57 protein-coding genes and 2 tRNA genes (1 of these 59 only partly in view) are annotated in these 54987 nt (G+C 70.4%); 23 read left to right on the top strand and 36 right to left on the bottom strand.

The window, feature by feature from the left end; translation table 11 throughout:
- The 4 genes from gyrA to ABWI04_RS10255 all read left to right on the top strand — a co-directional run.
- On the top strand, positions 1 to 1008 hold the 3' portion of the coding sequence (gene gyrA, locus ABWI04_RS10270; RefSeq protein WP_345182820.1) for a DNA gyrase subunit A. It extends 1497 nt beyond the left edge of the window; the window shows 1008 of its 2505 coding nt (coding positions 1498–2505); its start codon lies beyond the left edge, outside the window; it ends in the stop codon at positions 1006 to 1008.
- A 42-nt stretch (positions 1009 to 1050) separates the two neighbouring features.
- The gene (locus tag ABWI04_RS10265; RefSeq protein WP_345182821.1) at positions 1051 to 2010 is read left to right on the top strand and encodes a DUF3566 domain-containing protein; all 960 of its coding nucleotides are present in this window, start codon (positions 1051 to 1053) and stop codon (positions 2008 to 2010) included.
- 91 nt (positions 2011 to 2101) lie between these two features.
- Positions 2102 to 2175: transfer RNA gene (locus tag ABWI04_RS10260), tRNA-Ile, on the top strand.
- A 364-nt stretch (positions 2176 to 2539) separates the two neighbouring features.
- Complete coding sequence (locus ABWI04_RS10255; protein WP_353832200.1) at positions 2540 to 2803, top strand: hypothetical protein; 264 nt, start codon at positions 2540 to 2542, stop codon at positions 2801 to 2803.
- Here the strand turns inward: ABWI04_RS10255 and ABWI04_RS10250 are convergent.
- From ABWI04_RS10250 to ABWI04_RS10225, 6 genes are all read right to left on the bottom strand, one after another.
- A complete protein-coding gene (locus ABWI04_RS10250; RefSeq protein ID WP_353832199.1) occupies positions 2793 to 3149 on the bottom strand; it encodes a hypothetical protein in 357 nt (118 codons plus the stop codon). The genes ABWI04_RS10255 and ABWI04_RS10250 overlap by 11 nt on opposite strands.
- A gap of 100 nt (positions 3150 to 3249) precedes the next feature.
- Positions 3250 to 4395 carry an RNA polymerase sigma factor gene (locus ABWI04_RS10245; RefSeq protein WP_353832198.1) on the bottom strand — a complete coding sequence of 382 codons (1146 nt, stop codon included), beginning with the start codon at positions 4393 to 4395 and terminating at the stop codon, positions 3250 to 3252.
- Positions 4392 to 4799, bottom strand: coding sequence for a YciI family protein (locus tag ABWI04_RS10240; protein WP_345182826.1), 408 nt, complete (start codon positions 4797 to 4799; stop codon positions 4392 to 4394). Before ABWI04_RS10240 ends, ABWI04_RS10245 begins: the two co-directional genes overlap by 4 nt.
- Positions 4800 to 4949: 150 nt before the next feature.
- Positions 4950 to 5375, bottom strand: coding sequence for a VOC family protein (locus tag ABWI04_RS10235; protein WP_353832209.1), 426 nt, complete (start codon positions 5373 to 5375; stop codon positions 4950 to 4952).
- A 321-nt stretch (positions 5376 to 5696) separates the two neighbouring features.
- Positions 5697 to 6200: a DUF1269 domain-containing protein gene (locus ABWI04_RS10230; RefSeq protein ID WP_353832197.1), complete on the bottom strand. Its 504-nt coding sequence runs from the start codon at positions 6198 to 6200 to the stop codon at positions 5697 to 5699.
- 551 nt (positions 6201 to 6751) lie between these two features.
- Entirely contained in the window at positions 6752 to 7612 is an 861-nt protein-coding gene (locus tag ABWI04_RS10225; protein WP_353832196.1) for a dioxygenase family protein, read from the bottom strand.
- A 282-nt stretch (positions 7613 to 7894) separates the two neighbouring features.
- Here ABWI04_RS10225 and ABWI04_RS10220 point away from each other — a divergent pair, with 282 nt between their 5' ends.
- The gene (locus ABWI04_RS10220) at positions 7895 to 8632 is read left to right on the top strand and encodes a bleomycin resistance protein (RefSeq protein WP_353832194.1); all 738 of its coding nucleotides are present in this window, start codon (positions 7895 to 7897) and stop codon (positions 8630 to 8632) included.
- Between the two features lie 688 nt (positions 8633 to 9320).
- Here the strand turns inward: ABWI04_RS10220 and ABWI04_RS10215 are convergent.
- Positions 9321 to 9827: a transcriptional regulator gene (locus tag ABWI04_RS10215; protein WP_353832193.1), complete on the bottom strand. Its 507-nt coding sequence runs from the start codon at positions 9825 to 9827 to the stop codon at positions 9321 to 9323.
- Between the two features lie 557 nt (positions 9828 to 10384).
- On the opposite strand from ABWI04_RS10215, the gene ABWI04_RS10210 reads away from it, so the two are divergent.
- The 3 genes from ABWI04_RS10210 (at position 10385) to ABWI04_RS10200 (ending at position 12572) form a co-directional block, all read left to right on the top strand.
- Complete coding sequence (locus ABWI04_RS10210; RefSeq protein WP_185029805.1) at positions 10385 to 10618, top strand: hypothetical protein; 234 nt, start codon at positions 10385 to 10387, stop codon at positions 10616 to 10618.
- Positions 10575 to 11516, top strand: a complete 942-nt coding sequence (locus tag ABWI04_RS10205; protein ID WP_353832192.1) for an AraC family transcriptional regulator — start codon at positions 10575 to 10577, stop codon at positions 11514 to 11516. Before ABWI04_RS10210 ends, ABWI04_RS10205 begins: the two co-directional genes overlap by 44 nt.
- 111 nt (positions 11517 to 11627) lie before the next feature.
- Positions 11628 to 12572, top strand: a complete 945-nt coding sequence (locus ABWI04_RS10200; protein WP_345182833.1) for a DMT family transporter — start codon at positions 11628 to 11630, stop codon at positions 12570 to 12572.
- A 79-nt stretch (positions 12573 to 12651) separates the two neighbouring features.
- On the opposite strand, the gene ABWI04_RS10195 is transcribed toward ABWI04_RS10200, so the two are convergent.
- The 3 genes from ABWI04_RS10195 to ABWI04_RS10185 all read right to left on the bottom strand — a co-directional run bounded on the left by ABWI04_RS10195 (position 12652) and on the right by ABWI04_RS10185 (position 15586).
- Complete coding sequence (locus ABWI04_RS10195) at positions 12652 to 14445, bottom strand: M64 family metallopeptidase (RefSeq protein WP_345182835.1); 1794 nt, start codon at positions 14443 to 14445, stop codon at positions 12652 to 12654.
- A gap of 122 nt (positions 14446 to 14567) precedes the next feature.
- Positions 14568 to 15359: an SDR family NAD(P)-dependent oxidoreductase gene (locus ABWI04_RS10190; RefSeq protein WP_345182836.1), complete on the bottom strand. Its 792-nt coding sequence runs from the start codon at positions 15357 to 15359 to the stop codon at positions 14568 to 14570.
- Positions 15360 to 15376: 17 nt separating this feature from the next.
- Positions 15377 to 15586, bottom strand: coding sequence for a hypothetical protein (locus ABWI04_RS10185; RefSeq protein WP_345182837.1), 210 nt, complete (start codon positions 15584 to 15586; stop codon positions 15377 to 15379).
- Positions 15587 to 15805: 219 nt separating this feature from the next.
- Here ABWI04_RS10185 and ABWI04_RS10180 point away from each other — a divergent pair, with 219 nt between their 5' ends.
- Both ABWI04_RS10180 and ABWI04_RS10175 read left to right on the top strand, forming a co-directional pair.
- The gene (locus tag ABWI04_RS10180; RefSeq protein WP_345182838.1) at positions 15806 to 15925 is read left to right on the top strand and encodes a DLW-39 family protein; all 120 of its coding nucleotides are present in this window, start codon (positions 15806 to 15808) and stop codon (positions 15923 to 15925) included.
- Between the two features lie 22 nt (positions 15926 to 15947).
- On the top strand, positions 15948 to 16652 hold the full coding sequence (locus tag ABWI04_RS10175) for an HAD-IA family hydrolase (protein ID WP_345182839.1): 705 nt from the start codon (positions 15948 to 15950) through the stop codon (positions 16650 to 16652).
- 243 nt (positions 16653 to 16895) lie between these two features.
- On the opposite strand, the gene ABWI04_RS10170 is transcribed toward ABWI04_RS10175, so the two are convergent.
- A complete protein-coding gene (locus ABWI04_RS10170) occupies positions 16896 to 17822 on the bottom strand; it encodes an LLM class flavin-dependent oxidoreductase (protein WP_345182841.1) in 927 nt (308 codons plus the stop codon).
- A gap of 272 nt (positions 17823 to 18094) precedes the next feature.
- Between ABWI04_RS10170 and ABWI04_RS10165 the strand changes: the two genes are divergently transcribed.
- Positions 18095 to 18170, top strand: a tRNA-Ala gene (locus ABWI04_RS10165).
- Positions 18171 to 18243: 73 nt separating this feature from the next.
- Here ABWI04_RS10165 and ABWI04_RS10160 read toward each other — a convergent pair.
- The 3 genes from ABWI04_RS10160 to ABWI04_RS10150 all read right to left on the bottom strand — a co-directional run bounded on the left by ABWI04_RS10160 (position 18244) and on the right by ABWI04_RS10150 (position 19215).
- Positions 18244 to 18414 (bottom strand): hypothetical protein, encoded by a 171-nt coding sequence (locus ABWI04_RS10160; RefSeq protein ID WP_353832190.1) that lies wholly within the window; start codon positions 18412 to 18414, stop codon positions 18244 to 18246.
- 29 nt (positions 18415 to 18443) lie between these two features.
- A complete protein-coding gene (locus tag ABWI04_RS10155; protein ID WP_353832189.1) occupies positions 18444 to 18659 on the bottom strand; it encodes a hypothetical protein in 216 nt (71 codons plus the stop codon).
- A 262-nt stretch (positions 18660 to 18921) separates the two neighbouring features.
- Positions 18922 to 19215: a hypothetical protein gene (locus ABWI04_RS10150; protein WP_353832188.1), complete on the bottom strand. Its 294-nt coding sequence runs from the start codon at positions 19213 to 19215 to the stop codon at positions 18922 to 18924.
- A 382-nt stretch (positions 19216 to 19597) separates the two neighbouring features.
- Here ABWI04_RS10150 and ABWI04_RS10145 point away from each other — a divergent pair, with 382 nt between their 5' ends.
- Together ABWI04_RS10145 and ABWI04_RS10140 are read left to right on the top strand one after the other, a co-directional pair.
- Positions 19598 to 20419 (top strand): DUF5919 domain-containing protein, encoded by an 822-nt coding sequence (locus ABWI04_RS10145; RefSeq protein WP_353832186.1) that lies wholly within the window; start codon positions 19598 to 19600, stop codon positions 20417 to 20419.
- The gene (locus ABWI04_RS10140; RefSeq protein ID WP_353832185.1) at positions 20416 to 21222 is read left to right on the top strand and encodes an inositol monophosphatase family protein; all 807 of its coding nucleotides are present in this window, start codon (positions 20416 to 20418) and stop codon (positions 21220 to 21222) included. The genes ABWI04_RS10145 and ABWI04_RS10140 overlap by 4 nt, the downstream gene beginning before the upstream one ends.
- Before the next feature lie 77 nt (positions 21223 to 21299).
- Here the strand turns inward: ABWI04_RS10140 and ABWI04_RS10135 are convergent, their stop codons facing one another.
- A complete protein-coding gene (locus tag ABWI04_RS10135) occupies positions 21300 to 22343 on the bottom strand; it encodes a DUF3644 domain-containing protein (RefSeq protein ID WP_353832184.1) in 1044 nt (347 codons plus the stop codon).
- A gap of 1057 nt (positions 22344 to 23400) precedes the next feature.
- Between ABWI04_RS10135 and ABWI04_RS10130 the strand changes: the two genes are divergently transcribed.
- Positions 23401 to 23733, top strand: coding sequence for a glyoxalase superfamily protein (locus ABWI04_RS10130; protein WP_353832183.1), 333 nt, complete (start codon positions 23401 to 23403; stop codon positions 23731 to 23733).
- A gap of 209 nt (positions 23734 to 23942) precedes the next feature.
- On the top strand, positions 23943 to 24461 hold the full coding sequence (locus tag ABWI04_RS10125; RefSeq protein WP_353832181.1) for a hypothetical protein: 519 nt from the start codon (positions 23943 to 23945) through the stop codon (positions 24459 to 24461).
- 156 nt (positions 24462 to 24617) lie between these two features.
- Here the strand turns inward: ABWI04_RS10125 and ABWI04_RS10120 are convergent, their stop codons facing one another.
- Positions 24618 to 25082, bottom strand: coding sequence for a hypothetical protein (locus ABWI04_RS10120; protein WP_353832180.1), 465 nt, complete (start codon positions 25080 to 25082; stop codon positions 24618 to 24620).
- A gap of 348 nt (positions 25083 to 25430) precedes the next feature.
- Here ABWI04_RS10120 and ABWI04_RS10115 point away from each other — a divergent pair, with 348 nt between their 5' ends.
- The 3 genes from ABWI04_RS10115 (at position 25431) to ABWI04_RS10105 (ending at position 27125) form a co-directional block, all read left to right on the top strand.
- Positions 25431 to 25700, top strand: a complete 270-nt coding sequence (locus ABWI04_RS10115) for a hypothetical protein (protein WP_353832179.1) — start codon at positions 25431 to 25433, stop codon at positions 25698 to 25700.
- Between the two features lie 254 nt (positions 25701 to 25954).
- The gene (locus tag ABWI04_RS10110; protein ID WP_353832178.1) at positions 25955 to 26413 is read left to right on the top strand and encodes a hypothetical protein; all 459 of its coding nucleotides are present in this window, start codon (positions 25955 to 25957) and stop codon (positions 26411 to 26413) included.
- 52 nt (positions 26414 to 26465) lie between these two features.
- On the top strand, positions 26466 to 27125 hold the full coding sequence (locus ABWI04_RS10105) for a YdcF family protein (protein WP_353832177.1): 660 nt from the start codon (positions 26466 to 26468) through the stop codon (positions 27123 to 27125).
- A 156-nt stretch (positions 27126 to 27281) separates the two neighbouring features.
- Here ABWI04_RS10105 and ABWI04_RS10100 read toward each other — a convergent pair whose 3' ends face one another.
- Positions 27282 to 27701 (bottom strand): DUF5958 family protein, encoded by a 420-nt coding sequence (locus tag ABWI04_RS10100; RefSeq protein ID WP_353832176.1) that lies wholly within the window; start codon positions 27699 to 27701, stop codon positions 27282 to 27284.
- 104 nt (positions 27702 to 27805) lie between these two features.
- Here ABWI04_RS10100 and ABWI04_RS10095 point away from each other — a divergent pair, with 104 nt between their 5' ends.
- Positions 27806 to 28081, top strand: a complete 276-nt coding sequence (locus ABWI04_RS10095; RefSeq protein ID WP_353832175.1) for a hypothetical protein — start codon at positions 27806 to 27808, stop codon at positions 28079 to 28081.
- A gap of 23 nt (positions 28082 to 28104) precedes the next feature.
- Here the strand turns inward: ABWI04_RS10095 and ABWI04_RS10090 are convergent, their stop codons facing one another.
- Positions 28105 to 29133: a glycoside hydrolase family 113 protein gene (locus ABWI04_RS10090; protein WP_353832174.1), complete on the bottom strand. Its 1029-nt coding sequence runs from the start codon at positions 29131 to 29133 to the stop codon at positions 28105 to 28107.
- A gap of 115 nt (positions 29134 to 29248) precedes the next feature.
- On the opposite strand from ABWI04_RS10090, the gene ABWI04_RS10085 reads away from it, so the two are divergent.
- The gene (locus tag ABWI04_RS10085) at positions 29249 to 29848 is read left to right on the top strand and encodes a TetR/AcrR family transcriptional regulator (protein WP_353832173.1); all 600 of its coding nucleotides are present in this window, start codon (positions 29249 to 29251) and stop codon (positions 29846 to 29848) included.
- Between the two features lie 128 nt (positions 29849 to 29976).
- Here ABWI04_RS10085 and ABWI04_RS10080 read toward each other — a convergent pair whose 3' ends face one another.
- Positions 29977 to 31005, bottom strand: a complete 1029-nt coding sequence (locus ABWI04_RS10080; protein ID WP_345182852.1) for a LacI family DNA-binding transcriptional regulator — start codon at positions 31003 to 31005, stop codon at positions 29977 to 29979.
- Positions 31006 to 31166: 161 nt separating this feature from the next.
- Between ABWI04_RS10080 and ABWI04_RS10075 the strand changes: the two genes are divergently transcribed.
- Entirely contained in the window at positions 31167 to 32519 is a 1353-nt protein-coding gene (locus tag ABWI04_RS10075) for an amidase (RefSeq protein WP_353832172.1), read from the top strand.
- Between the two features lie 86 nt (positions 32520 to 32605).
- Here the strand turns inward: ABWI04_RS10075 and ABWI04_RS10070 are convergent, their stop codons facing one another.
- The 17 genes from ABWI04_RS10070 to ABWI04_RS09990 all read right to left on the bottom strand — a co-directional run bounded on the left by ABWI04_RS10070 (position 32606) and on the right by ABWI04_RS09990 (position 52921).
- On the bottom strand, positions 32606 to 33181 hold the full coding sequence (locus tag ABWI04_RS10070) for a dihydrofolate reductase family protein (protein WP_353832171.1): 576 nt from the start codon (positions 33179 to 33181) through the stop codon (positions 32606 to 32608).
- A gap of 106 nt (positions 33182 to 33287) precedes the next feature.
- Entirely contained in the window at positions 33288 to 33416 is a 129-nt protein-coding gene (locus tag ABWI04_RS10065; protein WP_345182856.1) for a hypothetical protein, read from the bottom strand.
- A 101-nt stretch (positions 33417 to 33517) separates the two neighbouring features.
- A complete protein-coding gene (gene cydC / locus ABWI04_RS10060) occupies positions 33518 to 35260 on the bottom strand; it encodes a thiol reductant ABC exporter subunit CydC (protein WP_353832170.1) in 1743 nt (580 codons plus the stop codon).
- A gap of 109 nt (positions 35261 to 35369) precedes the next feature.
- Complete coding sequence (cydD, locus tag ABWI04_RS10055) at positions 35370 to 37025, bottom strand: thiol reductant ABC exporter subunit CydD (protein WP_345182858.1); 1656 nt, start codon at positions 37023 to 37025, stop codon at positions 35370 to 35372.
- Positions 37022 to 38044 carry a cytochrome d ubiquinol oxidase subunit II gene (gene cydB, locus ABWI04_RS10050; RefSeq protein ID WP_345182860.1) on the bottom strand — a complete coding sequence of 341 codons (1023 nt, stop codon included), beginning with the start codon at positions 38042 to 38044 and terminating at the stop codon, positions 37022 to 37024. Before cydB ends, cydD begins: the two co-directional genes overlap by 4 nt.
- Positions 38045 to 38053: 9 nt before the next feature.
- Positions 38054 to 39466, bottom strand: coding sequence for a cytochrome ubiquinol oxidase subunit I (locus ABWI04_RS10045; RefSeq protein ID WP_353832169.1), 1413 nt, complete (start codon positions 39464 to 39466; stop codon positions 38054 to 38056).
- 202 nt (positions 39467 to 39668) lie between these two features.
- Entirely contained in the window at positions 39669 to 40541 is an 873-nt protein-coding gene (locus ABWI04_RS10040; RefSeq protein WP_353832168.1) for a S1 family peptidase, read from the bottom strand.
- 144 nt (positions 40542 to 40685) lie between these two features.
- A complete protein-coding gene (locus ABWI04_RS10035; protein ID WP_345182863.1) occupies positions 40686 to 41969 on the bottom strand; it encodes a hypothetical protein in 1284 nt (427 codons plus the stop codon).
- Positions 41969 to 43234: an ATP-grasp domain-containing protein gene (locus ABWI04_RS10030; protein WP_345182864.1), complete on the bottom strand. Its 1266-nt coding sequence runs from the start codon at positions 43232 to 43234 to the stop codon at positions 41969 to 41971. Before ABWI04_RS10030 ends, ABWI04_RS10035 begins: the two co-directional genes overlap by 1 nt.
- Positions 43235 to 43329: 95 nt before the next feature.
- Complete coding sequence (locus ABWI04_RS10025; protein WP_345182865.1) at positions 43330 to 44583, bottom strand: MFS transporter; 1254 nt, start codon at positions 44581 to 44583, stop codon at positions 43330 to 43332.
- The gene (locus tag ABWI04_RS10020) at positions 44580 to 45848 is read right to left on the bottom strand and encodes an ATP-grasp domain-containing protein (RefSeq protein ID WP_353832167.1); all 1269 of its coding nucleotides are present in this window, start codon (positions 45846 to 45848) and stop codon (positions 44580 to 44582) included. Before ABWI04_RS10020 ends, ABWI04_RS10025 begins: the two co-directional genes overlap by 4 nt.
- Positions 45849 to 45869: 21 nt before the next feature.
- Positions 45870 to 46988 carry a serine/threonine protein kinase gene (locus ABWI04_RS10015; protein ID WP_345182868.1) on the bottom strand — a complete coding sequence of 373 codons (1119 nt, stop codon included), beginning with the start codon at positions 46986 to 46988 and terminating at the stop codon, positions 45870 to 45872.
- Positions 46985 to 48469, bottom strand: a complete 1485-nt coding sequence (locus ABWI04_RS10010) for an iron-containing redox enzyme family protein (protein WP_353832166.1) — start codon at positions 48467 to 48469, stop codon at positions 46985 to 46987. Before ABWI04_RS10010 ends, ABWI04_RS10015 begins: the two co-directional genes overlap by 4 nt.
- The gene (locus ABWI04_RS10005; RefSeq protein ID WP_345182870.1) at positions 48466 to 49545 is read right to left on the bottom strand and encodes a 50S ribosomal protein L11 methyltransferase; all 1080 of its coding nucleotides are present in this window, start codon (positions 49543 to 49545) and stop codon (positions 48466 to 48468) included. Before ABWI04_RS10005 ends, ABWI04_RS10010 begins: the two co-directional genes overlap by 4 nt.
- The gene (locus ABWI04_RS10000) at positions 49542 to 49904 is read right to left on the bottom strand and encodes a Rieske 2Fe-2S domain-containing protein (RefSeq protein WP_089310854.1); all 363 of its coding nucleotides are present in this window, start codon (positions 49902 to 49904) and stop codon (positions 49542 to 49544) included. Before ABWI04_RS10000 ends, ABWI04_RS10005 begins: the two co-directional genes overlap by 4 nt.
- A 117-nt stretch (positions 49905 to 50021) precedes the next feature.
- The gene (locus tag ABWI04_RS09995) at positions 50022 to 51413 is read right to left on the bottom strand and encodes an iron-containing redox enzyme family protein (RefSeq protein WP_345182871.1); all 1392 of its coding nucleotides are present in this window, start codon (positions 51411 to 51413) and stop codon (positions 50022 to 50024) included.
- Between the two features lie 524 nt (positions 51414 to 51937).
- Positions 51938 to 52921, bottom strand: a complete 984-nt coding sequence (locus ABWI04_RS09990) for a helix-turn-helix domain-containing protein (protein WP_353832165.1) — start codon at positions 52919 to 52921, stop codon at positions 51938 to 51940.
- Between the two features lie 105 nt (positions 52922 to 53026).
- Between ABWI04_RS09990 and ABWI04_RS09985 the strand changes: the two genes are divergently transcribed.
- Together ABWI04_RS09985 and ABWI04_RS09980 are read left to right on the top strand one after the other, a co-directional pair.
- Positions 53027 to 53488, top strand: coding sequence for a rhodanese-like domain-containing protein (locus tag ABWI04_RS09985; protein ID WP_353832164.1), 462 nt, complete (start codon positions 53027 to 53029; stop codon positions 53486 to 53488).
- A gap of 202 nt (positions 53489 to 53690) precedes the next feature.
- The coding region (locus ABWI04_RS09980) for a DEAD/DEAH box helicase (protein ID WP_353832163.1) at positions 53691 to 54987 on the top strand (1297 nt) is incomplete at its 3' end.

Raw genomic sequence — 54987 nt, 5'->3', positions numbered from 1 at the left:
TTCGACGGGGACGTGTCGTACGAGGACCTCATCGCCGAAGAGGACGTCGTCGTCACCATCACCCGCGGCGGCTACGCCAAGCGCACCCGCACCGACCACTACCGCGCCCAGCGGCGCGGCGGCAAGGGCGTCCGCGGCGCGCAGCTCAAGCAGGACGACATCGTCGACCAGTTCTTCGTCACCACGACGCACCACTGGATCCTGTTCTTCACCAACAAGGGCCGCGTCTACCGCGCCAAGGCCTACGAGCTGCCCGACTCCGGCCGCGACTCGCGCGGCCAGCACGTCGCGAACCTGCTCGCCTTCCAGCCCGACGAGCACATCGCCCAGGTCATGGACCTGCGCGACTACCAGGTCGCCCCCTACCTCGTGCTCGGCACCAAGAAGGGCCGCGTCAAGAAGACGGCGCTGACCGACTTCGACTCGCCCCGCACCGGCGGCATCATCGCCATCAACCTCGTCGACGACGACGAGGTGATCGCGGCGCGGCTCGTGTCGTCCGACGACAACCTGCTGATGGTCTCCACCGGCGCCCAGGCGATCCGGTTCCGCGCCGACGACGAGTCGCTGCGGCCGATGGGACGCGCCACCTCCGGCGTCATCGGCATGCGGTTCGAGGAGGACCAGGAGGTCCTCAACATGCTGGTCGTGCAGGACTCCTCGCAGGACGTCCTGGTGGCCACCCGCGGCGGCTACGCCAAGCGCACCCCGGTGGACCAGTACCCGCTCCAGGGACGTGGGGGGAAGGGCGTTCTCACCGCTAAGATCGTGGAATCTCGGGGGTTGTTGGTCGGAGCTCTGATGGTCGGCCCGGACGACGAGGTGTTCGCGATGACGTCGAACGGCGGCGTGATCCGTACCACCGCCGCCGAGATCAAGCAGTCCGGCAGGCAGACCATGGGCGTCCGCCTGATGAATCTCGCCGACGGGGACAGCGTGGTGGCCATCGCGAGGAACGTAGAGTCCATGGAGGACTCTGACGAAGCCGAAGGGGGCGACGGTGAGTGACGTATCCTGCATCGTCACCGAGCCGCTAGGCCAGGAGGACACGTGAGCACCGAGCCCGGCCAGGACAACGACGGGACCGGCGCCGCCGGCAAGGGCGGTGACCGGAAACCCGGCGCCAGGTCCGGCCCCGCCAAGCCCACCGGCAAGTCCAAGGGGAAGCCGGGTAAGACGGTGGCCGCCGCTTCCGCCAAGTCCGGGCGCGACGAGACGACCGTCGACATCGGCACCGGTGCGACGGACCCCGGCAAGGGCGCCGACGAGACGCGGTCCGATCTCACGCAGGTCGACGACGCGTCGGCCAAGGCGGCCGGCACCCCCGAGATCGCCCCGGTCAGGGACACCGCCGAACCGCCCAAGCCCGCCGCCAGGCCGGCGCCTCCGGGCGGCGCGGAAAGTGCGCCGGCCGGTTCCGCGTCCGGCTCCGGCCCGGCGGGCTGGGCCAGGCCCGCCGAGCCGTCCGGTTCGGTCTCGGCAGGACGTACGGACACGCCCGGCAAGGGGTTCAATTCGGCGGGCGGGTCGTCCGGCTCGGGCGGCCGCGGCTTCGCCGGCACCGTCCTCAAGGACCGTCCGTCCACCGCGGTGGCCCCGGCCAACGCCGCGTCCAAGGCCGCGTCCGGCAAGCCCGCCCGCAAGGCCCAGCTCCAGCTCGCCAGGCTCGAACCCTGGTCGGTGATGAAGTTCAGCTTCGTCATGTCGCTGGTCTGCTTCGTCGTCCTGCTGGTCGCCGTGATCGTCCTGTACGTGATCCTGTCCGGGCTCGGCGTTTTCGACGCGATCAGCGACACCGTCAACAGCCTCACGAAGGAACAGGGCGAGACCACCGGCAGCGTCGACGCCGGAAGCTGGTTCTCCTTCGTCCGCGTGTTCGGCTACACCGTCCTCGTCGGCGCCCTGAACGTCCTTCTCATCACCGCCCTCTCCACGGTCGGCTCCGTCATCTACAACCTCGCCGCCGACCTCGTGGGCGGCGTCGAAGTCACCCTCAAGGAGGCCGAGTAGCCCCACCCGCCGCCGCCCGGCAATCGATTTCCGGTTGCCCGCCCAGATGGGGTAACCTCTCGTTGCGCCGCCAGGGGCGGCGGCACACTCCGGGCCTATAGCTCAGTCGGTTAGAGCGCATCCCTGATAAGGATGAGGCCGGTGGTTCAAGTCCACCTAGGCCCACTCGGAGTTGGGAGTGGTGTGGTCGAAGCCTTTCGGGCTTCTTCCCCGCCACTCCTTCGTCGTTTCTGCCCGGGGGGCGACCCCCGGACCCCCGATGTGGGGGCTTCGCCCCCACGCCCCCTGCCGGTTGCGGTTCTTGGGCACGTGGCAGCTTTAGGGCCGGTCGTCCACAACCACAGACCCGCGCACGCGTTGCCTGTCGGGGCGCTGGGCGCCGTCCACCGGCTATTCCTCAGTGGAGCGGTCGGGCTGCTGCGTAGCGTTCAGTTCATCGCGCGGTCGTGGGCCCAGATGACCAGGAGCCAGCTCGCGATCACTTGGTGAGGGCACATGTTCGGCGGGGCGGCTGACCTAGACTCCTCGCATGAATCTCACCGACGCGACTCGCATGATTCTGGCGGAGTCTGCGGCCTTTCCGGAGCTGATGAGGGTCACGCGCGACGCTTACGACGAGTTGGCCGCCGGTCGCCGGGTTCATCACGCCACTCTGAGTTGGATGGTCAGAGAGGCCAGCCGCAAGGACCTCTACGGCGTTCTCATCCAGAAGCACGGCGCGGACGTCTTTGACGACATGATCACTGTTCTCTGCCGTGAGATCGATCGGCAGGCCCCGGTTCTCAGCCGCTGACAGCGACGGTGACGGCTTCGGCCATGTCGTCCACTACCCGGGCTACCGCCTCGACGAGCGCCGTGCCTGTCGGAGTGCCGGTCACCGTCCACACTTCCCGGTCTTCCTCTTCCACACTGGAGACGCCGTCGACGGCGCTGAGCGCGTCTGCGATGCGGCGGCGCAACTCGGATTCGAGAGGGTCCGTGCGGACGAACTCCATCACCCAGGCGCTGACATGCCACAGCGGTCCTACTCGAAGCTTGGAGGCCGAGACCGCGCGAAGGTCCGGCTCATCTGTCTTCCGTATCCACTCTTCGGCTATCCCGGAGTCGAGCGGTTGAATCTGCTGGACGTCGTCACTCACGCGACGAGGCTAGTGCGGATCCGCTCGCCCTTTCAGCTTCGGGGCCTGGTGATCCCCAGGAAGCGCGCGAGTCGGGAGCCGTGAGCATGGCGTCCGACGATCAGGTGCGCAGTTGCTCGTTGAGCCGTGCGGCCTGGCGCGTGAGGTGGTCGCGTTCGGGGATGTTGGGTGCTGATCGGGCGGCTTGGGCGTAGAGCCGTGCCGCGGTGACCGGGTCGCCGTCACGTTCGTGCAGGTACGCCGCTGCGGCGCTGTAGCGGGGCAGGGACGGGTCGAGCTCCGCCAGGGCGGCCAGGCCGGCCCGTGGGCCGTCGGCCTCGCCGACCGCGACGGCCCGGTTGAGGCGGGCCACGGGGTTGTCCGTGAGGCGCACCAGCTCGTCGTACCACTCGACGATCTGGACCCAGTCGGTCTCGGCTGCCGTCTGGGCGTCGGCGTGGAGCGCGGCGACGGCGGCCTGGGCCTGGAACTCGCCCAGGCGATCGCGGACGAGGGCCGCCTGGAGCACGTCGACGCCCTCGGCGATCAGGCGGGTGTCCCACAGGCCGCGGTCCTGCTCGGCGAGAGGGACGAGCCTGCCGTCGGGGCCGGTCCGCGCCGCGCGCCGTGCGTGGTGCAGCAGCATGAGCGCGAGCAGGCCCTGCACCTCCTCGTGGTCGATCCTGGCGGCGAGCTGGCGGGTGAGCCGGATCGCCTCGGCGGCCAGGTCGACGTCGCCGGAGTAGCCCTCGTTGAAGACCAGGTAGAGCACGCGCAGCACGGTGGCGACGTCACCGTGCCGGTTGAACCGGACGTCCGAGACGGTCCGCTTGGCCCTGCTGATCCGCTGGGCCATGGTGGCTTCCGGCACGAGGTAGGCCTGCGCGATCTGGCGCGTGGTCAGGCCGCCGACCGCGCGGAGCGTGAGCGCGACAGCCGAGGCCGGTGTCAGGGACGGATGCGCGCACAGGAAGTACAGCTGGAGCGTGTCGTCCGCGGCCTCGCCCGGGCTCGGCGCGGGCTCGGTCTCGACGCGCACCTCGCGGTGCCGCCGGGAGGTGTCGGCGCGGGCGGCGTCGAGGAACTTGCGCCAGGCGACGGTCACCAGCCAGCCCTTGGGATCCTGCGGCGTGTCGTCCGGCCAGACGCGCACGGCCTCGACCAAGGCGTCCTGCACGGCGTCCTCGGCCGCCGCGAAGTCGGCTCCGCGGCGGACGAGGACACCGATCACCGCGGGCACCAGCTCCCGCAGCAGCGGCTCGTTCACTCGGTCACCGTGGGCGGCTCGCTCAGGAAGGGGCGCACCTCGAGCCATTCGTAGATCGGCTTCCCGCCCGCGCCCGGCGCCGCGGACAGTTCACCGGCCAGCTCGAACGCCCGCTCACGGCTCTCGACGTCGATCGTGATCCAGCCGGCGATCAGGTCCTTGGTCTCCGCGAACGGACCGTCGGTGACCGGCGGCCGGCCCTCGCCGCCGTAGCGGACGAACGACCCCTCCTGGGAGAGCCCCTGGGAGTCGACGAACTCGCCGGTTCCTTCGAGCCGGGTGATGAAGTCCTGCATGTACTGCACGTGGGCCGTGAGCTCGTCCGGCGTCCACTGCTCCATCGGCACGTCGTTGGCCGGTGCCGGCGCGCCCCGGTAGTGCTTGAGCAGCAGGTACTTGGCCATCGTGTTCTCCTTGATGTGATTCGGGCCCATTGTGGCCGTGTTCAGTGCCTGGGACGGAGCCGCGCGCTCGTTCTCGACATGCCGCCCAGAGATTTCTCAGCGAATTTCGGAGCTTCCGCGCTGTCCCTATCGCGGGGGATCGGGCGGCCGTCAGCCGAGCTGCTCGGCCAGCGCGACGATGATGCCGTCGGGGCCGCGGAGGTAGCAGAGCAGGTGGCTGTCCTCGTACCGCGCCACCTCGCCGAGGAGTTCGGCGCCGTGGGCGCGCAGGCGGCCGACGGTGTCCACGATGTCGTCGACGGTGAACATGACGCGGTGCAGGCCCAGCGTGTTGGGCGGCGGGTTCTCCGGCTCCGCGCCGACCGTCGCGGGAGCGTGGTACTTCACCAGTTCCAGCCTGCCGTCGCCGTCCGGGGTCCGCATCATCGCGATGTCGCTCCGGACGCCGTCGAGTCCGACGGTGCGGTCCGCCCAAAGGCCCTCGATCTGCGCCTTCATTTCTTGCACCATGCCGAGTTCGACGAAGAACGCGACCGCGGCATCCAGGTCGTCGACGACGATCCCGACGTTGTCCATCCGCTGAACCGCCATGGTGGTCCTCCTTCGTCGCGCGGCCCGTCATGGCCGCTGGTGCACCTGGGACGGAGCCGGCGGGACGTTCTCGACATCGGGACGGTGCTGAATTTCAGGAACCTGGCCGTCGCCGCGGGCGGGCAGGCTCGTGCTCGATGTCGAGGCTGGAGGAGCCGAAGAGACTGCTCCACATGGCAGGCTCAGCGCCCTTCAGGATCGGCAGGACAGAGGCCGGTTTCGAGGGTCTCGAAACCGGCCTCTGGATCATCGGCGTGCCCTGGCGCGTTCCGGTGAGCGGCGTGCCGCGCCGCCGGAGCCGGGCTCTCAGGCGGGCTGGGGCGCGCGAGCGGCCTTGACGGCCTCCCGCAGGTGCTCCTCCTGCTCGGGGGACAGCGAGGTCTGGATGAGCCTGCCGCCCAGCGGCGCCATCTCCGGGACGGCCTTCTCGGGATTGCGCTTGTCGACCAGGACGAACACGGCCGCGGCGCCGGGCGGCAGCTGCTCGCCGAGGTTGCGCATGAAGTCGTCGTCGATGCCCATGTCGCTCGCGGAGCCCATGGCCGCGCCGGTGGCTCCGCCGATGGCCATGCCGAGCAGCGGCATGAAGAAGATGAGCCCGATCAAGCCGCCCCACGCGGCGCCGCCGAGGGCGCCGCCCGCGACGAGGTTGCGGGCCTGGTGAAGCTTGATCTTGCCGTCCTGCCTGCGCTCGACGATGACGACGTCCGCGAGCTCGATGATGTGCTCCTTGTGCAGCTGGACGAGCTTCTCGCGCGCCTGCTCGGCGCGAGGCAGGTCGTCGTAGGCGACGGCGATCAGGTCGCTCATGTTTCCCCCGGTCGTGTCTCCCGCCCGCTGCCGGGCGCAGGAGGGGTGCGTGGTCGCTGTGTGCGGCGGTTCCCGGCGTGCCGATCACCCGCGCGATATGTCGGGATGTCCGGGAGAGTCCCCAATGCGTGGTCCACTGCAAACCATGAGCGAGGCGCTCTTGGACCTGGACAAGACAAACCGTGGGTTCTGCTTGACGTAAGCGGGCGGCGCGTCAGGCGGGCTTCTCAATGGCCGATAGCACTGGGGAGCCATGGGCGCCGACCCGCTTTGGGAGTCGGGCGCCCACTCGTTGCGCCATGCCCGGTGTGGAAACGTGGCGGCTGCCTGGGCTCCTTGGCTTTCGGTGCATTGAGATCGCGCTTCGGCCTATGCGACCCGGAGCCGGTTATCCAGATAAGAGGGGCAGTTCTCCACAGGTTGTGGATAACTGAGAGGTCGGTGATGCCGATGAGGGCGGTGTTCACTTCGAACCCTGCCACATTGCCCTGCGGGAGTGGCGCTGCTGGCGCCGGCCTGTGGCGCGGAGGGGAGCCAGAGCGCGGGGCGGGTCAACCGAGCTCTCTGCTCAGGACCAAGTCGAACTCGGCGTGGCGGAAGGGCGTTCGGACACCGTTCCGCGCGGCCGTCTCAGCGTCGGTCGACTCGGTGAAATCGACGATGAGGCTTTGCTTGACCGCGAAGACAGCGTCGGAGTCCAGGTAGGGGCTTCCTGCCACGAAGACGTGAGTGGTCAGCGGGGTGTGGCCGTCTGCCCGGACGATGAAATGGATGTGCGCCGGCCGGTAGGGGTGGCGGCCGGTGGCCCGCAGGAACCGTCCGACCGGCCCGTCCGTCGGGATCGGGTAATGGCTGGGGAGGACGGTCCGGAACCGGAACCGCCCTTCGGAGTCGGTGTGGAAAAGGCCGCGCCCGTTGCCGGCCGGTTGGACCCCCGGCTGCTGGACGTCGTAGAACCCCTTCTCGTTGCACTGCCAGACGTCCACCTCGGCGTCGGACAGGGGCGTTCCGTCGCTGCTGAGGACACGACCGGCCACAAGGCACGGCGGCGCCTCACCGATCAGATCGATGCTGTCGCCGAGCGCGCGCGGGGGCGACTCGACCATGTGGAACGGGCCGAGGACGGTGCTCTCCGTGCCGCCCTCCTGTTCGTTCAGGGTCTCCACCAGCATGGACACGCCCAGGACGTCCGACAGCAGGACGAACTCCTGCCGCGTGTTGGTGCAGGTCTGGCCGACGGCAGTAAGGAACCCGATCGCCTGCTCCCATTCGCGGATCGACGGCCGGACCTCACCGACGAATGCGTGCAGGTGGCGGGTGAGCGCGTCCAGCAGTTCGCGGAGTCGAGGGTCGGAAGTGCCGCGGAAACTGTCCTGGACGGCCCGCGTCGCAGTGTGCTCGTTGAAGTCCACGGATGCCTCCCTTTCCACAACCTGTGGAAAACTCTGGCGATGGGGACCACTTCACTTGCCGTGTGGTGCCCGCCGGGCGGTTGAACCGATCTCCGCGAGTTCTCCGCCCTGGTCACGCGGACCGCGTAGATGGTTCCGGGAGTGGCGGCGATCGCGGCACTGGTGATCGCGATGGCGAACATCATCCTCCACCTTCGCGGCCCGCGCACAGGGAACGGCGCGCCCGCATGATCGGCTGTAGTCAAACTTGACTAACGCCGACGGCCTTCCTAGGCTCCGACCATGGGCGAGAAGGCGATTCCGATCTTTCCGTGCAGGTCGATAGAGCTGACCTGGGACTTCTACAGCGCGCTCGGTTTCGAGCAGACCACCTGGCAGACGCGCCCCAATCCGTACCTCGCGGTCCGGCGCGGCGACGTCGAACTGCAGTTCTTCGGCTGGAAGAAGCACGACCCGGCCGCGTCCATGAACATGTGCTACATCACCACGACGAAGGTCGACGCCCTGTACGAGGCGTTTCGCGGCGGGCTCCGCGAGGCCCTCGGCCGGGTCCCGACCCGGGGGTTGCCTCGACTGAGCGCGTTGCGGGACATGTCCTACGGGGTCCGGCAGTTCCTGCTCAGCGACCCGGACGGGCTCCAGCTCCGCATCGGCCAGGCCATCTCGGAGGACACGCGGCACGCGCCCATCCCGGAGGAGACGGTGGCCCGGGCCTTCCACATGGCCGCGCTCCTCGGCGAGTCGAAGGGGGACCATCGCGCCGCTGCCCGGATCCTCGATCGGCTGTTGCGGTCCGACGAGGCGTTGTCCCCGTCCGAGCGCCTCACAGCCCTGGTCCTGCGCGCCGACGCCGCCGCCCACCTGGAGGAATGGCCTCTCGTCCGCACCCTCACGGCCGAGGCCCGCGTGATCGACCTGCCCGCCTCGTCGCGGTCGGGCGACGACCTCGGCCGCCTGGCCGATCTCGAAGCCGCCATCCCTGTCGACGGTCGGACTCCGCCCTCCGGAGACACGCGCTGACCGGACCCACGCGGGGGTGAAGCCCGCAGGTGAGGGCCACTCGATGTCGATCGCCTCGCATCGATCGCCGGGCCGGCGGCCGGTGCGGAGGCGAGTCGATGTTCCGCCTCGCGGTGTCCCGGTGGACTGCCGGGTTGGGGACACGGTTGGGGATTACTGTGGGCAACTCTGTCCACCGGTCCTGTGAGGTTGTGGAAGGGATTCGCCCACAGGGTGTGAACGGGGTGTGGAGAACGCCCGCGCAGAGTGGGTTTTCCTGCTGGTCAGCGGCTTTTCCACGACGTGGACAAGTGAGCACGCGGGTTGGGGGCGAGCTGGGGAAGAATGTGGACGCGGAGCCGCGGGGCCGTACCCAGGTTGTGCACGATAGTTATCCACAGGTTGTGGATTCTGTGGACGGACGAGCGACCTCGGTCATGATGAGGAGGACGGCGGCGGACGAGCCGTCCGGACCGTGGAAAGCCCGGCTGTTCTGGGGATCCACCTGTGGACGCGACCCCGGAACGCCCTGCTGCGACGAGGTGGAAGATGTGTGCGACGGTTACCAACAGCCTGTGGATAACGGCCCCCAGGGGCACTCGCCGAGCCTCCCCGCGCCCGAAGGGAACGAACAGCCCCCGTACCTGTGGGTACGAGGGCCGGTGCTCGAGGCGATGCCGGAAGACGGCCCCGCCTGGGTGATGGGTCCCTACGCCGCGACGGCCGTCACGACGGAGGCGATGAAGATCCACCACCAGTGCCATGCCTGGTCGAGGGCGTACCGCCCCGTCCCCAGCACGGTGTTGTCGTCCTTGCCGGCGCGCGGGGCGCCGAGCCGGTAGAAGGCGCCCACGGCCTCGCCCTCGAGGCCCTTGAGCTTGTCGATGAACTCGGCCAGCCGCTGCAGGGGGTCCCTACGGTCGGCCCAGTAGTGGGTGACCGCCGATATCAGCTGCCCGAGGATGAAGCTGAACAGCGAGATCCGCAGGCCGAGGATCGCCCACATCATGGCGACGACCAGTGACGTGCAGACGGTGTAGGACGCCACATGCCGCAGGCATGCCAGGCGCCCCTTCCACATCTGGTCGCCGTGCAGACCCTTGTCTCGATCCTGGACATCGGTCTGGACCCAGTGGTCGCCGACAGCGTGCGCAACGAGCATCGAACCCAGAACGACCACGAAGGTCAGAGCGGTGACGATCTGGTCCGGAGACATGTCTCACCTCACGGTGTTTCAGTTACCGGCCCGGGGTGACCCCGGGCGACCGGCTCCGAGCGCCGGCTGATCAATACCGTTCCACAGGCGATCCCTGACGTGTGGCCATTTCGTGACCACCCCGCGACGAATACGTAGAAGCCAGACTCGAAGCGGGCACCGGGGTGGGGCGGGGCGCGCGGTCACCTCTGTCCGCTGGGGTGGGCAAGGCGCAGGAGGGCAGGGGGTGTGTCGTCACTCGAAGGAACTGGCCGCGGAATCGTGGCGGTCGAGGGTTGATGCCTGGGGCGCGGGAGCCGGCGAGGTGGGGATCGCCAGATGGGCGGGGCGGTGCCCGCGAGGTCGGCAGGTGTGATCGGGATGAGGTCGCGGGGTGTTTTCCGTTGGTCTGGTCATGACCCGTGTTTCTCGGCTCGGCGCCGTGGAGGCGAGCGGCTCGCCACGCCCGGCGGCACGGTGGTTTTCGCGCTCCGATTCGCCCGGAGGCGGTGCCGGCCCGGGCGGGAGGGCCGCTCCGACCTGCGAACATTTGTTCGAACGCGTGCTACTCTCCCCGCATGGGGCAGTTGCTGAACGAGCCGGTCCGAGCCGAGCACGACCCGGCGGGGCGGCTCACCGCGTACGAGTGGCGGGGGACGCGCTACGCGGTCGACGCGGTGCTGAAGACCTACGGATCGGCCCAGGAGGGCAGGGTCTACCGGTTCCGGGTCACCGGCGCGGAGGGCGTGGCCGTCGTGGAGCTCGGTCGTGACGAGGACCGCTGGCGGCTCCGGCACGTCTTCTCGGCCTGACCGGCGGCCGGGCGGCGCGAGCCTGCTCGACGCCCGGGGAGGCGACCGGACGCTGTGGACGCGGGTGGGCGGCATCCAGGGCGCGCCGCTCGATCTGCTGACGGCCCGCATCGGCCGCCGGCACTACGCGCCGCACACCCACGACGAGTACGCCATCGGCGTCACCGTCGACGGCACGGAGACGATGCTCTACCGGGGCGAGAGGATCTACTCGGCGGCCGGCAGCGTCGTCGTGGTCGAGCCGGGCGAGGCGCACACCGGCGGTCCGGCGCGGCCGGAGGGTTTCGCGTACCTGTGCCTCTACCCCGCCGCCGAACTGCTGGGCGCGGCGACGACCGCGGAGGCCGGCCCGGCGCCGGCATCACCGCACTTCGCGCACCCGATCATCGACGACCGGGGTCTCGGCGAGGCGCTCCGCCTCGCCCACCATGCCCTGAGGCTCGGCGCCGACCCGCTTGAGGGCGAGTCGCGGCTGCTCGGCGTGCTGGGCACGCTCGTCCGGCGGCATGCGGCGTCCGGCCCGAAGGCGGTCCCGGCCCACCGCAGGGCCGAAGCCGGAAGCATCGCGCGGACGGTCGCGACCCGCCTGTCCGACGAGCTGACCGCCCCGCCGACGCTCGCCGAGGTCGCCGCCGACCTGGGGCTGTCGCGCTACCAGCTCCTGCGCGCCTTCCGGGACGCGATGGGCATGCCGCCGTACGCGTGGCTCGCCCAGCACCGGGTGGCCCGCGCCCGGGCGCTGCTGGACGCGGGCCACCGTCCGGCCGAGGCGGCGACGCTCGTCGGGTTCGCCGACCAGGCGCACCTCACCCGCTGGTTCCGCCGCGTGCTGGGCGTCACCCCGGGCGTTTACCGCAACAGCGTTCAAGACAGCACATCTCGCCGACCCCGATTCTGAACGTCCGCCCCGGGTCGGACCCGGGTGCCAGGGCCGATCGCGAACGCGCCCGCTCCGCGCAGGTCCCGGGGCGGAGGCGGCCCGGGCGGGCGGTCGAGAACGGAGGTCGGGTTGAGTCGCCGCGGCTGGATGCTGTTCGCGCTGATGAGCGTGCTGTGGGGCATCCCCTATCTGTTGATCAAGGTGGCGGTCGAGAGCGTCTCGGTCCCCATGGTGGTGTTCGCGCGCACCGCGCTGGGCGTGCTCGTCCTGCTGCCGCTGGCGCTCAGGGCCGGGCGGCTGGACGTGGTCCGCCGCCACTGGCGCCCGCTCCTGCTGTTCACCGCGGTGGAGATCCTCGGGCCGTGGGCGCTGCTGTCGGACGCCGAGAACCGGCTGACCAGCTCCATGACGGGCCTGCTCATCGCCGCCGTCCCGATCATCGGCGTGGTGCTCGCCCGGCTCACCGGGGACGCCGAGCGGCTCGGGCCCCTCCGGTGGGCGGGCCTGCTGGTCGGCCTGGCCGGCGTCGGGGTGCTCGCCGGACCGCACCTCGGCGGCGGCAGCGCGTGGGCGATCGGCGAGGTCATGCTGGTCGCGGTCGGGTACGCGATCGCCCCGATGATCGCCACCCGGCGGCTCCAGGACCTTCCGAGCCTGCACATGGCCGCGTTCTCGCTGGCCATCGCCGCCCTCGTCTACACCGGCCCGGCGATCGCCACCTGGCCGAGCGCCATGCCCGACGGGCGGGTCCTCGCCGCGCTCGTCGCCCTCGGCCTGGTCTGCACGGCGCTGGCGTTCATCGTCTTCTTCGAGCTCATCCGGGAGGTCGGCACGTCCCGGGGCATGGTGTTCACGTACGTGAACCCGGCCGTGGCGGTCGCGGCCGGCGTCGTGTTCCTGGGGGAGCCGCTCAGCGGGACGATCATCGCGTCGTTCGTGCTGATCCTCGGCGGCTCCGTTCTCGCCACCGCGCGCCGCTCCCCCGCGGCCGCACCGGTGCCCCCGCCTGACGACAGCACCGCCGCACCCGAACCGGCCACGAAGCCCACGCCGGAACCCGCGCCCGAACGCTGACCCCACGGCCCTGCCCCCCGAGTCACAGCGGTCCGGGACCGGTGCGAGGAGGGGCAGGGCCGGTGCCAGGTGCCGGGGCTCAGCGGAGGGTGGCGATGAACTTGCCCGCCTTGCCGACGTTCCCCGCGGGGTCGATCGCGCGGTACTCGATGGTGTGGCGGCCCTTACCGAGCTTGCCGTAGGTGAGGCTGTCGATGACCGTGCCGTTCTCGGTGAACAGCCAGGGAGAGGACGAGTCGGTCGGCCAGCCGAAGTAGTTGAACCAACCGTCGCCGTCCACGCGGAACTCGGAGACGACCACGCCTGGACGGTCGTCCGCGCCGGTGAGCCGCATGGTGAAGGGACCGTCGAAGACGTACTCGGGCGTCCGTCCAGGACGAACCTGGCTCTGCGCCGCCTTGGACAGCTCGTACGCGACGACCGGCGCCTGCGCGTCGATCGTCCATGTGCGGGTGTTGGAGCCGACCCGAGCGACCAGCGTGTGCGTGCCCTTCGCCAAGCGGAACCGTCCGAGATCGATGTCTCGGTCGCCGCCCCGTACGGGGCGCCCGTCCAGTACCCATTTCACCTTGGGCGTGCTCTGCACCGGGTGGGTGGTCTCCACGTAGACGAGGGAATCGCTTCCTACCGGCGTCTCCGTGGGCGTGGACGAACTGAAGTCGACAGGCACGTTCTCAGGCGGAGTGCTCACGCCGGTGTCGACCGTCCATGTGCGCACCTGCGTGAGCGCGGCGGACGACCGGATTGCCGGGTCCCGGACGAAGCCGGTGGGATCGGTGACAGTGGCCTTGACCGTGTGCGTGCCCTTCCTCAGGTGCTGCCTGGCCAGGTCGAGGTTCGCGCCGTGCCCGACGGTCTTCCCGTCGACCGTCCATGCAACGGACAGAGGATGGCCGGTCGGATGCATCGTTTCGACCCACAGCACACGGTCGTCGCCCACCGGTGCGTCCGTGGGCGTGTTCGCCTGGACGAGGTTGACCTTGCCTGAGATCCGCTGGGTCATCCGTTCACGCGCGACCTGGTCGTAGTAGTAGCCGAGCGTTTTCATCATCGAGTGCTGGCTCGGCCTCCACACGCCCTTACCTGAGTAGAGGCCACCTTCGTACCGCCCGATGGTGCCCCCGGCCTCGCTCCGTTCCCCGAGCCACCGCCACCACTTCTGCTTCTGTGCCTTCATCTCCTCCTCGGTCAGAAGCGTGTGATGGATGGAGGCGGGCTCAGGGCCGGTGTACGTCCCACCAGGGACGCCTCGCTGGTAGTAGTCGTACTCGTCGTCCAGCCCACCTAGCGAGTGGCCGAGTTCGTGCGGTGCGATGAGAGCCGACATGGCGTTCCCACCGGACGCCGTCGCGTAGGCGCCCCCTGCACCGCCATAGGTGTCGCTGTTCGCGAGCGCGAGGATCTGACGGTTTCCTACAGTCGTGCCTTGGACGAGATCCGCATACGTCTTGGCGGCCGCAGAGTTCATGACGAGAAGGCGCTGAATGCCGTCCTGTCTACAGCCGCTCCAGAAGGCCATGCTCAAGGGCGTCGTGCGTCGCGGTGACGACAGCGCCGGGTCACAGCTCACGCCGGACTCGCCGGACGGGATTTCCACCGCGTACACGTTGATGTAGCTGCGATACGACTTGAACGGCTCGATCGTCCACAGGTCGTTGAGGTGCTTGGCGAGGTGCGCGCGGAACTTCGGCATGTCCGCCGCCGTGTAGCCGTCACCCAGCACCACGAGATTGAAGCGCTTCGCGGGATCGCCGGTGACCTGCACAGGCACCACGGTCGCGTCAGCGGGTTCCGCCGCCCGCGCGGGCACCGACACCAGCGACAGGACGGCCGCGGCCGCCGCCCCGATCACGATTTTCCTGCCCGTCCGCATGGCGCAGACCCTCCTCGCGCGGGGGCGCGCGGCAGGCGGGATAGGGCCCGGCCGCTGCGCCGGCTCGTCCCGCTGATCAAGCGGGCCCGTCCGGATTATGGCTGGAAGATCCAGATTTGTCGCTACCGCTTGCCGCGCTGCCCGTCCGCGAGGCCCTGCGAGATCCGGTGCCCGCCCGCGCGCCGCTGCACGGCCGCCGACAGGACGGGCGCGACCCCGCCGATCCGCGCGCCGATCCTCAGCCCGAGCGGCGCCACGTCGATCTCCGCGATGTCGCGCTCGACGGCCCGGACGGTCGCGCGCGCCACGTCCCGGGGCGACCGCGTCCCGATCCCCTTGGGCAGGGTCACGCCCGCTTCGGCGAACATGCCCGCGTCCCGGATGAAGCCGGGGAAGACCGTCGAGACACCGACGCCGTGCGGGCGCAGATCCTCGCGCAACGCCAGGGCGAACCCCCGCATACCGAACTTCGTCGCGTTGTAGAGGGACGCGTGCCCCGACGCCGTCTTGCCGGCCAGCGACGAAACGAAGACCAGGTGACCGCGGCCACGATCGGCCATCTGCGCGGCGGCGAGCTTCGCCATCACGATCGGCGCACGCAGGTTCACGTCCAGCGCCCGGTCGATCTCCCCGATCGAGTACCCGGAGAGCAGCCCGGACGCCGGCAGCGCCGCGTTCGCGACCAGCACGTCCACCCGGCCCGCCTCGTCCAGGAGGCTCTCGGCCGCCGCCCGGTCCGCGAGGTCGGCGACGATGGCGCGGCCGCCCAGCCGCTCGGCCAGCGGTTCCAGGACGTCGGCCCGGCGGCCCGTCAGCACCAGCCGGGCGCCGCGACCGGCGAGGGCCCTCGCCAGCGCCTGGCCGATCCCGCCGGTCGCGCCGGTCAGCAGGACGTTCGCTCCGCGCAGATCCATCCCGCGATGATGGCGGATCACATTCCGATGCGCCACAGCAGAAGAATGATCGACGAGAGCACCAGCCCGGCGGTGCCGAGCGGTACGTCGCCCCACGCGATCACGGCCGCGCACGCCGTGGCGGTCAGCCCCGCGACCAGCACCAGACCGCGGCCCCCGGACGGACGCTCGTCGGGCACGTCCGGCTCCAGTTCGCGCTCCCAGCGCCGGAAGTCGTCTTCTGCCATCCGCACTCCCGAAGGTCTCCACCCGGATTATGCGGCCGTTCCGGCGTTCCGACGAGAGCATGAAATGCGAGGCTTTTTCGAATGTCTCGTCCGGGGAGGGGCCCTTCGGTGCTGATCGCCCGGCCGTGGTTGCTAGGCTGCGGAGAGCCTGGGGGAGGCAGACTCTGATCAGCCGTCCCCGGTTTCTGACTTGATAGTCGAAGGTGAAGGGGTCCCACCGTGAAGAAGCTTCTCGTCCTCGCCGTCGTCGCCCTCGGTGGCTTCGCCGTCTGGCGCAAGCTCCAGCAGGACCGCGCCGAGCTGGACCTGTGGACCGAGGCCACGTCGTCCGACAGCTGACACGCCGGCGACAGGCCCCGGCGTGAACGAAGCAGAGCCGATCACCGTCGCCTGCCTCGATCTCGCCGGGACCACCGTCGCGGACGGCGACACCGTCGAGTGCGCCTTCGCCGAGGCGATCGCCACCCTGGGGATCGTCTCCGGCACGGCGTCCTACGGCCGTGCCCTCGCCCGCTTCCGCGACGCGCGCGGCGGATCGAAGATCGGCATCTTCCGCTCGCTCTTCGACGAACCCCGCGCCCGGGCCGCGCATCTGGCGTTCGAGCGGTCCTACCACGACCTCATCGACCGGCGCGGCCTCACACCCGTACCCGGCGCCGACGACGCTCTCGCACGGCTGCGCGGCGCCGGTGTCCGCGTGTGCCTGCTCACCGGCTTCGGCCGCGGCACGCAGGCCCGCGTCCTCGACGCCCTCGGCTGGTGGGACCGCGCCGACCTGACCCTCTGCCCCGAGGACGTCCCGCGCGGCCGGCCGTGGCCCGACCTCGTCCTGACCGCGGCCCTGCGCCTCGGCGTGGACGACGTCCGCCACATCGCCGTCTGCGGTGACACGGCGGGCGACATGCTCTGCGGCCGCCGCTCCGGGGCGTCCGTCGTCGCCGGCGTCCTCACCGGCGCCCACGACCACGACCGCCTCCTGGCTGCCGGCGCCACCCACGTCCTCCCCTCCGTCGCAGCCCTCCCGGACCTCATCCTCCGCACCCCGGCCAACGCCGACCACGGATAGCCGGGTACGCGCGGAACCGAGCCGCCGAGGTCGTGCCAGACGAGGGCCTCCAGCATCCAGCGGGATCCACGGCGAGCCGGGAGTCGCATCTCGCAGCGAGATGCGACAGCCAACGACGGACGCACCCGCCCGAGCGACTAACGGAAGCCGACGCCCGTTCGTTGGCCACCGCGGATGCGCTTCGCGACTGGCCCCGACCGCCCGACCGCAGCGCCTGTTCGGTTCATTCGACAGCCGAAAGGGCTAGCGCGAGCTCAGCAATGGGCGCACGGTCGTGGCGATGCGTTCCACCTGGTCGAGCTGGGCGTCGAGGGACGGCGCGGCGATGCGGAAGACGAGGTGCTCCGCGCCCGCCTCCAGGTACCGAGCCAACGTGGCGGCCACATGTTCGGCCGGACCTGCGACGATCGCCTGGATCGTCCGCACCGTTTCGTACGGCAGGCCGTAGGTTGATCGGCAGTAAGCGTCGAGCTGCCGTTCCACGCCCGTGTCATCGCTGATCAGCACGGTGACGAACAACGCCGGCGTGACCGCGTCCTCAGGACGGCCCGCCGACCGCACCGTCGCGAGGCCCGCCCGGTAGTCGGCGGGATCGGGCGGGTAGGGCAACCACCCGTCGTAGAGCCGTCCGGCACGCTCCAACGCCGAGGGGCTCGCGCCGGCCAGCCAGATCGGCGGCCCGCCCGGCCGGTAGGAGGGTGTGGATTCAGGCAGCTCGTCGAAGTGCAGCACCTTGCCCTGGAACGCACGCTCGCCCGACCACAACGCCCGCCACAGGGCCACCGTGTCGTCCAACCGCCCGAAACGGCGCTCCCACGGCACCCCGGACACGGCGTACTCGATCTCCGACCTGCCGGGGAAACCCGCACCCACGGCGACGATCAGGCGTCCCGCGGACAGATGGTCGATGGAGGCCAGCGTCTGAGCCGCCACCACCGGCCGTCGGAAGGCGGGCAGGAGAGCGGCCGTCCCCAGCGTGACGCGTTCGGTCGCCGATGAGAGGGCGGCGAGCATGGCAAGCGGTTCGATCCGCGGACCGAGCAGAGTGTCGTTGGCCCAGACCGAGTCATAGCCGAGGCGTTCGGCCCGGACGGCGAAATCGACCAGCTGGCGGGCGTCATCCCACCGGGCCCGGTCGGTGGGGAGCAAAATCCCGAGTCTCGTGTCCATGGGAAAGGATCGTGGCCTCTACCAGGAGTGACGACAATTCCCTCGAAGGCATGAACGACTCGACACGGGGGCGGACGGGGAGTGAGACGTCCCTCCTGGCCGACGCATCCACGGCATCGCCCCACCGACTGACCCGCGCCCCGCCGAGGACGAGTAACCTCGTCGAGGCCTCAGCGCCCGCCCAGCCTCGAAAGCCTGCGCTCCGCCTACGGTGTACGATCGTCACCGGTCACGCCATCGAGCGTCACCGCAGGTCAAGTAACACAGGACCAGGGGCCTTAGCTCAGTTGGTAGAGCACCGGCTTTGCAAGCCGGGTGTCAGGGGTTCGAATCCCCTAGGCTCCACCAGCCAAAACGCCCCCGCCCAGACCACGGGCGGGGGCGTTCATGCCATTAGGCCACCGGCACGAGCAGGTCACCGTCATCCGCGCGCCTCCGTCATCCGGTCTGCCAGATCCATCGGTGTCGCCGCTTCGAGGAGCACCCACCGCGCCGCCCACTGCATCAGCGCCCACCAACGCAACGTCTGTTTTCCGAACCAGACCGACGCCTCGGGGAAACGGCGTTCCAGAGTGATGACTGCCGCCGCCACGTCATCCGGAGCATCGGCGCCCCACGGCCTCACGACCGAGACCCCGGACGGTTGCGCACTGCCGACTCGGTCATGAACGCGGTGATCCGTTCCGCCGCCCCGTCAAGGTCGGTGACCGGGTGAAGGTTATCGACCCGCCACCAAGAGACCTCACCTTTGCGCCGACTCACCACGACGTAGCCGATGACCTCCAGTGCCGTCCCGCCCGGACGAGTGACCGTCAGCCCGGGGATCGCGTCCCGCATCTGGACACATAGCCCGCGCTTCACCAGGGCTCGGCACAGGTCGCCCAACACTCGGAGTTCGGCGTCACGGGAGAGAGAAGGACCCATCACCTGTTCTCGCTTTCGTTGGAAGCAGAGCCGACGGCGCGGGGTCTGGCCCGCCCCTCCACCGCGTGATCAATGGGGGCAAGGGGGGCGATCACGCAAGCGGACCGTCCTCTTCGCACCGCCGACTCTGCCGTTCAATGCGCCTACGGCCAGCCGTCAGGCCAGCCCGAGAGCGCTAGTCGAAGTGGTCGTTAGCCGAGCCGTTGAGCTGGCCGGCTTGAGCACTGACGAACCGAGCGACCTGAGCCGCCGCGCCCGGTACGTCGTTGACCGGGTGCTTGCTGTCATCGCGTCGCCAGGTGAACGTCCGTCCGGAAGCCCCGACGAACACCCAGACGAACAAACCGGGATTGGCGGTACTGATCAGCAGCCCCGGCATGCTTTCGTCCAGCCGGACGGCCAGGCCCAGGGCGACGAGCGAAGTCCGCAGATCAGTCAGAAGCCGCAACTCGAAGTCCCGGGCGTTCACGACTCCACACCGTCCCGCCGCTCAGACGTCTGCCCCGAGCCGAGGCAGTCAGGACAGGTATCCCGACGACTGTCAGCCGGAACGCCCGCCACGTGCCCAGGTGCCAACGTCCGTCGCGCAACGCGCCGCTTGACCCCGCGTCCCCCGCAAGAGGTGCAATCGCTCGCCATGCCCACACAGTGGCAAGGAGTCACGTTGCGTCACGAGGCCGTGATCATCTCGTCTTTCGCACCAACGTCTTACATCCGTCTCGACTTTGTCTCGTCTTCGCTGTCATCCAGCGCCTAGCCTGGTGAACGTCGACCAGAGAGGACGGCCGGTGTCTCCCCAACCGCTCCTGTTGCAAGTCCTGATCCGACAGCGCCGCCTACAGCGGTACGGCATGTTCCAGGCCGCATACATCGAGGCCGCCAAGAAGATCTCGCGCGAACTCACCGGCACCGCGCCGAGCCGCGCCCAGCTCCACCGTTGGACATCCGGCGAACTCAAACGACTGCCCTACGTCGATCACTGCCGCGTCTTAGAAGCGATGTTCCCCGAGTGGACGGCGGACGAGCTGTTCGCCCCATGCCCGCCGCAGCTCCTGGCCGACGAGCCCGCCGCCTACGCTCCCAGCGACGACCGCGCCGACCTCGAAGCGACCGCCGACCGCGTAGGCCCGAACCCTCACGCCGACGTCACTGCAGTGTTCCCCACACGCGCTGAGTTCTCATTCGCGCACCCGCCACACGCCCTGCTCGACAACGCAACCAGCATCAGGATCGCCGGCCTCTCCCTCAACATGCTGTGCCAGCAATACCCCGACCAGCGCCTCTTTCGGCTCATCGAGGCCGGCACCACCCTGCAAGCGCTGTTCCTGGACCCCGAGGGCGAGGCCATCGAAGCCCGTGAACGGGAAGAGGGCTACACCGACAACCACCTAACCACCCTCACGCGCCTGAACATCGAGGTCCTGACCCGCCTACGCAAACGCCGGTCACCCGAGGCCCAAGACCGCCTCACAGTCGCCGTCTACGACGAGACGATCCGGTTCAACATCACGCTCATCAACAATCAGCTCTGCGTCTTGCAGCCCTACCTACCGAGCGCCCGCGGAGTCGACTCGCCTACCTTCCTTGCCGAGCGCAACGCGACCGGCACCGGCGTGTATGAGACGTTCGAAGAGATCTTCAACGCGCTATGGGAACGAGGCCGACCCGTATGACCGACGCACCCGCAGCTCTACTGCCCGTCGCCCTCAAAGCGGCCGAGATCGCCAGCGATCTTGTGCGCACGCGCGTCCCCGGCCTGCTCACCGCCAAGGGCGACCGCGACATGGCCAGCGAAGTGGACTACGCCGTAGAACGCGCCGTCCGCGACTACCTCAAAGAGCGAACGCCCGACATTGCCATACTCGGCGAAGAGGAGGGCATCAGCGGCGACACCACCGGCGAACTCATGTGGGCCATCGACCCGGTAGACGGCACCGCCAACTTCGTCCGCGGCCTTCCGCTGTGCGGTATCTCAATCGGCCTCATCGAACGAGGCCGCCCCGTCGTTGGCGTCATCGATCTGCCGTTCCTAGGCGACCGCTACCACGCCGCCCAGCACACCGGCGCCTACCTCGGAGACCGCCGCATCCAAGCCAGCATGACCACCGACCTCAAAGATGCAATCGTCGCCATAGGCGACTACGCCGTAGGGGAGGGAGCCGAAGCCAAGAACCGCGAACGCATCGCCCTAACCGAGCGCCTGGCCGCCAACGTCCAACGAATCCGCATGCTCGGCTCAGTTGCCATCGACCTCGCATGGGTCGCCGAAGGCAAGCTAGACGCCAGCATCACTCTGTCCAACAAGCCATGGGACATGGCCGCCGGCGTCATCATCGCCCGCGAAGCGGGAGCCAAGGTAGCTGATCAGCAGGGCGCCGATCACACATTCAAATCCGCAGCTACCATTGCGTGTAATCGCCAACTCGCACACGGAATAATGCCGTTCTTCAGTGACATGTCGGACTCGCATATGTGAGCTGTAACGAAAGTTCAAGATTTCAAAGGCGCTCGCGAAGCTGCATAAGCTTTCGCCGGCCTCTCTGACTTCGCAATCTAAGCTGGGTCGAGCGGCCGAGGTGAATGACCCATAATCTTTCTGAATTCTTCTGGATCGCTCAGCTTTCTGATGAGGTATTTAACCCACGCTTCCGTATAGACGTGACGTCCGAATAGAATGTTGTATCGACAGAACTGTTGTTTCGTTTGTTCGGGATACTCGCTGCCTTCTGGCGGGCGGACGTCAAAGTACTTCCAGGCTTTAGCGTGGTCATTCACGGTGAACTTCCATCCAAGGCCATCCTGAATCTTCGCTACAACCTGCTTGGGAAGGAGTGAGCCGAGATCTTCGATTGGCACTTGCTTCTCGCGAATTACGGTCTGCATTTTCTCCATCAAGCCAAGTTGATCCTTATCGAGATCCTCCAGGCGAACGAAGCTCATGGCGACATCGGCCTCAGTCTTTGATCCAGTCTTTGGGACAAGGTAGATGCGAAAATCATAACTTTGGTCGCTGCTTATATCAAACTCGACCGACGCATCGAAGTCCTGCACATAATCGAGCACGGTATGTGGAACGCGTTTCCGAACTTCTTTTATGGCGCTCACTGCATCATCGGTGATTGTGGAAACGAAGAGTGGGAACCGCAGACAATCTGCTAGTGACTCATCTGCTCCGAAGTTTTCGACGAGAGTGCGCTCATAGTTGAGCAAGAGAGCCTGGGTCTTCCCTGCAATCAATGTAGCTACGTCGCGCTCGTGGCGATGTTCAATCTTATTGCGAAGTCCGATGAAAAATTCAAGATTCACGCGTCTAGGGTCACGCTCATCGAATTCTTCAGATGACATTTGATGTAGAGGCTTAGTGACCCAGTCGCCATCTCTCGTGCGCTGGCGCTGGCCGCGGCTGTTCCGAATGTAAAGATCTAGTCCATCGCGTTCATACCTAGCCTGTAGAAGCTTCAGCCAGCCGATCGACATGTGGACGATGAATGCTTCTAGCTGTCGTTCCATCCCGGAACGGTTATAGAGATCGACTGCTAATAGGACTTCGTTCTTGGAATCTCGCAGTTGATGCCACCAGCGCGGTCGTGGAGCCATGGAGACCATCGTAGCTTCGCCCCATACGGGCAGGCGACCATTTTCTATACAAGCTGTACAGGCAACCGTCTGCCGAATTGGGCTGTTTGGGATCAAGGGGCGGCGGCGCTCAGGCCGCTGCGCGGCCCCGCGCCTGGCCGCCCGGAGCGTGCGGCGTGGGCGCCGGTCACCGGACGGCCGCGCCGGGCCGCGCGCCGTGCCACGCCCGCTGGCCCCGGCCCGATCGCTCACCGCAAGGGCGCGCCGCCGCTCTGCCCAGTCGACGCCGAAGCCTCCAAGTCCGTTCGGCGACGAGCACCAGGGCGTGACTGCGGTCGAGCGCCGTTGGAGTCGTCAGGGAGGTTGCCGGATGATCAGTTGAGCGTGCGCTACTGGGGAACCCCGTGGTTTCCCAGACCCCTCCTGGAGCCGGAGGGCACTCCCGCGCGAATCTGTCTGTCTCGGGGTTCGCGCCGTTCGCGCGGGAGCACCCTCCGGACAGGTTCGTTCGTCCGTTGCGGCGAGTGCGAGGCCGGTCGAGTGTTGGGCACGCTGCCATGTGTGCAGGTCGCGGGAGAGGTGCGCCGGGCCATCCGCGGGCCATTAGGCACGGTGACCAAGGGGTAAGAGCGGTCACTTGGGGATCAAGGTTCGCCGAGGTGGGAAGCCTGACGGGGGTCGATCTCGCAGATTTGCAAGCCGGGTGTCAGGGGTTCGAATCCCCTAGGCTCCACCAGCCAAAACGCCCCCGCCCAGACCACGGGCGGGGGCGTTCGTGCGATTAGCGTGCCATTAGGCACCGAGACCAGTGCCCCGGCCTCACCATCATCGTCGTCCGACGCGCGAGCAGCCGTGATCAAGGGGCGGCGGTGCTCAGGCCGCTGTGCGGCCCCGCGTCAGGCCGCCCGGAGCATGCAACGTGGGCGGCGGTCACCGGACGGCCGCGCCGTGCAACGCCCGCCGGCCCCGCCCCGACCGCTCACCGCAAGGTCGCGCCGCCACTCTGACGTCTAACGCCAAGTCCCTCCAGCGCCGCATCAGGCAATGTTCGCCCCGGGCGGTCTGCGACGATGGCGCCATGGACGAGGAAGTCATTCCCATTCTTCGCGTGGAGGATGCCGCGGCAGCGGTTGCCTGGTACGAGCGTCTGGGCTTCGCCAAGCAGTGGGAACACCGCTTCGAGCCGGGACTTCCCGCGTTCGTCGAGGTTGCTCGGGGCAGGGTGCGGTTGTTCTTGTCGGAGCACACGGGAGATGCCCGCCCCGACACGTTGGTCTACCTCCGCGTTCACGACGTCGAGGCAGTCGCCTCCGAGTTCGGTGTGCAGGCGAAGCACGCCCCGTGGGCGCGTGAGATCGAGTTGCGCGACCCTGATGGCAACCGGCTTTGGGTCGGCGCGCCGACGGAATAACACTCGTCGGCAGCACGCGGCAGGGGGCTAGCTGGTGGCTGTGCGAGTACGCATCAACCGGGCAACGACGCCTGATGCGGCACTGACCCGTTCGGCGACGAGCACCAGGGCGTGACTGTGGTGGAGCACCGTTGGAGATTTCGGGGAGTTGCCGGGAACCCCGTGGTTGAGGGGCACGGAGCTCAAGTTCGCGACGCCACAATGTGGCCATGGACGCAGGACTTGCCGCCCTCCTTGGTGCTGCCGTCGGCTCCCTCACCACTCTGGGTGCGGCTGTCGTAAACGGCAGGACGCAAGCACGAACACAACACGTCCAGTGGCGCCGTCAGCATCGACGCGACGCCTATACCGCCTACCTCAGTGCTCTCCATGACCGCGATATCGCCATGGACGCGATCCTCAACGCGCTGCAGGCGGAGGCCCTCGACCTGCCCGAACTGGACGGGACAGTGCGGCACTTCATCGCCCGGGCCCGTGATGTCCACCGCGCCGCAGAAGTCGTCATCCTCGAAGGCCCTCCCTCCATCGTCGAAGCAACCGACCGGATCGCCGAGGAGTCCCGCGGCCTGTCCGAGGTCATGCAGCGCATGGTGAAGGATGCCCACGCAGGAGACACCAGCGAGAGAGCGGAACACTCGGCTACCGCCTCAGCGCGGGAGCGACGGCTCTACCGGGCAGTCAGTGAGTTTCGTGTCCAGGCCCGCGGCGTCCTTGGTAACGCCGACTAACAGTTCATGCGGGTTGCTTGCGGGATGAGCTAGGGGGGCGGGGTCCCGTCGCGAGCCGTCCGGATCTGCACCAGGCGATGGTCGGGGTGGGAAACGAGCACGAGGACCCGGCGGTGTGCCGCCGGGTCCTCGCAGGTGGCCTGGCGGCCACGCGGCTTAGCGGTCGAGCCGTGACCAGGCCACGATGGAGCCGATGGCCATGGTGCAGGCACAACCGAAGCCGAACAGACCGCCGACGTAGAGGTTGTAGAAGGTGTCGCCGGGGAGGACGCGGTCGAGGAACGCGAAACCGCAGACACCCCCGACAATGCCCCCGACGAAAAGGTTGACGACCGCCGGGACGACGACGTCCCAGAAGCCGAGCGCATAGGGTGCGAAGAAGTCGGCACCCTCGATCAGGTTGCTGACGCCGTTCGCGAGGACCACGAGACCGGCGCCCGCGACAGCGCAGCCGACAAGGGCGACGGCGGCCACGGGGCTGAAGATGCGGTCCTGGTCGCCGCTGTGCATGATGGCGGTGCAGACGCCGGCGATGACGGCGTCCGCCATGACGACAAGGACAGCACAGATGACAGCGCTGCGGACGAGGGCAGCATTGCGGATGGACATGATTCGCGTCATTGGATGACTCCCGGTTTGCGGCACGCGCAGTGCGCGTGACTCGATTCGGGATCTACCGTCCAGCGGGGCGCGGAACGCGCGTGGGTGTGTCGTGCCACGGGCACAGGCCGTGCGTGTGAAGGCTGCCGGCCCGAAGATGTGGTGGACGTGTTCGCTCTGATGCCACCATGCCGGAGTGTCCATCGAACAACGGCGCAAATGAGTCGGCGACCGCCGGGCCGATTGCGTGCGACGCAGTTCGGCAGGCGTGCCGAGCTCTCTCCAAGCGTCCCTGACGGAGTGCCCGTCAAGGTTCTGCGGGAGATCACGCAAGCCTCACGGGCCGGGCGGTGTCCGGACGTCGAGTCGATGACCACGGCGCTCACGGCGCTGAAATGGTTCCTCCGGCAACCGGGCCGGAGGCTGACGGCGGAGGTGCATCCGACGTGCCCGTGTCATGATCCGCGGGAGGCGCTGGACACGCTGCACGAGATCGTCGCGGTGCTTCCTCCACCCTCCCGACGCCAGGTCCTGGCGATCGTGACGCCGCTCGCGGAGCAGTATCGGGCCCGCACGCTCCATGATCCGTCCACGCCGGAAGACCGGCCATGGTGGCGACGGCGCATCGCCGAGCTCTGAACCATTATCGAGAGCAGTCGGAGAAGGCCATGGCTGCTCGCTTCGCACTGGCCATCGCACTCAAGCGGCGGCACGCTCCCGCGTCGTTGGAAGCCGCTGGGCTAACGCCTGCCTGTGTAGCGCGGCAGGCTGCTGTCGCGGTGCGTGTCCGGTCGGCCGCGGAATGAGCACGTTGGAAGCTTTGCAGGTCGCACCGGGGAAGTGGTATCGCACAGATCTAGCGGAACTGCCGTGGTCGCCGTAGGGTTCACCGCGTGATCAAAATTGGAGGGCGCGCGCTGCGCCTGGCCGCTGTCATGCTTCCCACGTTGACGCTGACGACCGTGTTGGCGTCCACCGCGCCGGCGAACGCGGCAGGCCCCTCGTGCGGGTCGAAGTACGCACTGCGCAGCACCCATTCGATTTACGTGAACTCCAAGGTCCGCGGCTACCTCAAGGTCTACTACAACTCCTCCAACGGCTATAACTGTGCGCTGGCCGTCCGCAAGGGCTCGACGTCGCTCTACAGCATCAAGCTCAAGCTCTGCGTCTACAACGCCGCCCGTACCAAGTACGGCAACTGCAAATACGACGGGTACAGCAAGCGGAACCACTGGTACTCCGGTCCCCTCTACGTGTACGCCCGCCATCGATGCCTGTACGTCAAGGCCTTTATCAACACCGATGGCGCGCACAGTGGAACCCTGACCGGCAAGAAGGTTCACTGCGGCTGATCGGCGTCGACCTCGGCTGCCCGGTCACCGCGCAGGGTGAGGGGAGAGGCCGGTGTCCGGGACGGTGCTGCCAGACGTCTACCGCGCCGATGTGGAAATCCTGTGGGACTACCACGACCTGCATCACGCGATTCGGCCTACCGACGTCGGCATCGGGCTCGGCAGTCATGATCTCGGTGTCGCCACCTTCGCGGCGGAGCTCTACCTGGAGGGGATGTTCCCTCGGATCGTCTTCACCGGGGCCAACGCCCCGACGACGATCGAGCGGTTCCCGCGAGGTGAGGCCGTCCACTACCGCGATCACGCTGTCGCGCTCGGCGTGCCCGCTGAGGCGATCCTGGTCGAACCCGAAGCCACCAATACCGGCCAGAACATCGAGTTCACCCGCAGGCTGCTCGCCGGCCGCGGGCTCGCAGTCCGCTCAGCGACGCTGATCTCGCGGCCCTACCAGCAGCGCCGCGCGTACTCCACCGCCGAGAAGCTGTCGCCGGAACTTGAGATCGTCTGCACGTCGCGACCGCTCCCGCTGGACGAGTACATCGCGAGCATCGGTGACGTGAAGCGTGTCGTCGACATGCTGGTGGGTGACACGCAGCGCGTCATGGTCTACCCGGACCGAGGATTCGCCACCCCGCAAGACATGCCGGCAGAAGTCGAAGCGGCCTACCGTCGTCTGGTCGAGGCGGGCTTCACCACCAGGCTCGTCCCATAACCGTCTCGTCGTCCGTTCAACCGGTCTGGCCCGGACGGGGGCCAGGAACGGCTGGAACCAGCAGCTGTGACCGTCACACAGCGAGCATCACGACACCTTGCAGAACATGCACGTGGCCAGGCTTGTCGACCGCTCGGATGATCGGAGCCGCCCTGGTCAGGTGGCGGGGTTCGCGTTTCTCAAGTGATGCCAGTCGTGGGAACAGCCCTCCGAGCAGAAGCGCGCCTGACGCCGATCGTCGGCGATGCTCAGCAGGGCGATGAGCAGGCGGAAAGACTTGGGCCGTTCGTCCGCGGGCAAGTTGACGATCTTCGTGAGCTGGTGTTCCCACCGCCCTCGCGTGAGCAGCACGGCTGGAGTATGCGTCGGCCGGATGCCTGCGCGGCGAATGGCCTCCGCGGCGTCTTCGCTGGTCGCGCCAGCTTGGGTGCAGAACACGGCAAGTTTCGAGAGGGCGTCGTGCTGCTGGTCGCTGGAAAGGGTTTCGAACCAGGCGATGCCATCGGCGGTCGGCCGGATGCCTTGGGCCAACGTGTTGAGGACGAGTGACGTTTCGTCCACCACGATCACCTCCATGAGTCGGGGCATCCATCGAACCAGGTCGTCCGTTCTTGCGAGTCGGGCATTCTGGTCACCAGTGGCGTGGGCGCCGGCGCTTGGGGTTGCTCTTCGGTGGGCGGGTGCGGATGAATCTGGCTGAGGCCAAACGGGAGTACCGGGAGGTGCTTGAGGCGTTCGCCGGTTCGGACGAGGCGGTTTCCGAGGCTCGGCTGGCGGACGTCCAGCGGCGCTTGGACGGTGTGCGCAAGCGTGCGATGCGTCAGATCGACCAGTACACGACGCGTAGGTTCCTTTCCGTCAATCAGCGGCGGGGCATGGTCACCAAGCTGGAATGGATCCACCAGAAGGCGCATGCCGAGGTGCTCGCCATCGCGGCGAAGCGGCGCGGGGAATGATGCTGGGCGGCCCCGGCGAGGTCCTATGCCGGTCGCGTGCGGCTGCGACCGTATTCCGCCAGGGCGTGGAAGGCCGCCTTGGGCTCCCAGGGCATGTCCGGGTAGGTGGTGCCCTTGTCCGGGAGGACCTTGACGATGCCGAAGGACGCCTTGTCGAAATCGAGGGCGTCGATGCCGGCGTGAGGCAGGTCGTAGCGGGCGAAGGTGTAGACGAAGGCCGCGTCGATCCCCGAGTTCTCGAAGATGCCGAGGAGTTCGCGCAGGTAGTCGGCCTGCTCCTGCTCGTCGCGGACGACGGGGCGGGTGAAGCGGGCGGGGCGGGCCCGGTCGTTCCATTCGATGACCTCGTCGCCCCGGCTCGCGATGGCGGCGGCGCCGCGGTAGGCGGCGCAGCCGAACTCGGTGACCGCCGCGGGCCTGCCGTGGGCGGTCAGGGCCCGCAGCCCGGCCGGGAGCTGGTCGGCGTTCTGCGCGTCGCGGTAGCCGGCGTCGGTGGCGACCACGTCGAACGGTGTCCAGTCGACGCCCTCGAACGGCAGCGAGGCGTAGCCGACGCGGCCGCCGAACTCGGCCCGCACGGCCGCGACGGCCTTGCCGAGGAAGGCGTTGATCGCGGTGGGCAGGGTGGCCAGCACGGCGCGGAGCCGCTGCGGGTCGGAGAGGACGGCGGCTCTTTCCTGGAGGGTGTCGCCGGGGAGGAAGCCGGCGGTGCAGATGGAGATCTCCGAGCCGGTGAGGAAGACCACCTCGGCGCCGGTGCGGCGCAGCCTCTCCGCGCGGGCGGCGCTGTCGGTCAGGAAGTCGAGCAGTTCGTCCTGGCTGAGGTCGTTGGTGAACGGGCAGTACCAGACTTCGAGCCCGGCGTCGGCGGCGAGGCGCGCGGCCGTCTCCAGGCGGTCGCGGTCTCCGCCGGTGATCCGGACGGCGTCGCAGTGCAGGTCGTCGCGGATGATGGCCATCTCGCGGCGGACGGTGGCCGGGTCGAAGGGCTCGCGGGTGGTGGTCCCCGCGCTGGTGAAGCCCGTGTCGAAGTTGATGCCGAGAGCGCGCATGGTCGTTCCTTCGCGTCGAGATTAGGGTACGCAACGTACCCTAAATTGTGGTGTTTCGCCGCTGGAGGAAGGGAATTGAAGTACGCTTCGTACCCTATGGCGGTGAAGGGGCTGCATGGCTGAGGGCGGTGGGTCGCGGCGGCGGGGGGCCGCGCTGGAGGAGGCGATCCTGCGGGCGGCGGCCGAGGTGCTGCGGGAGTCCGGTGCCGGCGGCCTGACCATGGACGAGGTGGCGCGGCGGGCCGGCACGAACAAGAACGCGATCTACCGGCGGTGGCCGAATCGCGTCGCGCTCGGCGTCGCCGCGTACCGCCGGCTGGCGGACGCCGAGGTCACGGTCCCGGACACCGGTTCGCTGCGGGACGACGCTCTCGACCTGCTGCGCCGCGCGAACAGCACCTGGTCGTCGCCGTACGGGGAGATCCTGCGCGGGCTGATCGCGGCGGCCGGGAGCGCGCCGGAGGTCCTCGCCGAGTTGCGGGACGGCGGTGGCGGCGCCTACGAGGCGGCGTGGCTGACGGTGCTCGGACGGGCGGTGGCCCGTGGTGAGGCCGCGGCCGAGGCGCTGCATCCTCGGGTCGCGTCCACGCCGGTCGCGCTGCTGCGCAACGAGTACATGGCGCGGGGCGTCCCGGCCGTGCCGGACGGCGTCCTCGTCGAGATCGTGGAAGAGGTCTTCCTGCCGTTGGTCCGGGGGCGCGCCGCCTTCAGTTGACGAGCTGAACGGGTCGAAGAGCGGCCGCGGCGAAGAACTCCCTGCGGTCGACTGTGCGGCGGGGCGAGTGGCACGGGCCTTCCCTCTGTCCGGCCAGTGGCTTTTTGCGGCTTTCAGCAGCCCCTGGGTCAGAACTCCTTGGCGGTGGAGGCCCGGACGATGAGGTCGGGAGGCAGCCGCTCGGACGGGGGCGTCCGTCCGGCGAGCAGATCGACGAGCAGGTCGAGGGCCCGCTCGCCCATCTCGTGCATGGGCGAGCGGACGCTGGTGAGCGGGATGGGCAGCTCCGCCGCGAGGGGGGTGTCGTTGTAGCCGGCGACGGCGACGTCCTCGCCGGGACGCAGGCCCTGGTCGCGCAGGACGCCGAGCGCGCCGATGGCCGCGAAGTCGTTGACGGCGAAGAGGGCCGTGGGCCGGGGGTCGTGGCGCAGGAGGCGTTCGGCGGCGGCCCGGCCCCCGGCGGCGTCGAAGCCGGAGTGGACGATGTGGGAGCCGGGCACGGGGTGGCCCGCCTCCCGGTAGCGGTCGACGAACCCGGCGGTGCGGTCGGCGCCGGTGCTGGCGAAGGGCTCGCCCGCGATGACGCCGACCCGCCGGTGGCCGAGGGCGAGCAGGTGGTCGGCGACCAGGCGTCCGCCGAGGCGGTCGTCGCAGGTGACGGACGGGTGCCCGCCGGCGTGCCGGCTGACCAGGACGAACGGGACGCGCCGCGCGGCGATCTCGTCGAGGAAGGCGGCGTCGGTGTGCGCGTCGCCGAAGACCAGGCCGTCGACGTGCCGGGACAGCGCCAGCTCGGTGCGCGCCCGCTGCTGCTCGGGTCGGTCGTGGCTGTTCATGACGAAGGTGGTGAGGCCGTGCCGGGCGGCGGCGTCCTCGATGCCCTCGTAGATCGTGGCGAGCACCAGGTCGGACAGCCGGGGGACCAGGACGCCGACGAGGTTGCTGCGCTGGGTGCGCAGGCTGGTGGCGTGCGGGTTGGGGCGGTAGTCCAGCCGGGCGGCCCAGCGCCGGATCTCCTCGGCGGTCTCGCGGGACGCGGCGCGCTGGGCGTCCTCGGGGGAGCCGTTGAGCACCCGGGAGACGGTGGAGACGTCGACGCCCGCCGCCTGCGCGACGGTCCGCAGCGTCGCGGGCCGCTGCCGGTCGTTGCGGGCCACCCCGTCCGGCCTCCCTTCGCCGTGCCCTTGACAGGGCCACCGTCCGGTGTCTTTTATACAACCCAAACGTTTGACCCAATCGTTTGGGTCAGTCAGAGACCCCCGACCGAGTGGGAAAGAGGCGGAGCCGTGACGCGACGGGTCGATGCGGGGCGGTCGGCGTGATCGGCCTGCCGCCGGAGGCGGGCTGGTTCTCCCGGCGGACGGTCGCGGGATTGGGCAGGGCGCTCCGAGACGGGAGGACGTCCCCGGGCGATCTGGTGGAGCGGTCACTGGCCGAGGCGTCACGCCTCGGAGCGCTCAACGCGTTCGTCACCGTGGACGGGCCGGGGGCGCGCGCGGCGGCGGAGCGCGCCGGACGGGAACTGGCCGCGGGCCTCGACCGCGGTCCCCTGCACGGCGTCCCCGTCGCGGTCAAGGACGTCGTCGACACCGCCGGGCTGCGCACCACGAGGGGCTCCCGCCACCACGCGGACCGGGTGCCCGAGCACGACGCCGAGTGCGTGCGCCGGTTGCGCGACGCCGGCGCGATCATCGTCGGGAAGGCAGCGACCCACGAGTTCGCCTTCGGGCCGACCGGCGACCGCTCGCTGAACGGGCCGACCCGCAACCCCTATGGGGACGGGCGGCTCGCCGGCGGGTCCAGCAGCGGGTCGGCCGCGGCCGTGGCCGCCGGGATCGTGCCGCTCGCGGTGGGCACCGACACCGGCGGCTCGGTGCGCATCCCCGCCGCGTGCTGCGGGATCGTCGGGCTCAAGCCCACCCTGGGCGCCGTGCCGTCCGACGGCGTCTTCCCGGTCTCGTGCTCCCTGGACACGGTGGGCCCGATGGCGCGGACCGCCGATGACTGCCTGCTGCTGTGGAACGTTCTGGCCGGACGGGAGGGTCCGGTCCCGGACGTCTCCGGCGCCCGCGTCGGGTGGGTGGCGCCGGACGCGCTCCACCCGGTCGACCCGCGCGTGTCCGCCGTGGCCCGCGCCGCGCTGGAGCCACTGCCCGTGCGGGACGTCGCCGTCCCCGACATCGCGCGGATGCGCTGGGCCTACACCGCGATCCAGGGCGGCGAGGTCCACCGGCTCCACGCCGCACGGATGGCCGCCGCGCCGGACCTCTACGACCCGGAGGTGCTGGCGCGCCTCCACGCCGCCGGGCGGGTCACCGCCGAGGACACGGCCACGGCCCGCGAGCTGCGGGAACGGGTCCGCAGGGCGGTGACGGCCCTCTTCGGACGCTTCGAGTTCCTCGCGATGCCCACCGTTCCGGTCGTCGCTCCGCCGCTGGGCGCTCGGACACTGGCGCTGAACGGAGCGCCGGTCGACGTCCGCGCGGCGCTCCTGGCGTACACCAGCCCCTGGAGCGTGCTCGGACTTCCCGCCGTCAGCCTGCCCGCCGGCCTCGTCGACGGACTGCCCGCCGGGCTGCAACTGATCGCCCGGCCGGGCGCCGAGCGCATGCTCCTCGCCGCCGCGGCCCGCCTGACGAAGACGCCGTCCACCGCCCCGTCGCAGCCATGAAGCAGCCGCCGTGCCGTTCGACCCCAGGGTTTCCGGCGCGGCGTCGAACTGATCGACAAGGCGGCCGACCGGGGCGCGAGGCTCGGTCAGCGGATGACGCGGTAGGAGAGGTGGGTCGCGGCCGGGGTCTCCGTCACCTGGGTGCGTTCGAGGGTGATCGAGGAATCGAGCGTGCCGAACAACGGCGTACCGCCGCCGACCAGGACCGGGACCACGTGCACGCGGATCTCGTCGACCAGGCCGAGCGGGAGCGCCTGCTGCATGACGGTCGCGCCGTGCAGTCCGACGACCTTGTCGCCGGCCGCCTTCTTGGCCTGCTCGATCGCGCCGGCCACCCCGTCGGTGACGAAGGTGAACACCGGCGGGTACGACCTGGTCGGTGCCTGGTGCGTGACCACGAAGCACGGGAGGTCGCCCATCGGACCGCCCTCGCCCCAGCCGCCCTCCCCCTCGTTCTTCTCGAAGGACTTGCGGCCCATCACCACCGCACCCCAGTCTGCGACGACCTTCTCCAGGATGGCCCGGTCGTCGTCGGTCGCCTGGTCGGACATCCACTTGTGCAGCATCCCGGCGCCGTCGCCGAACGGGTTCTCGCGGCTGTCGTTCGGGCCGGTGACGTACCCGTCGAGCGAGACGGACATGTCGCAGATCACTTGGGCCATGGGTAACGCTCTCCCTCTGCCGATGCTGCCGAGTTTCGTTGTGCTGTAGGACTCGGCGTGCCGGCCGAACTCATCGGTGACCGGGCACCAGCCGCCTGCAGGCGCCTCACGGCTGGGAACTGGCGGGCCGGGGCCAGAGGGGAGTGTCGGCTCGGGCGGCGTTCAGGGCGCCGATCGTGGTGGCCAGGGCGAGGAGCACCATGGCGATCCGGAGGGTGATGCGCAAGATCTTCATCTGGGGAACCCCCGTTCCGTCGAACGGATCCTGTACCCCGTGTGATGCGGACGGATCGGGAAGTGTTCCCAGAAGACCCCAGAAACAGGTAGGCGGATGGTCTAGGTGAGCTGGGGAGCCGGCGCGGCGGCCTGCTCGCGTTGCCAGAGGGCACGGTAGGGGCCGGGGCGGTTCACGAGGTCGGTGTGGGCGCCCCGGTCGATGACGCGGCCCCCGTCCAGGACGATGATCTCGTCGACGGCGTCCAGGCCGGCGAGGCGGTGGGTGACCAGGAGCGTCGTCCGGCCCTCGGTGGCGGTGAGGAGGTCGGCGGTCAGCTCGTCGGCCGTCGCGAGGTCGAGGTGCTCGGCGGGCTCGTCGAGCAGCAGGATCGGGAAGTCGGCGAGGAGGGCGCGGGCCAGGGCGATGCGCTGGCGCTGGCCGCCGGAGACCCGGGCGCCGTGCTCGCCGACGCGGGTGGCGAGGCCGTCCGGGAGGGAGTCGACCCAGTCGAGGAGCCGGGCGCGGCGCAGCGCGTCGCGGATCTCCTCGTCGGTGGCGGACGGGCGGGCCAGGCGGACGTTCTCGCCGATCGTCGAGTCGAACAGGTGGGCGTCCTGGGCGCAGAGGCCGATGACCCGGCGGACGTCGTCGCCGGAGAGCGCGCGCAGGTCGACGCCGTTGAGGGACGTCCGGCCGCCCGCGGATTCCAGGAAGCGGAGCAGCACGGCCGTCAGGGTGGTCTTGCCCGATCCGCTCGGGCCGACGATCGCGCAGCGGCGGCCGGGCGCGAGTTCCAGGGAGACGCCGTCGAGGGCGTAGGGCGCGGTGGGCGTCCACCGGGCTCGGAGGTTCTCGACCGAGAGCGTGTAGGGCGCTGCGGGCAGGGGAGCCGGAGCGTCCGGCTCCTGGACAGGGGGCGGGCTGTCCAGGACGGCGAAGACGCGCGCGGCCGAACGGCGGACCCGCTCCAGGTACTGAGCGGCCAGGGGCAGCCCGGCGACGACCTCGAACGCGGCCAGCGGGAGGAGGACGACGACCGCGAGGAGGACGCCGTCGAGCGCTCCCGAGCGGACGGCCGGTACGCCGACGGCGAGACTGCCCCAGACGGCCAGACCGCCGGCGAGTGCGGAGATCGCGGCGCCGAGTCCCGCGGTGGTCGCGGAACGGGCCGTGGCGCGCGTGAAGTCGCGATCGAGCTGCGCGGCCTTGGCGAGCTGCTCGGGGGCGGCGCCGTACGCGATGAGTTCCGGCGCGCCCTGGAGGGTGTCGACGACGTGCGAGGTGAGCTCGCCGCGCAGGTCGGTCGTGCGGCGTTCGGCGCGGCGGGAGACGGCGCCCGACAGCCAGGGGGCGGCGACCCCGGCGAGCAGCAGGGCCAGCAGGAGGACGACGCCAGCCGAGGGAAGCAGCAGCCAGGCGAGCCCGACGGAGGCGCCGCCGACGACCGCGGCGACGGTGCAGGGCAGCAGGACCCGCAGGAAGAGGTCCTGGACGGCGTCGACGTCCGCGACCAGCCGGTTCAGGAGGTCGCCGCCGCGGAAGGCGGGGAGCCCGGCGGGCGCGAGCCGCTCCAGCCGCTCGTACACCCGGGCCCGCAGGCCGGCGAGGATCCGGAACGTCGCGTCGTGGCCCACGAGGCGCTCGACGTACCGGAACACGCCCCGCCCCAGGCCGAACGCGCGGACCGCCACGATCGCGACCATCAGCATGAGCACCGGCGGATGCTGCGCCGCCCGCGAGATCAGCCACGCCGACGTCGCCATCAGCCCGACCCCGCTGCCGAGCGCCAGCACCCCGAACAGCACCGCCAGCGCGAGCCGTCCCCGCGCCGGACGCGCGAACCGGAGAAGCCGGAAGATCATGCCCTCACCCCCGCCTCGTCGGCCGAAGCCTCCGCCGCGCCACACGAGGACGCGGAGGTTTCACGTGAATCATCCGTCCCGGCGATCCGCGCGGGGCGCGGGCGGCGGGTCATGCCGTCACCAGCGCCGGGGCGACGGGGACGGTGCGGTCGGCCATCGCGGCCAGCGCCGGGCGGTGGGCCACGAGGATCACCGTGCGGGACTCCGCCAGCCGCTGGACGGCGTCGAGCACGGCGGCCTCGCTCTCGGCGTCCAGGTGGGAGGTCGGCTCGTCCAGGAGGAGGAGCGGGGCGTCGCGGAGGAAGGCGCGGGCCAGGGCGATGCGCTGGCGCTGGCCCGCGGACAGGCCCGCGCCGCGGTCGCCCAGGGGGGTGTCGAAGCCCGAGGGGAGGGCGTCGACGAACCCGAGGGCGTTCGCGGCGCGGGCGGCCTCGCGGACCTCGGCGTCGGACGCGTCCGGGCGGCCGAGGCGGATGTTCGCGGCGACGGTGCCGGCGAACAGGTGCGGGTGCTGGGGGACCCAGGCGATCCGCTCGCGCCAGGCGTCCGGGGCCAGGTCGGCGAGGTCGTCCCAGTCGACCAGGACGCGGCCCGAGTCCGGGCGGACGAAGCCGAGGAGCACGGCGAGCACGGTCGACTTGCCCGCGCCGCTCGGGCCGACCAGCGCGACCGTCTCGCCCGGGTGGACGGTCAGCGAGAAGTCGTCGAGGGCGGGGACGTCGCGGCCGGGGTACGTCACCGTCACGCCGTCCAGGCGGAGCGTGGCGCGGTCGGGGTCGGGGACGTCCCGCCGCGTCCCGGCGGGCGGCAGCGGCGTCTCGAGGACCTCGAAGATCCGCGCGGCGGCGGTGAGGCCCTCGACGCTCGCGTGGTACTGCGCGCCGACCTGGCGGAGGGGCAGGTAGGCCTCCGGGGCCAGGATGAGGACGAGCAGCGCGGTCTCCAGGCCGAGGCCGCCCTCCACGAGCCGGAGCCCGATCGACACGGCGACCAGCGCGACGGACAGGGTGGACAGCACTTCGAGGACGAGGGCGGACAGGAACGCGATCCGCAGGGTGGACATGGTCGCGCGCCGGTGCCGGCCGGTGATCTCGCGGATCCGGTCCGCCTGCGCGCGGGCCCGGCCGAAGATCTTCAGCGTGGGCAGCCCGGCGACGACGTCCAGGAAGTGGGCGGACAGCAGGGAGAGCGTCCGCCACTGCCGGTCCATCCTGCGCTGGGTGGTGAGCCCGACCAGGATCGCGAAGACGGGGATGAGCGGCAGCGTCGCGGCGATCGTCACGGCGGAGAGCCAGTCGCCGAGCAGGATCCGCGCGCCGACCGCCACCGGGACGATCACCGCCAGGACGAGCTGCGGCAGGTAGCGGGAGAAGTAGTCGTCCAGCGCGTCGATCCCGCGGGTGGCGAGGGTGGCGAGCTCGCCGCTGCGCTCCCCGGACAGCCAGCGCGGCCCGAGGGCCAGGGCGCGGGCGAGCAGCCGGCCGCGCAGCTGCGACTTCACCGCGGCGGACGAGCGGTGCGCGGCGACCTCCTGGAGCCACGCGACGAGCGTCCGGCCGAGGACGACGGCGAGGAGCAGCAGGAGCGGGGTGCGCAGGTCGCCGAGGGAGGCGCCGTGCAGGAAGGCGCGGGTGAGCATGCCGGCGAGGAGGGTCGCCTGCGCGATGATCAGTCCGGCGGTGGCGGCGCCGAGCAGCACGGACGCCGCGAGGAACGGGCGCGTGGTGCGGGCGTGGCGCAGCAGCCGGGGGTCGAGGGGCTTCATGCGACCGGCTTCTTCGCGTGAGGCTTCTTCACGGGGATGTGGGACGTGCCGATCCGCTTGCGGAAGACCCAGTACGTCCAGCCCTGGTAGATCATCACGATCGGGGTGAACACGGCCGCCACCCACGTCATGATCTTCAACGTGTAGGCGGACGAGGCGGCGTTCGCGGTGGTCAGGCCGCCGGTGCCGAGGGTGGACGGCAGGACGTCCGGGAACAGCGACAGGAACAGGGTGGCGACGGCGAGCACGATGGCGGCGCCGGTCCCGACGAACGCCCAGCCCTCGCGGCCGCGCCGGTTGGCCGCCGCGGCGGCGAGCAGCCCGGCGGCGGCGCCCGCGACGGTGAGCCAGGTGACGGGCTTGCCGTACTGGAGCTGGGTGATCAGCAGGAAGCCGCCTCCGGTGACGATCGCGGCGACCGCGGCGAGGCCGGCGATCCGGCGGGCCCGCGCCCGGATGCCCCCGGACGTCTTGAGCGCGAGGAACACCGCGCCGTGCAGGAGGAACAGCGTCACGGTGGTGAGCCCGCCGAGCAGCGCGTAGGGGTTGAGCAGGTCGCCGAGGGAGCCGGCGAACTCGTGGTCGGCGTCGAGCGGCACGCCGCGCACCATGTTCGCGAACGCGACGCCCCACACGAACGCGGGCACGAGGCTGCCCCAGAAGATGCATCTGTCCCAGCGGGCCCGCCAGCGGGCGTCGTCGCGCTTGCCGCGGTACTCGAACGCGACGCCGCGGATGATCAGTGCGAGCAGGATCGCGAGGAGCGGCAGGTAGAAGCCGCTGAACAGGGTGGCGTACCACTCGGGGAACGCGGCGAAGGTGGCGGCGCCGGCGACGATGAACCACACCTCGTTGCCGTCCCAGACGGGGCCGATGGTGTTGATGACGACGCGGCGCTCGACGTCGTCGCGGCCGAGCACGGGCAGCAGCATCCCGACGCCGAAGTCGAAGCCCTCCAGGAAGAAGTAGCTCGTCCACAGGAAGGCGATGATGACGAACCAGGCGGTGGTGAGTTCCATGACCGGCCCTCAGTAGGCGAACGCGAGCGAGCGCTCGGAGTCGGAGTCGGGGCCGTCGGACGGCGGCGGCAGCACCTCGTCCTCCGACGGCGGCCCGGCCTTGGCGTATCTGAGCATCAGCCCCGTCTCGATGACCAGGAGGACGCCGTAGAGCGCGGTCAGCGACGCGACCGAGATCAGCATCGACGAGGCCGACACCCCGGGCGAGACGCTGGACGAGGTCTTCAGCACGCCGAACACCGACCAGGGCTGCCGCCCCATCTCGGTGAAGATCCATCCGGCGGAGTTGCCGATGAAGGGCAGGGTCAGCGACAGGACGCCGATCCGGTACACCCAGGGGTTGGAGGGGAGCCTGCCGCGGCGCAGCAGCCACAGCCCGGCCACCGAGACCAGCGCCATGGCGATCCCGGCGCCGGACATGACCCGGAAGTTCCAGTAGATGACGGGGATCATCGGCCGGTAGTCGCCGGCCCCGTAGCGCTCCTGCTCGGCGGCCTGGACGTCGTTGATCCCCTTGACCTCGCCGTCGAGGGTGCCGGTGGCGAGGAACGACAGCAGGCGCGGTACCTTGAGGCCGAAGACCTCCTTATCGCCGTTCAGCGTCCCGACGGTGAAGATCGAGAAGGAGGCGGGCCGCTCGGTCTCGTAGAGCGCCTCGGCGGCGGCCATCTTCATCGGCTGCTGCTCGGTCATGACCTTGCCCTGGAGGTCGCCGGTGATCGCGACGCCGATGGACGCGATGGCGGTGACGACGAGCGCGAGCTTCAGCGACGGCCGGAAGACCTCGACGTTCTTGCGGCGGGCGAGGTGCCAGGCGCTGACGCCGGCCATGAACATGCCGCCGGTGGCGAACGCCGCCGTCATGGTGTGCGGGAACGCGACGAGCTGCGTGGAGTTGGTCAGGACGGCCCAGAAGTCGGTGAGGACGGCCCGTCCGGACTCGTGGTCGATCCGGTAGCCGACGGGGTGCTGCATCCAGGAGTTCGCGGCGAGGATGAAGTACGCCGACAGCAGGGTCCCGATGTGCACGAGCCAGATGCAGCCGAGGTGCAGCCGTTTCGGCAGCCGGTCCCAGCCGAAGATCCACAGGCCGAGGAAGGTCGACTCGACGAAGAAGGCGAGGAGGCCCTCGATGGCGAGCGGCGCCCCGAAGACGTCACCGACGAACCGGGAGTAGTCACTCCAGTTCATGCCGAACTGGAACTCCTGCACGATGCCGGTGACGATCCCCATCGCGAAGTTGATCAGGAAGAGCTTGCCCCAGAACTTGGTGGCGCGCAGGTACGCCGTCCTCCCCGTCCGCAGCCAGGCGGTCTGGAGCACCGCGACCAGCGCGGAGAGCCCGATCGTGAGCGGGACGAAGAGGAAGTGGTAGACGGTGGTGATCCCGAACTGCCACCGGGCGATGTCGACGGTGTCCATGGGCGCAGGCCTCTCCGGCTCATCTACTACAAGCTGTAGTACTTCATCCTGTCAGAAATACTACGAGCTGTAGTACTACAACCGGTGGTTAGTTGGGTCACTCGCCCGGACACGGCCGGACGGGGCGGCGCGAGGGGTGCGCCGCCCCGTCCAGGGGAGGGTCCGCGTTCGGTCTAGAGGGCCGCGCCGGCGCGGCCGGGGGTCAACTGCTCGCGCGCGGGACGAGGCAGCCCGGGCGGTTGAAGTCGATCACGCTGCCGGGGGCGATGCAGGCTGCCAGGGTGTAGGTCTGCTGGGCGTAGCCGATGTTCGGGTGAACCGTGATGGTGCCGGACTGGTCGACCTCGCACGGGTTGTTCAGCGTGCAGCGGCCGCCGTCCTCGTTGATGGTGTTGTTCGCGCCCACGACCTTGCCGGTCGAGGCGTCGACGAGCGGGGAGCCCGACGTGCCGCCGATGACGTTGCACGCGGGGGTGTAGCGGATCGAGTCCTTCCACGTCCAGTCCCCTTCCCGGACGCGGTAGGCGAAGCCGTCGATGTTGCAGGAGTAGATCCTGCGCCAGTAGCCGGAGACCACGCGCACGTCGGCGCCCGCGGTGGGGTGGGTGAGCGAGAGCTGGAGCGCCGGCGTCCGGTAGGTCTGCTGGATGGTCGCGTAGCTCTGGCTGAGCCGGTACAGGGTCACGTCGGTGTCGGTCATGGTGGCGTACAGCACCCTGTTGGCGCGCAGCGTGCCGAGCGTGCCCGAGCCGCTGGAGTTGAGCAGGCTGAACGTGCGGCTGGACGCCCGGTTCGTGATGACCTGGCCGGCGCCGGGCATGCCGCCCTCGTAGCAGTGGCCGTTGGTGAGCACGAGCGCCGGGTCGCTGTCGGCGGCGGTCGGGGTGCGCACGAGCGAGCCGGAGCAGTTGCTCAGCGCGACGATCCCGGTGAAGTCGACGGCCTTGACCTGGGCGGACGGTGCGGGAGCGGAGGCGGCGGCCGGGACGGCGGCGGAGGCGGTGGAGGCGCCGGCGGTCAGGGCGGCGGCGCCGGCGGCGGCCGCGGCGAGCGCGCCGAGAATGCGTCTGTGCATGGCGGGGGTCCTCTCCGGTGAGGGTGGCAGCGTGATGCTAACCACGGGCCCGCCGCCCAGAAAGGGCGAAAGTGGACGAAATGGGAGAGCGCCGCGAATCTGGCAGGCATTGCACAGCCAGACCCGCGGCGCCCGCCCCCGAGGTCAGTAGTGGAACGCGGAGGTCATCCTCGCGCCCTTGGTGCCGAGGTTGACCACGGACGCGCCGCCGGACGGGACGGTCCGGCAGAACGCGCCGCCGTAGCCGTCCGGGAAGACGAAGAGGCCCCACACGGCGATCCAGTCCTCGACCGCGCCGGTCTCCGGGTTGAGCATCGGTTCGCTCACGGGGACCACGCGGCGCTGGACGATGTAGTCCTCCTTCAGGCAGCCGGCGACCGTCTCGGCCCACTCGCGGTCGGTCTGGTCCCAGCCCGCGCGGACGCCCCGTCCCGACAGCCCCGCGACCGGCTTGAGGATCAGCTCCTCCCGCTCGGCGCGGACCCGGTCGGCGAGGTCGGGGGTGAGGGTGCGCGTCCACGGCAGGATCCGGTCGATCAGGGCGTTCTCGTCCGGGGACAGGTCCGCGCGCATGGCGGGATCGGAGACGAGCGGCAGGCAGCTCTTGTAGGAGAACATGGACGCCGTCAGGGGAGTCCACAGGACGACCTTGCCCTCCTCGCAGGCGCGCATGACGGTCTCGACGGGCTCGTCGTTGCGCGGGTCCCGCGCCACCTGGTGGGCGGAGAAGTACCGCAGGACGAGGTCGAGCGGACGGTCGTGCAGGTACAGCCGTCCGTCCCTCTCCCGCACCTGGTCCACTTCGCCGATGAGCAGCTCGATGCCGCACCGCTTCATCGACTCCTGGAAGGAGCGGTGCAGCGGCTCGTACGCCGCCATCCCGTCGATGGCCTCGAGGGTGGCGACGACGGGTGCCTCCTTCTGCGTGGCCTGGACGAAATGCCGCGCTATGGCCGCCGGAGTGTCGACGCTCGACAGGCCGTGCTCGTCCGCGAACGCGGCGAACTCCTTGTGGCCGAGCAGGGTGCGGTTGACCTCGCTCATGTCGACGCCGCCGAGTTCGCTGCCGATGTTGAACTCCAGCAGCCGGAACCGCGAGCCGTCGTCGTACAGGTCGGCCCGCCCCCACAGGAACGGCTCCGCGTCGAACCGGGTCATGAGTTCGGTGCGGCGCGCGTCCGCGCCGATCGCGGCGCAGAACGCGCGGCGGTCGCCGCCGAACAGCCGGTCCGGCAGGGACGTCATCAGCCGGAACAGCCCGGACAGGTCGTCCGCGGCCTCGCGCGTGCGCGCCTCGGACGACAGCAGCGGCCGCGTCCCCAGGTATCCGCCCCACGCCCGGTCGAACACGGGCGGGAACTCGACCTCCGACATGACGTCGCGCAGGGGCCCCTCGGCGGCGGCCGCGACGTACTTCGCGGTGACCATCAGGCGGTCTCCTCCACGTCCACGACCAGGTCCTTCTCGATCTTGCGGATGACCTCGCGGTCGGCGTAGATCTGCTCGGCGTCCTCGTGGGCGAGGATGATGTAGCCCATCGTCATGCTCGCGAACAGGTCCGTGCTGGCGTCGACGCGGTCGCCGGTGCTCACCAGGTGCACCGGCGAGTGGTAGCTGGGCAGGTCGCGCGCCCGGTCGTAGATCTCGGCGTTGCGCACGATCCCGGTGGAGTGCGACATGAGGAACACGGCCATGACGTTGCGGCGCAGGGTGTAGCCGGGCGGCATCTGCGGGCCGAGGCCGCGGCACACGTCCACGATCCTCGTGACCTGGCTCTCCCCGGTGGCGATCTCGGTCACCGCGGGGTTGCCCGCTCCGGCCAGCCGCGCGTTGACCTCCAGCAGGCGCGGCCCGTCCGGGGTCATCATGATCTCGGTGTGCGCCGCCCAGTTGCGCAGCCCCACCGCGTCCAGCGCGGCGAGCCCGTAGTCGATGAGCTCGCCGTACGCGCCGGTGTCGTAGGGGAGCCACTCGACGAAGTCGTACACCGCGATGCCCTCGCCGAACGGGACCCGCCGGTACCGGATGATGTCGGTGATCGAGTGCCGGCCGTCGTGGCTGACGGTGTCGATGGCGTACTCGGTGCCGGTCATCATCTCCTGGACGAGGACCTCCTCGGCCAGCACGTCGAGCTTGTCGCGGGTGCCGAGCATGGCCGTGAACTGCTCGCGCCACCCCTGCCCGCCTGGAGCGCGGCTGACTCCCACGGTGCCGGCGCTCGTCGGCGGCTTGACGACGAGATCCTTGCCGGCGAGGCCCTCGCGCTCGATCCAGGCGGCGACCTCGTCGGGATCGTTCGTGGAGATCTGCCGCGGGACGGGCAGCCCCGCCTCGGCCAGGGCCTGGTGCATGAGGTACTTGTGCCGGCGGGCGTCGACCAGCTCCGGGACGTTGGAGAACTCCGGCGCGAGGGCGTCCGAGCACTCCTGCGCGAGCCGCAGCGCCGCCTCGACGCCGGGGATGACGGCGATCGGCTTCAGCGCGCCGAGCCGGGCGATCGTCTCCGCCATGTCGCCGTGGTGGTTGATGACCGCGTCGTAGTTGCCGGGGTCGTGCGAGGAGTGCAGGGGGGCGAGCGCGGGTCCCGTGTAGTCCATCACGGCCACCGGGCTGAACCCCGCCTCCCGGAGCGCGGGAGCGACCATCGCCGCGGAGGTGAAGGGCCGCACGATTGCGACGACTGGCTTGTCCATGGTGGTCACCTTCTGTTTCGTTCGTTCCACTCGTTGCGCGGGGGTCGTCCTCGCGGGCGCCGCCGCCGTGGTCGTCCGTGCGGTGCCGTCCCGCCTCACTCGCCGGCCTCGGCGGCGGCCGGCTCCAGGGCCGGTTCGGCCTCCTCGGCCGGGCGCCGCCGCGCCAGCCCGGCGCCCGCGGCCACGGCCGCGGCGCCCGCGAGCCCGAACGCCCCGGTCAGCAGCCAGACGCCCGAGCCCCAGGCGTGCCACGCCGCGACCCCGATCATGGGGCCGACGGCGTAGCCGACCTGCTGCGGGATCGTCGCCGCCGCGATGTAGCGGGCGCGCAGCGCGGGCGGCGCGACGAGGCCGGGGTAGGCCATCATGGACGGCGCCGCGATGATCTCCCCGAACGTCCACACCACCGTCGCGAGGAGGAGCAGCGCCACGGGCGTGGGGCCGGTGTAGACGAGGTGGCCGGCGCCCAGCATCGCCATGCCGAGCGTCATCGGCACCCCGATCGGCAGCCGCTGGAGCCACTTGGACAGCAGCACCTCGAAGGCGATGACGATGCCCCCGTTGACGGTCAGGAGCATCGCGAACACCCGCTCGTCATGGCCCGAGCCCGTCACGAACAGCGGCAGGGCGGCCGACGACTGGATGTAGGTCATGGCGGTGAGGAAGAGGCCGAGCACGACGAGCATGAACCGCCGGTCGGCCAGCACCTGCCCGTAGCCGGTGCGGTCCTTGCCGGACCCGCCGCCGGCGACCTCCGGCTCGGCGTCCGACCGCAGCGCCAGGTAGGCGACCACGCCGAACGCCAGCGACGTCGCCGCGTCCACGTAGAACAGCGCGCCGTAGGACGCGTAGGTCAGCAGCAGCGCGGCGCCCATCGGGCCGACCGTCGAACCGACGTTGAACGTCAGCCGCAGCACCGAGAAGACCATCACATGCCGGTCCTTCGGCGTCAGCTCGACCACCCAGGCCATCGCCGCCGGGCGGTACGCCGTCGCGGTCAGCCCCGCTCCCCCGGCGACGAGAGCGCCGATCCACATGTTCGGCACGTGCACGAGCGCCGCGGTGAGCACCGCCGTGCCCGCCATCGAGCCGACGATGACCCACCGGTACCCGACGCGGTCTGCGGCGGCGCCGCCGAGCGCCGACCCGGAGATCCGGCCGATCATGAGCGCGGTCAGCACGACGCCGCTCTCCCACGCGGTGAAGCCCTCGCTGGTCAGGAACAGCACGAGGAACGCGTTGAGGAACGCCGCCAGATTGCTGATCAGGTTCCCGAGGACCAGGATGCGGACCGTCCCGCTCATCCCGCGCAGCGTCGCGAGGATCGTCGGGTGCTCCGGGGACGTCATGGCGCCTGCTCCAGCGGGGTGCCCTCGAACGTGAAGTACCGCCCGGCGTCCGGGATGGCGGCGCGGGTCCGCTCCAGCGTCTCCGCGACCGCGATCACGTAGCCGCAGCGGGCCAGCCCGTTCGGCGGCAGCCGCACCTGCCAGCCCGGCTGCACGGCGAGCTCCACCTCGGCGACCGGCGGGCGCATCAGCTCCTTGTCCACGGTCGCCGACGTGATCTCCATGTCGTGCGGGGGATAGGCGAACCGGATGGACGCCGCCCTGCGCGGCTTCGGGAACGCCACGGCCGGCGGGCGGCCCGCCACCACGTCGGCCGCCGCCAGCGGCCCGTCGACACCGGACGTCAGCAGCCCGAGGTAGGGGATCATCCCCCCGCCGAGCCGGACGTTGATCTCGATGACGTGCTTGGCGCCGTCCGGGGTCAGCTTGAACTCGATGTGCGTGTACCCGTCGGTGAACCCGACCGCGGCGTGGACCCGGGTGAGCATGGCGTGGAACTCGGTGTCGAACAGCAGCGGGTCGCCGGCGTCGACGTCGTGCCCGATCTCCTCGAACGCCAGCGTGCCGCTGCCGCCGAGCACCTTGCGCGCCACGATCAGCGGCGTGCACTCCCCCTGGAACAGGACGCACTCGACGGAGATCTCCGGGCCGTCGAGGAACTCCTCCACGATGACGTAGTCCTCGAACTGGCGGATACCGCCCAGCCGCGTCCCGTCGGTGAGCGCGAACGCGGCGTCCAGGTCCTCGGGCCTCTCGACCTTGCTGAGGCCGAGGCTGCCGCCGAGGTTGCGCGGCTTGACGATGAGCGGGTAGCCGGTCTCGGCGGCGAACGCGCGCGCCTCCTCCAGCGACGCCACGGCGCGGGAGGCGGGCTGCGGGAAGCCGGCGGCCCGCAGCGCCTCCCGCGTCGCGGACTTGTCCCGGCACCGGGCCACCGCGCCCGGGTCGAGGACGGGGAGGCCGAGCGCCGCGCTGAGGTGCGCGGACGTCTCGATGTAGACCTCGTCGTAGCAGAACACCCCGGCGACCTCGTGGTCGCGGGCCACGTCGCGCGCCGCGGCCGTCAGCTTCTCCAGGTCGAGGCAGTCGACGACGGTGTGCCCGGCGATGTAGGGCTCCTCCCAGCTCGCCGGGGCCGGGTTCAGCAGCCAGAGCCGGTACCGCTGCGACACCGACTCCAGGATGTACTTGCGGTAGACCCAGTAGCTGCTCGCGACCAGGAGAAGGAGCGGACGCTCGCCGCCCGCGGGCGGGTCATAGGACATGCGGACCTCGATCGCAGGTTGTCAGGAGAAGTAGTCCTCGGGCCCGCCGCGGCGGCGGACGTCGAGGGTGGCGCAGTGGAAGCCGCCGCCGAAGGTGTTGACCGTGCGGAACGGGACGGGGATGGGGGTGAACCCCTCCTTCTCCAGCAGCCGCAGCAGCTCGGTCTCCTGCGCCTCGACGAAGATGCGCTCCTGGTCGAGCATCAGGGTGTTCATCGCGATCCACCGGCTGCAGAAGTACATGGTCTGGTCGGCGGGGATGGCGGGCTCGGGGCAGACCAGCACGTCCCAGCCGGCGAACATCTCCGGCAGCTCCGGCACCCGCTCGGGGTTGATCAGCACCCGGCCGGGACGCAGCGGGACGAACGTGGCGTTCATGTGCATCGGGTGGTCGTCGGCGAACGCGACCTCGTGCACCCGGAACTCGCCGCCGAGCAGCCGCCGCACCCACTCGATGCCGAACCGGTTGGTGACGTGGCTGCGCTGCACGAGGATGTCGCGGCCGAACCGCATGAAGTCGCCGGCGTCCACGATCGGCTCGAACTCGGTGATGACGGACGTCGCGTCCGGGAACGGGTCGGCCGGGGACATGGTCTCCGGTTTCGCGGCGGCGTAGCCGGGGTTGAAGGACGCGTCGGTGAGCTGTGGCTTCGGCGCCGCGACCCAGCGGGCGCCGCGCCGGAAGTAGTCCTTGAAGATCGTCCGGAACGGGTGGGTGGCGAAGTAGTACGACCGCCAGCCCATCGTCGCCTCGACGATCTGGTCGCCCGCGACCAGCGCGATGTCGCGGGGGAAGGTGTGCGACGAGCCGCCGGTGGACGTCCAGTCGGCGGTCCCGAACGGGCGGGACTGGTCGACCGGGTCGGGGCGCCGGACCGTGACGCCCTCGCCCTCCAGGATCGACACGAAGCCGTCGAGCTCCTCGCGGGCCGCCTCGACCTGCTCCTGCGGGAAGCCGCCGCCGCCGTTGCGGCGGTAGAAGTCCCACGCCTCGGGCGGGACGGTCGCCTCGATCGCCGGATGCCACGGCGGGACGGCGGCGCCGTCGATCACGCCGACGATCACCTCTTCCAGCGGGTCCCACTCGTTGTACGAGCCGACCGGGGCGGGCTGCCCGGCCGGGGGTGCGCTGTCGGTCATCGCGACGTCCTCTCCACGGTTCGAACGGTCACCCGGGCCTCGGGCGAGGCGGCCTTCAGGCCGTGCAGGCGGCCGCGCGGCACCAGCAGCACGTCGCCCGTGCCGAGCCGGTGCGGGCGGTCGGTCGCCCACGCGTACACGTCCGCCTCGCCGCTCGTGATCTCCACGAGCCGGTCGGAGTCGTACACGCCGGTGCAGAACGGGCTGTCGGGGCGGAGCGTGCTCGCCTGCGCGTCGTCCATCGCGGAGGACGCCAGCGCGGCGCCCGCCTCGGTGTGCCGGTCGAGGGCGTCGGCCCAGGCGATCTGCGCGCGGAAGTCGGCGTCGCCGAGGCGCAGCAGCAGCTTGGTGTCCTCGATGCCGCGCACCAGCTCGGGGATGACCAGCTCGCCGTGCGCGCGGGCCAGGCCGAGCAGCAGGTTCTCGTAGGTCATCCGCCCGTGGTGGACGTCGATGTGCGCGTGCTCGTCGCAGTACTTGGCGTCCACGCGGTCGCCGTAGACGGCGCGGAGCATGGCGCCGGTGTCGGCGAACCCCTGCGCGAACAGCCACTCCAGGTACGTCACCGCGGCCATGTAGCGGAACATGCCGCGGTGGTCCTCGGTGAGCCAGTTGAAGTAGTTCACCCCGACCAGGGAGCTGGTCAGGTAGAAGTTCCAGTACGCGTGCACGTCGGTGCGCAGCCCGACGCTGGCCAGCATCTCCTTGAAGATCGTGCTGTGCTTGGCGCCGTAGACCCCGTACCCGAACTCGTCATTGAAGATCTTGAAGAGCTCGGACTGCTCGACGCCGTAGGAGCCGCCGAGGTTGCGCGCCATCGCCGACGCCTCGGTCAGCGCGTCCAGGGCGAGCTGGATCAGGTGCAGCGCCGCGGCCTCCTCCGGCCGCCGGCACTCGGTGATCAGCCGCATGGTGCCGGTCGGCTCGGCCGCCGCGTCCACCGCCGGGTTGCTCCCGGACGCGTCGGCGGGCGCCCCGGCCCCGCCGACCTCGGCGAGGAAGTACGCCTGGAGCTCCTCCAGCGTCCGCACCGGCGGGACGGTGACGGCGTCGTCCAGGAAGGAGAACGCGTACCGCTCCAGGCCGGGCCGGACGGCGTCGCGCAGCGCCCGCACCTCGTCGCCGTAGAAGAGCTCGAAGTCGTCCTTCGCCGAGGCCAGCCCGGCGGGGGGCAGCAGGATCATGTCGCTCTCGTAGGCGTTGCACAGCACGCGGCCGGCGATGAGCTGGCCGCCGCCGAGGAACTCCGCCTCCGTCGCCGGGACGGAGAAGTCCCGGTCGGCGGCGCCCGGCGGGCCGATCGGCCGCCGGTACGGGTTGCCCTCGACGAGGACCTCGGGACCCGGCTGGAAGATCCGCTGCGAGCAGTAGGCGGCGAGGGCGCCCGCCGCGGCGGCCGTCGGCGCGGTCCCCGTCGTCACCATGCCCGCCGTGGCCTCGTCCGCGGCCGGTGCGGCGATCGCCTCCGTCACGGCGGTCACGCGACCACCTCCTCGGACTGCACCTCGAAGCGGACGCACTCGCCGTCGTGGGCGGCGACCAGCGACACCGGCAGGTCCGGCTGGACGTGCAGGGGGACGGGCAGGCACTGGATCGCCTGCTTCCAGTGCGAGTCGTGGCCGGGCGCGTTGTCGACCACGATCCCCGGCATCAGCTCCATCTCGAACCAGAACGCGATCGCGTGCATCGTGCCCGCGGCCGTCGGCCGGACCGTCAGCTCGGTGCGCTGCGGGCGCGCGTCCGCCGTGTAGAAGTCGAACTCGAACACCGTCACCGGCTCCGACAGCGCCCGGTGCTCGTGCCGGTGCAGCCGGGAGTCGAAGTACTCCAGCGTGGACAGCCGGTTGAAGGGCGCGAGGTCGAACCCGTACAGCTTGCCGACGTGGTTCTTGCGGTGCAGCGGTTCGCTCTCGACGAGCTGCGCGAAGATCCGTCCCCGCGACGGCATGATCGTCGCGTCCGGGGCGAGGAGGTGCTCGCGGGCGTGCGCGATCGTGCCGAGGATGCCCTCGCCGAGCAGCCCGCAGTCGACGATCTCGGTGACCAGCAGGCCGGCGCGCCTCGGCAGGTCCCCGGGCACGGTCATGCGGGTGGACATCTTCGACACGACGCCGACCGCGTCGTCGTACCCGGCCACCCGGACCACCCGCGCCGCCGTCTCGGCGACGGACGGCTGGCCCTCGCAGGCCACGACCTCCCGCGCCCCGGCCCGCGCCGCCATCATCGCCAGCAGGCCCGACCCGGCGCCGATGTCGAGGACGAGCGCGTCCGGGGCGGCCGCGACCGCCTGCCGGATCGCCCGGTCGTACAGCTCGGCGCGCTCCTCGTCGTGCAGCATCTCCCAGTGCCAGCGGGGGACCGAGCACCGGACGGCCCGGTTCCGGCCGATCAGGGCCTCCTGGTTGTCGGCGTCCAGGCCGAGGATCAGCTCGAAGGCCCTGGCGGCGTCCTCGTAGCGGCCCTGGTGGTGCAGGTCGCGCCCCCACCTGAGGAACTCGCCGAGTTCCATTCCGTCGCGGATCTCGGTGACCGCGCCCTGCGGCTGTGCGCTGTTCATCGGCTCTCGGCCCCTTCGTCGTGGGTCGGGTCGGGCGGCAGGTTGGCGAGGATCTCCTTGTGGATGACCGAGACGGGTGCGCCGGTGTCCGGAAGGACGACGACGGCCTCGTCCCCGCTGCGCACCATCGGCAGGCAGGAGCGCTTCACGGCGGAGACGCCGACCTTCGTGCCGTGCCAGGGGCAGCTGAGCCGCCGCCCGTCCGGGGTGCGGCGGGCCAGGCTGAGCGGGCCGCCGCGGTGCGGGCAGTGGTCGCGGACGAGCAGCGACCGCTCGCCCTCGTGCAGGACGAAGTAGCGGTCGTGGCCGACCATCACGGTGTTGTGCCGACTCAGATCCATCACGATGACGCGTGCCATCGGCTCCTCTTTGTCGTTCGGGCGCGGCCGGTGACGGGCGGGGACGGCACGGGGCATGGCGCGGTCAGGCGGGGCGGGAGACGGGAGTCTCGGTGGGAGCGTCGGGGACGGGGAGTGTCAGGCGGGAGAGATGGCGTGGAGCAGGCAGGCGGTCTCCGGCGTCGCCGGCCGGATCCCGTAGAGGCGTCCGCCGGGGATCAGCAGGGCCTCGCCGCGCGCGAGCCGCTCGGGCGGCCCGGTGGGGGTCGTGACGAGGTCGGCCTCACCGCGCTCCACCTCCAGGACGACGTCGCCGTCATGGCTGCGCGTCCCGAACGGGCTCGCGGTCGTCAGCGCGACGCGCAGCGGCGGTTCGGAACCGGTCCGCGCCGAACCGGCGAGCTCCCGGTGCCGGGGGAGGTCGTCCGCCCAGCGGATCTGCGCCGCGGTGTCGTCCTCGAACCAGCCGCCGACCAGCCGCGCCTCGGCGATGCCGCGCAGCAGCTCGGGCACGACCCGCGGGCCGTGCCGGCCGGCCAGGGCCAGCAGCACCTGGTCGCGGGTGATGCGCCCGTGGTGCTCGTCGATGTGCGCGTGCTCGTCGCAGTAATGCAGATCGACGGTGTCGCCGAATATGCCGCGGAACACTTTGATCATTTCGACGAATGCGGGGGCGAACACCGCTTCCGCATAAGTGACCGCGCCCGCGTAGCGGAAGAATTTCGCATGGTCGCGGGACAGGTAGTAATAGTAGTTGTTCGTCGCCAGCGGTCCGGCCAGGTAGAAGTTCCAGTACGCGTGCACATGGGTCGCCATCGCGCGGCTGCGCAGCATTTTGGCGAAGATCGTGGTGTGCTTGGCGTCGTAGACCCCGTAGCCGAACTCGTCGATGAAAATCTTGAACAGGGCGGACTGCTCGGGCCCGTAGGCGCCGGCGAGGTTGCGCGACATCGCGGAGGCCTCGGTGAGCCCGTCCAGGGCGAGCTGCACCAGGTACAGGTCGGCGGCGCTCTTGCGGTCGCGGGCGTTCGCGATGGCGGTGAGCGCGGGCGACGGCCCGGCCGCGGCCTCCTCCACGACGTGCTGGAAGTAGGCCTCCAGCACGTCGGGCGTGGCGGCTCCGCTGACGTCCACGGCCTCGTCCAGGCAGCCGAACGCGAAACGTTCCAGTTCCGAGACGGAGCCTTCCCGGAGTTCCTTGAGGTCAGGGCCGTAGAAGCGGTCGAAATCCTCGTAGAGGCCGTCGAGCCCCTGCTCGGGGAGCAGCACCGTCTCGGCCTCGTAGAAGGTCCCGAGCAGCCGGTGCGCGGCGAGGGAGCGGTGGGCCGCCCACTCGCCCGGCCCCGGCGGGCCGTCGAAGTCGGACTCGGCCAGCGAGTCCGGCACGAGCATGCGGCGGTAGGGGTTGCGGCCGTGGACGACCTGGGAGTCACCGCGGAACAGCGGGTGGCCGGCGAACGCCAGGATCCGCTTTCCGAGGGTGCCGCCGGCGCGTGTGGCGGCAGGGGCTGCCTGCGGTTGAACTGTCATTTACTTGTACCGTTCACCTGACTACTCAAGGGTCGGGTGTAGCTGAGGGCGTGCGTGGCCGATTGTGTCGGCCAGGGTCGCTGAGAACGGCTTCCATTTGTTGGTGGGATGAACAAATGTTGCGGAGTGAAAGTGATCTATTACCGGCAGTAAGAGACCGCTTCCTCTCGGCTGCGGGGCAGATTAACAAAGGGTTTGGGCGGTGATCAACGATTGAGCTGGAACTTTGTGCCGGAGTTCGGCTTTGCCCCCGCGGGGCCGGACGTTTCGGTCGCGTCCAAAATGATCTTGCGGGCTTTCGGTCCGGCCGGCGCCCGCGCCCGCCCCGCGGCCCTGACAGCCGCGCTGACCTCGTCGACCCTGGCGGTCACCGCGGACGCGCGCCGGTCGCGGGCGCGGCGTGACCCACCCCTGACATCCGTGACTTCTGCTGGTCAGGAAACTCGGGGGAAACCCCGGTTCGTGACCGTAACCGGACGCACCTCCCGCCGCTGACCGCCGGCGTCCCGCCGCCCCGTCCCGGGTCAGGGGGCGGCGGTGGTGCGGAAGGTGCGGCGGTAGGCGGACGGCGAGGTGCGCATCGCCCGGGTGAAGTGGTGCCGGAAGGTCGCCGGGCTCTCGAAGCCGACCGCCGCGCCGACCTCCTCGATCGGAGCGCCGCCCTGCTCCAGCAACGGCAGCGCGGCCAGGACCCGCTGGCCGACCACCCAGCGCAGCGGGCTCGTCCCGGTCCGCCGCTGGAAGCGCCGCAGGAACGTCCGGGGCGCGAGGCAGGCCTGCTGGGCCATGCGGCCCACCGTGATCGGCTCGGCGAGGTGGTCGAGCGCCCACGCCATGGCCCGCGCGACCGGGTCGTCCTCCCCCGGCGCGACCACCGCCGCCTCCACGAACTGCGCCTGCCCGCCGTCCCGGTGCGGCGGCACGACCAGCCGCCGCGCCACCGCGTTGGCGACCCTGGCGCCGTGGTCCTTGCGGACGAGGTGCAGGCACATGTCGAGGCCCGCCGCGCTGCCCGCCCCGGTGAGCACGTCGTCGCCGTCCACGTAGAGGACGTCGGGCGTCACCCGGACGCCGGGGTGGCGCCGGCGCAGCAGGTCGGCGTACCGCCAGTGCGTGGTGGCCGCCCGTCCGTCCAGGAGCCCGGCGGCGGCCAGCGCGAACGCGCCCGAGCAGATGGACGCCACGCGGGCGCCCCGCGCGTGCGCCTCCCGGAGCGCCGCGACGACCTCCGGCGGCGGGTCGCGGTGAACGTCGGGGACGGCGACGACCAGGACGGTGTCCGCCGACGCGAACACGTCCAGCCCGTGCTCGGCCGTCATCGTGAAACCGCCCACCGCGCGCATCGGGCCGCGTTCCAGCGAGCAGACACGCAGGTCGTACCAGGGGACGTCCAGTTCGGGGCGGGGCAGCCCGAAGACCTCGACGACCGTGCCCAGCTCGAACGGCGCCATGCCGTCGAACACCAGCACCGACACGGTGTGCCGGCGGGACGGGGTGGCGACGCGCATGGCGAGATCTTAGCGATATGCGGCATTCGCGCCACTTCCGGACGCGCCGCCGGCCCCCGAGGATCGAGACGGCCACGAGAGACTTCTCACCTTCGAGGGAGCCCCATGAACGCAGCCGACCAGACGCCCGCCGGCACCGCCGCAGAGGCGCTCCGCCACTTCTCCGCCCGCCTCGCCTTCGAGACGGACGTGTCCGACGTGGCCGCCCGACTCGCCGAGGGGACGCCCGGCCTCGTGGTCGTCGACACCCGGAGCGCCGAGAGCTGGGCGCAGGGCCACGTCCGGGGCGCCGTCCACCTGCCCACCGCCGACATCGCCGAACGCGCCGCCGCGCTCGTCCCCGACGACGCGGACGTGGTGGTCTACTGCTGGGGGCCCGGCTGCAACGGCGCCCAGAAGGCGGCGCTGGAGTTCGCGAAGCTCGGCCGTCCCGTCAGGGAGATGCTCGGCGGGTTCGAGTACTGGGCCCGGGAGGGCTACCCCGTGCAGACCGGTGGCGGCGCCGTCACGCGGCGTTCACCCGACCCGCTCACCGCCCCCGTCAACGGTGTTTCGTGTGCTTGCTGAGCGTGCCGTGGCGCATGTTCCTTCGGAGACGGGGCATAAGGTCGTCCCCTGACGACGTTAGACTCTAGGAATCACTCTTCGGCGCCGACGAACGGCGCCAGGCTCGTCCTTGCAGGCCAAACCCAGCGCGGTGCCTCCCGAGACGTGCCCCCCTCTCGGAAGGTAATGCGTGACCACAGCTGCCGCTGAACAGAACCCCACCATGCCCGCCATCGCGGACGAGGAGAGGGTTCCCACTTTCGCCGAGCTCGGCCTCCCGCCGGTTCTGGTGAGCGCCCTGGTCCGCCAGGGCATCGAGGCGCCGTTCCCCATCCAGGCCGCCGCGATCCCCGACGTGATGGATGGGCGCGACGTCCTCGGCCGCGGCAAGACCGGCTCCGGCAAGACCCTGGCGTTCGGACTGCCGCTCCTGGCCCGCCTCTCCGGCCGCAAGGCCGCCCCCAAGCGCCCCCTGGCGCTGATCCTCGTCCCGACCCGCGAGCTCGCCCAGCAGGTCCAGACCAACCTTGAGCCGCTCGGCCGCGGGCTCGGCCTGCGCTTCAAGACCGTCATCGGCCAGACCTCGATGTTCAAGCAGATCGACGCGCTGCGCCGCGGCGTCGAGGTGCTCGTGGCCACCCCCGGCCGCCTCAAGGACCTGATGCGCCAGGGCGCCTGCGACCTGTCCGACGTCGAGATCGCCGTGCTCGACGAGGCCGACCACATGGCCGACATGGGCTTCCTGCCCGACGTCACCGACATCCTGGACGCCGCCAAGCCCGGCGGGCAGCGGCTGCTGTTCTCCGCCACCCTCGACAAGGACGTCGACGTCCTGGTCCGGCGGTACCTGAACGAGCCGGTCACGCACGCGATCGGCCCGGTGGACGAGTCCGTCGCCACCATGGACCACCACCTGCTGCTCGTGGCGCCCAAGGAGAAGAGCGCCGTCACCGCCGAGATCGCCAACCGCGAGGGCCGGACGATCCTGTTCGCCCGCACCAAGCACGGCGTCGACCGGCTCGCCAAGCAGCTCACCCAGGCCGGGGTCCGCGCGGCGGGGCTGCACGGCGGCAAGAGCCAGGGCCTGCGCACCCGCACCCTCGCCGAGTTCCGCGAGGGCACCATCAGCGTGCTGGTCGCCACCGACGTCGCCGCCCGCGGCATCCACGTCGACGACGTCTCCCTGGTGATGCACGTCGACCCGCCCGCCGACCACAAGGACTACATGCACCGCGCCGGGCGCACCGCCCGCGCCGGCGAGCGCGGCACGGTCGTCACGCTCGTCCTGCCGCACCAGGTGCGCTCCACGTCCGCGATGACGCGCCGCGCCGGTATCAACGCGCCCCGGACCCGGGTGTCCACCGGCGACTCCGAGCTGGTCAAGCTGACCGGCGCCCGGCAGCCGTCCGGCATCCCGATCGAGGAGCCGATCATCCCCGAGCGGCCCGCGCGCCGCGAGGGCGGCCGGGGACGGCCGGGTACCGCCACATCGGCTGACCACGGAAAGGATGGCACCGAAA

The organism is Actinomadura sp. NPDC000929 (genome assembly GCF_040492065.1).
Lineage (GTDB): Bacteria > Actinomycetota > Actinomycetes > Streptosporangiales > Streptosporangiaceae > Spirillospora > Spirillospora verrucosospora.
Note: the sequence above shows the minus strand (reverse complement) of the source record. Positions and strands in the feature narration are given on the sequence as shown.

Coding starts and splice junctions, on each gene's coding strand:
- ABWI04_RS10255 (WP_353832200.1), top strand. CDS start 2,540: ATGAATCTCACCGACGCGACTCGCATGATTCTGGCGGAGTCTGCGGCC.
- ABWI04_RS10240 (WP_345182826.1), bottom strand. CDS start 4,799: ATGGCCAAGTACCTGCTGCTCAAGCACTACCGGGGCGCGCCGGCACCG.
- ABWI04_RS10235 (WP_353832209.1), bottom strand. CDS start 5,375: ATGGACAACGTCGGGATCGTCGTCGACGACCTGGATGCCGCGGTCGCG.
- ABWI04_RS10230 (WP_353832197.1), bottom strand. CDS start 6,200: ATGAGCGACCTGATCGCCGTCGCCTACGACGACCTGCCTCGCGCCGAG.
- ABWI04_RS10220 (WP_353832194.1), top strand. CDS start 7,895: ATGGGCGAGAAGGCGATTCCGATCTTTCCGTGCAGGTCGATAGAGCTG.
- ABWI04_RS10215 (WP_353832193.1), bottom strand. CDS start 9,827: ATGTCTCCGGACCAGATCGTCACCGCTCTGACCTTCGTGGTCGTTCTG.
- ABWI04_RS10210 (WP_185029805.1), top strand. CDS start 10,385: ATGGGGCAGTTGCTGAACGAGCCGGTCCGAGCCGAGCACGACCCGGCG.
- ABWI04_RS10195 (WP_345182835.1), bottom strand. CDS start 14,445: ATGCGGACGGGCAGGAAAATCGTGATCGGGGCGGCGGCCGCGGCCGTC.
- ABWI04_RS10190 (WP_345182836.1), bottom strand. CDS start 15,359: ATGGATCTGCGCGGAGCGAACGTCCTGCTGACCGGCGCGACCGGCGGG.
- ABWI04_RS10185 (WP_345182837.1), bottom strand. CDS start 15,586: ATGGCAGAAGACGACTTCCGGCGCTGGGAGCGCGAACTGGAGCCGGAC.
- ABWI04_RS10170 (WP_345182841.1), bottom strand. CDS start 17,822: ATGGACACGAGACTCGGGATTTTGCTCCCCACCGACCGGGCCCGGTGG.
- ABWI04_RS10155 (WP_353832189.1), bottom strand. CDS start 18,659: ATGCGGGACGCGATCCCCGGGCTGACGGTCACTCGTCCGGGCGGGACG.
- ABWI04_RS10145 (WP_353832186.1), top strand. CDS start 19,598: ATGTTCCAGGCCGCATACATCGAGGCCGCCAAGAAGATCTCGCGCGAA.
- ABWI04_RS10140 (WP_353832185.1), top strand. CDS start 20,416: ATGACCGACGCACCCGCAGCTCTACTGCCCGTCGCCCTCAAAGCGGCC.
- ABWI04_RS10135 (WP_353832184.1), bottom strand. CDS start 22,343: ATGGCTCCACGACCGCGCTGGTGGCATCAACTGCGAGATTCCAAGAAC.
- ABWI04_RS10130 (WP_353832183.1), top strand. CDS start 23,401: ATGGACGAGGAAGTCATTCCCATTCTTCGCGTGGAGGATGCCGCGGCA.
- ABWI04_RS10125 (WP_353832181.1), top strand. CDS start 23,943: ATGGACGCAGGACTTGCCGCCCTCCTTGGTGCTGCCGTCGGCTCCCTC.
- ABWI04_RS10120 (WP_353832180.1), bottom strand. CDS start 25,082: ATGACGCGAATCATGTCCATCCGCAATGCTGCCCTCGTCCGCAGCGCT.
- ABWI04_RS10115 (WP_353832179.1), top strand. CDS start 25,431: ATGACCACGGCGCTCACGGCGCTGAAATGGTTCCTCCGGCAACCGGGC.
- ABWI04_RS10100 (WP_353832176.1), bottom strand. CDS start 27,701: ATGGAGGTGATCGTGGTGGACGAAACGTCACTCGTCCTCAACACGTTG.
- ABWI04_RS10090 (WP_353832174.1), bottom strand. CDS start 29,133: ATGCGCGCTCTCGGCATCAACTTCGACACGGGCTTCACCAGCGCGGGG.
- ABWI04_RS10085 (WP_353832173.1), top strand. CDS start 29,249: ATGGCTGAGGGCGGTGGGTCGCGGCGGCGGGGGGCCGCGCTGGAGGAG.
- ABWI04_RS10070 (WP_353832171.1), bottom strand. CDS start 33,181: ATGGCCCAAGTGATCTGCGACATGTCCGTCTCGCTCGACGGGTACGTC.
- ABWI04_RS10065 (WP_345182856.1), bottom strand. CDS start 33,416: ATGAAGATCTTGCGCATCACCCTCCGGATCGCCATGGTGCTCCTCGCC.
- cydC (WP_353832170.1), bottom strand. CDS start 35,260: ATGATCTTCCGGCTTCTCCGGTTCGCGCGTCCGGCGCGGGGACGGCTC.
- cydD (WP_345182858.1), bottom strand. CDS start 37,025: ATGAAGCCCCTCGACCCCCGGCTGCTGCGCCACGCCCGCACCACGCGC.
- cydB (WP_345182860.1), bottom strand. CDS start 38,044: ATGGAACTCACCACCGCCTGGTTCGTCATCATCGCCTTCCTGTGGACG.
- ABWI04_RS10045 (WP_353832169.1), bottom strand. CDS start 39,466: ATGGACACCGTCGACATCGCCCGGTGGCAGTTCGGGATCACCACCGTC.
- ABWI04_RS10040 (WP_353832168.1), bottom strand. CDS start 40,541: ATGCACAGACGCATTCTCGGCGCGCTCGCCGCGGCCGCCGCCGGCGCC.
- ABWI04_RS10035 (WP_345182863.1), bottom strand. CDS start 41,969: ATGGTCACCGCGAAGTACGTCGCGGCCGCCGCCGAGGGGCCCCTGCGC.
- ABWI04_RS10030 (WP_345182864.1), bottom strand. CDS start 43,234: ATGGACAAGCCAGTCGTCGCAATCGTGCGGCCCTTCACCTCCGCGGCG.
- ABWI04_RS10025 (WP_345182865.1), bottom strand. CDS start 44,583: ATGACGTCCCCGGAGCACCCGACGATCCTCGCGACGCTGCGCGGGATG.
- ABWI04_RS10020 (WP_353832167.1), bottom strand. CDS start 45,848: ATGTCCTATGACCCGCCCGCGGGCGGCGAGCGTCCGCTCCTTCTCCTG.
- ABWI04_RS10015 (WP_345182868.1), bottom strand. CDS start 46,988: ATGACCGACAGCGCACCCCCGGCCGGGCAGCCCGCCCCGGTCGGCTCG.
- ABWI04_RS10005 (WP_345182870.1), bottom strand. CDS start 49,545: ATGAACAGCGCACAGCCGCAGGGCGCGGTCACCGAGATCCGCGACGGA.
- ABWI04_RS10000 (WP_089310854.1), bottom strand. CDS start 49,904: ATGGCACGCGTCATCGTGATGGATCTGAGTCGGCACAACACCGTGATG.
- ABWI04_RS09995 (WP_345182871.1), bottom strand. CDS start 51,413: ATGACAGTTCAACCGCAGGCAGCCCCTGCCGCCACACGCGCCGGCGGC.
- ABWI04_RS09990 (WP_353832165.1), bottom strand. CDS start 52,921: ATGCGCGTCGCCACCCCGTCCCGCCGGCACACCGTGTCGGTGCTGGTG.
- ABWI04_RS09985 (WP_353832164.1), top strand. CDS start 53,027: ATGAACGCAGCCGACCAGACGCCCGCCGGCACCGCCGCAGAGGCGCTC.